The sequence below is a fragment of the Bacillus sp. AFS053548 genome, assembly GCF_002575105.1.
Lineage (GTDB): Bacteria > Bacillota > Bacilli > Bacillales > Bacillaceae_G > Gottfriedia.
Map to the genome: position 1 here is coordinate 1 of NZ_NUHI01000086.1, position 57,671 is coordinate 57,671.

Annotated in this window: 55 protein-coding genes and 3 pseudogenes (1 of these 58 running past the window's edge); 42 read left to right on the forward strand and 16 right to left on the reverse strand. The window is 33.1% G+C overall.

Annotated elements, in window-relative coordinates; genetic code table 11:
- Window positions 1–549: 549 nt before the first annotated feature.
- From CN946_RS22115 to CN946_RS22135, 6 genes are all read right to left on the reverse strand, one after another.
- Complete coding sequence (locus CN946_RS22115) at window positions 550–2,058, reverse strand: flavin monoamine oxidase family protein (protein ID WP_098863005.1); 1,509 nt, start codon at window positions 2,056–2,058, stop codon at window positions 550–552.
- A 157-nt stretch (window positions 2,059–2,215) separates the two neighbouring features.
- The gene (locus CN946_RS23220) at window positions 2,216–2,356 is read right to left on the reverse strand and encodes a lmo0937 family membrane protein (protein WP_170927396.1); all 141 of its coding nucleotides are present in this window, start codon (window positions 2,354–2,356) and stop codon (window positions 2,216–2,218) included.
- Between the two features lie 115 nt (window positions 2,357–2,471).
- Window positions 2,472–3,293: an ammonia-dependent NAD(+) synthetase gene (gene nadE, locus CN946_RS22120; RefSeq protein ID WP_098863006.1), complete on the reverse strand. Its 822-nt coding sequence runs from the start codon at window positions 3,291–3,293 to the stop codon at window positions 2,472–2,474.
- Window positions 3,290–3,919, reverse strand: coding sequence for a nicotinate (nicotinamide) nucleotide adenylyltransferase (gene nadD / locus CN946_RS22125; protein WP_098427846.1), 630 nt, complete (start codon window positions 3,917–3,919; stop codon window positions 3,290–3,292). The genes nadE and nadD overlap by 4 nt, the downstream gene beginning before the upstream one ends.
- On the reverse strand, window positions 3,912–5,381 hold the full coding sequence (locus tag CN946_RS22130; RefSeq protein ID WP_098863007.1) for a nicotinate phosphoribosyltransferase: 1,470 nt from the start codon (window positions 5,379–5,381) through the stop codon (window positions 3,912–3,914). Before CN946_RS22130 ends, nadD begins: the two co-directional genes overlap by 8 nt.
- Complete coding sequence (locus tag CN946_RS22135) at window positions 5,378–5,929, reverse strand: cysteine hydrolase family protein (RefSeq protein ID WP_098863008.1); 552 nt, start codon at window positions 5,927–5,929, stop codon at window positions 5,378–5,380. The genes CN946_RS22130 and CN946_RS22135 overlap by 4 nt, the downstream gene beginning before the upstream one ends.
- Window positions 5,930–6,191: 262 nt before the next feature.
- Here CN946_RS22135 and CN946_RS22140 point away from each other — a divergent pair, with 262 nt between their 5' ends.
- The 3 genes and pseudogenes from CN946_RS22140 (at window position 6,192) to CN946_RS22150 (ending at window position 8,216) form a co-directional block, all read left to right on the forward strand.
- A complete protein-coding gene (locus CN946_RS22140) occupies window positions 6,192–6,644 on the forward strand; it encodes a GNAT family N-acetyltransferase (RefSeq protein WP_098863009.1) in 453 nt (150 codons plus the stop codon).
- 115 nt (window positions 6,645–6,759) lie between these two features.
- Window positions 6,760–6,975, forward strand: a pseudogene (locus CN946_RS22145) (RtcB family protein); the annotation flags it as partial.
- 281 nt (window positions 6,976–7,256) lie between these two features.
- The gene (locus CN946_RS22150; RefSeq protein WP_098863010.1) at window positions 7,257–8,216 is read left to right on the forward strand and encodes an RtcB family protein; all 960 of its coding nucleotides are present in this window, start codon (window positions 7,257–7,259) and stop codon (window positions 8,214–8,216) included.
- A gap of 51 nt (window positions 8,217–8,267) precedes the next feature.
- Here CN946_RS22150 and CN946_RS22155 read toward each other — a convergent pair whose 3' ends face one another.
- On the reverse strand, window positions 8,268–8,756 hold the full coding sequence (locus CN946_RS22155) for a GNAT family N-acetyltransferase (RefSeq protein WP_098863011.1): 489 nt from the start codon (window positions 8,754–8,756) through the stop codon (window positions 8,268–8,270).
- 146 nt (window positions 8,757–8,902) lie between these two features.
- Between CN946_RS22155 and CN946_RS22160 the strand changes: the two genes are divergently transcribed.
- From CN946_RS22160 to CN946_RS22170, 3 genes are all read left to right on the forward strand, one after another.
- On the forward strand, window positions 8,903–9,094 hold the full coding sequence (locus CN946_RS22160) for a VOC family protein (protein ID WP_286134024.1): 192 nt from the start codon (window positions 8,903–8,905) through the stop codon (window positions 9,092–9,094).
- 67 nt (window positions 9,095–9,161) lie between these two features.
- Window positions 9,162–9,683, forward strand: coding sequence for a hypothetical protein (locus CN946_RS22165; RefSeq protein ID WP_098863012.1), 522 nt, complete (start codon window positions 9,162–9,164; stop codon window positions 9,681–9,683).
- A 145-nt stretch (window positions 9,684–9,828) separates the two neighbouring features.
- Complete coding sequence (locus CN946_RS22170; protein ID WP_098863013.1) at window positions 9,829–10,593, forward strand: 2-phosphosulfolactate phosphatase; 765 nt, start codon at window positions 9,829–9,831, stop codon at window positions 10,591–10,593.
- A 23-nt stretch (window positions 10,594–10,616) separates the two neighbouring features.
- On the opposite strand, the gene CN946_RS22175 is transcribed toward CN946_RS22170, so the two are convergent.
- The gene (locus tag CN946_RS22175; RefSeq protein WP_098863014.1) at window positions 10,617–11,876 is read right to left on the reverse strand and encodes a TolB family protein; all 1,260 of its coding nucleotides are present in this window, start codon (window positions 11,874–11,876) and stop codon (window positions 10,617–10,619) included.
- 157 nt (window positions 11,877–12,033) lie between these two features.
- Here CN946_RS22175 and CN946_RS22180 point away from each other — a divergent pair, with 157 nt between their 5' ends.
- Window positions 12,034–12,450 (forward strand): NUDIX hydrolase, encoded by a 417-nt coding sequence (locus tag CN946_RS22180; RefSeq protein WP_098863015.1) that lies wholly within the window; start codon window positions 12,034–12,036, stop codon window positions 12,448–12,450.
- A gap of 47 nt (window positions 12,451–12,497) precedes the next feature.
- On the opposite strand, the gene hpt is transcribed toward CN946_RS22180, so the two are convergent.
- Entirely contained in the window at window positions 12,498–13,025 is a 528-nt protein-coding gene (hpt, locus tag CN946_RS22185; RefSeq protein ID WP_098863016.1) for a hypoxanthine phosphoribosyltransferase, read from the reverse strand.
- Window positions 13,026–13,197: 172 nt separating this feature from the next.
- On the opposite strand from hpt, the gene CN946_RS22190 reads away from it, so the two are divergent.
- Window positions 13,198–14,736, forward strand: a complete 1,539-nt coding sequence (locus CN946_RS22190; protein ID WP_098863017.1) for an FAD-dependent oxidoreductase — start codon at window positions 13,198–13,200, stop codon at window positions 14,734–14,736.
- Window positions 14,737–14,768: 32 nt separating this feature from the next.
- Window positions 14,769–15,536 carry an SDR family oxidoreductase gene (locus CN946_RS22195; protein ID WP_098863018.1) on the forward strand — a complete coding sequence of 256 codons (768 nt, stop codon included), beginning with the start codon at window positions 14,769–14,771 and terminating at the stop codon, window positions 15,534–15,536.
- A gap of 102 nt (window positions 15,537–15,638) precedes the next feature.
- Here the strand turns inward: CN946_RS22195 and CN946_RS22200 are convergent, their stop codons facing one another.
- Window positions 15,639–15,821 carry a hypothetical protein gene (locus CN946_RS22200; protein WP_098863019.1) on the reverse strand — a complete coding sequence of 61 codons (183 nt, stop codon included), beginning with the start codon at window positions 15,819–15,821 and terminating at the stop codon, window positions 15,639–15,641.
- A gap of 456 nt (window positions 15,822–16,277) precedes the next feature.
- Here CN946_RS22200 and CN946_RS22205 point away from each other — a divergent pair, with 456 nt between their 5' ends.
- The 8 genes from CN946_RS22205 to CN946_RS22240 all read left to right on the forward strand — a co-directional run bounded on the left by CN946_RS22205 (window position 16,278) and on the right by CN946_RS22240 (window position 26,661).
- A complete protein-coding gene (locus CN946_RS22205; protein WP_098863020.1) occupies window positions 16,278–16,622 on the forward strand; it encodes an SHOCT domain-containing protein in 345 nt (114 codons plus the stop codon).
- A 42-nt stretch (window positions 16,623–16,664) separates the two neighbouring features.
- A complete protein-coding gene (locus CN946_RS22210) occupies window positions 16,665–17,576 on the forward strand; it encodes an AEC family transporter (RefSeq protein WP_098863021.1) in 912 nt (303 codons plus the stop codon).
- Between the two features lie 136 nt (window positions 17,577–17,712).
- Window positions 17,713–18,276: a Gmad2 immunoglobulin-like domain-containing protein gene (locus tag CN946_RS22215; protein WP_098863022.1), complete on the forward strand. Its 564-nt coding sequence runs from the start codon at window positions 17,713–17,715 to the stop codon at window positions 18,274–18,276.
- Between the two features lie 435 nt (window positions 18,277–18,711).
- Window positions 18,712–19,380, forward strand: coding sequence for a response regulator transcription factor (locus CN946_RS22220; RefSeq protein WP_056471929.1), 669 nt, complete (start codon window positions 18,712–18,714; stop codon window positions 19,378–19,380).
- A gap of 14 nt (window positions 19,381–19,394) precedes the next feature.
- Window positions 19,395–20,783, forward strand: a complete 1,389-nt coding sequence (locus CN946_RS22225; RefSeq protein ID WP_098863023.1) for a HAMP domain-containing sensor histidine kinase — start codon at window positions 19,395–19,397, stop codon at window positions 20,781–20,783.
- A 260-nt stretch (window positions 20,784–21,043) separates the two neighbouring features.
- The gene (locus tag CN946_RS22230) at window positions 21,044–21,505 is read left to right on the forward strand and encodes a hypothetical protein (RefSeq protein WP_098863024.1); all 462 of its coding nucleotides are present in this window, start codon (window positions 21,044–21,046) and stop codon (window positions 21,503–21,505) included.
- A gap of 85 nt (window positions 21,506–21,590) precedes the next feature.
- The gene (locus tag CN946_RS22235) at window positions 21,591–22,232 is read left to right on the forward strand and encodes an alanyl-tRNA editing protein (protein WP_098863025.1); all 642 of its coding nucleotides are present in this window, start codon (window positions 21,591–21,593) and stop codon (window positions 22,230–22,232) included.
- Between the two features lie 337 nt (window positions 22,233–22,569).
- Window positions 22,570–26,661, forward strand: coding sequence for a S8 family serine peptidase (locus tag CN946_RS22240; RefSeq protein WP_098863026.1), 4,092 nt, complete (start codon window positions 22,570–22,572; stop codon window positions 26,659–26,661).
- A 74-nt stretch (window positions 26,662–26,735) separates the two neighbouring features.
- Here the strand turns inward: CN946_RS22240 and CN946_RS22245 are convergent, their stop codons facing one another.
- A complete protein-coding gene (locus CN946_RS22245; RefSeq protein WP_098863027.1) occupies window positions 26,736–27,560 on the reverse strand; it encodes an aldo/keto reductase in 825 nt (274 codons plus the stop codon).
- 269 nt (window positions 27,561–27,829) lie between these two features.
- Here CN946_RS22245 and CN946_RS22250 point away from each other — a divergent pair, with 269 nt between their 5' ends.
- Window positions 27,830–28,399 (forward strand): beta-class carbonic anhydrase, encoded by a 570-nt coding sequence (locus tag CN946_RS22250; protein ID WP_098863057.1) that lies wholly within the window; start codon window positions 27,830–27,832, stop codon window positions 28,397–28,399.
- Between the two features lie 171 nt (window positions 28,400–28,570).
- Here the strand turns inward: CN946_RS22250 and CN946_RS22255 are convergent, their stop codons facing one another.
- The gene (locus CN946_RS22255) at window positions 28,571–29,356 is read right to left on the reverse strand and encodes a carbonic anhydrase (RefSeq protein WP_176547414.1); all 786 of its coding nucleotides are present in this window, start codon (window positions 29,354–29,356) and stop codon (window positions 28,571–28,573) included.
- Window positions 29,357–29,444: 88 nt separating this feature from the next.
- On the opposite strand from CN946_RS22255, the gene CN946_RS22260 reads away from it, so the two are divergent.
- The 4 genes from CN946_RS22260 to CN946_RS22275 all read left to right on the forward strand — a co-directional run bounded on the left by CN946_RS22260 (window position 29,445) and on the right by CN946_RS22275 (window position 31,906).
- On the forward strand, window positions 29,445–30,152 hold the full coding sequence (locus CN946_RS22260; protein ID WP_098863029.1) for a DNA alkylation repair protein: 708 nt from the start codon (window positions 29,445–29,447) through the stop codon (window positions 30,150–30,152).
- Window positions 30,153–30,404: 252 nt separating this feature from the next.
- Window positions 30,405–30,743, forward strand: a complete 339-nt coding sequence (locus tag CN946_RS22265; protein ID WP_176547415.1) for a GNAT family N-acetyltransferase — start codon at window positions 30,405–30,407, stop codon at window positions 30,741–30,743.
- A gap of 196 nt (window positions 30,744–30,939) precedes the next feature.
- Window positions 30,940–31,320, forward strand: a complete 381-nt coding sequence (locus CN946_RS22270) for a hypothetical protein (protein WP_098863031.1) — start codon at window positions 30,940–30,942, stop codon at window positions 31,318–31,320.
- Window positions 31,321–31,390: 70 nt separating this feature from the next.
- Entirely contained in the window at window positions 31,391–31,906 is a 516-nt protein-coding gene (locus tag CN946_RS22275; RefSeq protein ID WP_098863032.1) for a PCYCGC motif-containing (lipo)protein, read from the forward strand.
- Window positions 31,907–31,973: 67 nt separating this feature from the next.
- On the opposite strand, the gene CN946_RS23630 is transcribed toward CN946_RS22275, so the two are convergent.
- Window positions 31,974–32,135: a hypothetical protein gene (locus CN946_RS23630; protein WP_176547416.1), complete on the reverse strand. Its 162-nt coding sequence runs from the start codon at window positions 32,133–32,135 to the stop codon at window positions 31,974–31,976.
- 163 nt (window positions 32,136–32,298) lie between these two features.
- On the opposite strand from CN946_RS23630, the gene CN946_RS22280 reads away from it, so the two are divergent.
- Window positions 32,299–32,682: an ArsR/SmtB family transcription factor gene (locus tag CN946_RS22280; protein ID WP_098863033.1), complete on the forward strand. Its 384-nt coding sequence runs from the start codon at window positions 32,299–32,301 to the stop codon at window positions 32,680–32,682.
- A gap of 73 nt (window positions 32,683–32,755) precedes the next feature.
- Window positions 32,756–34,843 (forward strand): annotated as a pseudogene (locus CN946_RS22285) (heavy metal translocating P-type ATPase); the annotation flags it as partial.
- Window positions 34,844–34,890: 47 nt separating this feature from the next.
- Here the strand turns inward: CN946_RS22285 and CN946_RS22290 are convergent.
- On the reverse strand, window positions 34,891–35,502 hold the full coding sequence (locus tag CN946_RS22290; RefSeq protein ID WP_098863035.1) for a DedA family protein: 612 nt from the start codon (window positions 35,500–35,502) through the stop codon (window positions 34,891–34,893).
- A gap of 343 nt (window positions 35,503–35,845) precedes the next feature.
- Between CN946_RS22290 and CN946_RS22295 the strand changes: the two genes are divergently transcribed.
- From CN946_RS22295 to CN946_RS22310, 4 genes are all read left to right on the forward strand, one after another.
- Entirely contained in the window at window positions 35,846–36,391 is a 546-nt protein-coding gene (locus tag CN946_RS22295; protein ID WP_098863036.1) for a GNAT family N-acetyltransferase, read from the forward strand.
- Window positions 36,392–36,649: 258 nt separating this feature from the next.
- Window positions 36,650–37,318 carry an HAD family hydrolase gene (locus CN946_RS22300; protein WP_098863037.1) on the forward strand — a complete coding sequence of 223 codons (669 nt, stop codon included), beginning with the start codon at window positions 36,650–36,652 and terminating at the stop codon, window positions 37,316–37,318.
- A gap of 19 nt (window positions 37,319–37,337) precedes the next feature.
- Window positions 37,338–38,600: an MFS transporter gene (locus tag CN946_RS22305; protein ID WP_286134025.1), complete on the forward strand. Its 1,263-nt coding sequence runs from the start codon at window positions 37,338–37,340 to the stop codon at window positions 38,598–38,600.
- Between the two features lie 146 nt (window positions 38,601–38,746).
- Window positions 38,747–39,592 (forward strand): aminoglycoside phosphotransferase family protein, encoded by an 846-nt coding sequence (locus CN946_RS22310; RefSeq protein WP_218012670.1) that lies wholly within the window; start codon window positions 38,747–38,749, stop codon window positions 39,590–39,592.
- 62 nt (window positions 39,593–39,654) lie between these two features.
- Here the strand turns inward: CN946_RS22310 and CN946_RS22315 are convergent, their stop codons facing one another.
- Complete coding sequence (locus CN946_RS22315) at window positions 39,655–39,939, reverse strand: YciI family protein (protein ID WP_098863039.1); 285 nt, start codon at window positions 39,937–39,939, stop codon at window positions 39,655–39,657.
- A 245-nt stretch (window positions 39,940–40,184) separates the two neighbouring features.
- On the opposite strand from CN946_RS22315, the gene CN946_RS22320 reads away from it, so the two are divergent.
- The 7 genes from CN946_RS22320 (at window position 40,185) to CN946_RS22350 (ending at window position 47,042) form a co-directional block, all read left to right on the forward strand.
- The gene (locus CN946_RS22320; RefSeq protein ID WP_141546964.1) at window positions 40,185–40,505 is read left to right on the forward strand and encodes a hypothetical protein; all 321 of its coding nucleotides are present in this window, start codon (window positions 40,185–40,187) and stop codon (window positions 40,503–40,505) included.
- Window positions 40,506–40,667: 162 nt separating this feature from the next.
- Window positions 40,668–41,441: a nucleotidyltransferase domain-containing protein gene (locus tag CN946_RS22325; protein ID WP_098863041.1), complete on the forward strand. Its 774-nt coding sequence runs from the start codon at window positions 40,668–40,670 to the stop codon at window positions 41,439–41,441.
- A gap of 62 nt (window positions 41,442–41,503) precedes the next feature.
- Window positions 41,504–41,947: a Dps family protein gene (locus CN946_RS22330; RefSeq protein ID WP_025672058.1), complete on the forward strand. Its 444-nt coding sequence runs from the start codon at window positions 41,504–41,506 to the stop codon at window positions 41,945–41,947.
- Window positions 41,948–42,200: 253 nt separating this feature from the next.
- Window positions 42,201–43,238 (forward strand): ornithine carbamoyltransferase, encoded by a 1,038-nt coding sequence (argF, locus tag CN946_RS22335; protein ID WP_098863042.1) that lies wholly within the window; start codon window positions 42,201–42,203, stop codon window positions 43,236–43,238.
- A 48-nt stretch (window positions 43,239–43,286) separates the two neighbouring features.
- Window positions 43,287–44,501: an argininosuccinate synthase gene (locus tag CN946_RS22340; protein ID WP_098863043.1), complete on the forward strand. Its 1,215-nt coding sequence runs from the start codon at window positions 43,287–43,289 to the stop codon at window positions 44,499–44,501.
- 27 nt (window positions 44,502–44,528) lie between these two features.
- On the forward strand, window positions 44,529–45,920 hold the full coding sequence (argH, locus tag CN946_RS22345; RefSeq protein WP_098863044.1) for an argininosuccinate lyase: 1,392 nt from the start codon (window positions 44,529–44,531) through the stop codon (window positions 45,918–45,920).
- A 114-nt stretch (window positions 45,921–46,034) separates the two neighbouring features.
- A complete protein-coding gene (locus CN946_RS22350; protein ID WP_098863045.1) occupies window positions 46,035–47,042 on the forward strand; it encodes a PTS sugar transporter subunit IIC in 1,008 nt (335 codons plus the stop codon).
- Window positions 47,043–47,093: 51 nt separating this feature from the next.
- On the opposite strand, the gene CN946_RS23635 is transcribed toward CN946_RS22350, so the two are convergent.
- Entirely contained in the window at window positions 47,094–47,267 is a 174-nt protein-coding gene (locus tag CN946_RS23635) for a hypothetical protein (RefSeq protein WP_176547417.1), read from the reverse strand.
- Window positions 47,268–47,285: 18 nt separating this feature from the next.
- On the opposite strand from CN946_RS23635, the pseudogene CN946_RS23940 reads away from it, so the two are divergent.
- From CN946_RS23940 to CN946_RS22380, 7 genes and pseudogenes are all read left to right on the forward strand, one after another.
- Window positions 47,286–47,397 (forward strand): annotated as a pseudogene (locus tag CN946_RS23940) (acetyltransferase); the annotation flags it as partial.
- A 70-nt stretch (window positions 47,398–47,467) separates the two neighbouring features.
- Window positions 47,468–48,226: a metallophosphoesterase gene (locus tag CN946_RS22355; protein WP_286134026.1), complete on the forward strand. Its 759-nt coding sequence runs from the start codon at window positions 47,468–47,470 to the stop codon at window positions 48,224–48,226.
- A gap of 394 nt (window positions 48,227–48,620) precedes the next feature.
- A complete protein-coding gene (locus CN946_RS22360) occupies window positions 48,621–53,792 on the forward strand; it encodes a S8 family serine peptidase (protein WP_176547418.1) in 5,172 nt (1,723 codons plus the stop codon).
- Between the two features lie 180 nt (window positions 53,793–53,972).
- A complete protein-coding gene (locus tag CN946_RS22365; protein WP_098863047.1) occupies window positions 53,973–54,848 on the forward strand; it encodes an NAD-dependent epimerase/dehydratase family protein in 876 nt (291 codons plus the stop codon).
- 373 nt (window positions 54,849–55,221) lie between these two features.
- Window positions 55,222–56,652 carry a GntP family permease gene (locus CN946_RS22370; protein WP_098863048.1) on the forward strand — a complete coding sequence of 477 codons (1,431 nt, stop codon included), beginning with the start codon at window positions 55,222–55,224 and terminating at the stop codon, window positions 56,650–56,652.
- A 42-nt stretch (window positions 56,653–56,694) separates the two neighbouring features.
- A complete protein-coding gene (locus CN946_RS22375) occupies window positions 56,695–57,396 on the forward strand; it encodes a CoA transferase subunit A (protein WP_025568519.1) in 702 nt (233 codons plus the stop codon).
- 12 nt (window positions 57,397–57,408) lie between these two features.
- Window positions 57,409–57,671: the start of a 3-oxoacid CoA-transferase subunit B gene (locus CN946_RS22380; protein WP_098863049.1), read on the forward strand. The gene runs 394 nt beyond the window's last position; 263 of the gene's 657 nt are visible here — the first part of the coding sequence; the start codon lies at window positions 57,409–57,411; the stop codon falls past the right edge of the window.

The following is a 57,671-nucleotide window of genomic DNA, read 5'->3' on the forward strand; positions in this document are numbered from 1 at the left end:
CGGGGTCTTTAGCCTTCCCGCATATCCCATAGGAGTCGAGCATCCCTCCATTCCAATCAACTTGTTCATCAAAAAAAGTCTGCAATAAAAACCTAATCAAATAGCCTTTACTTAGTGTAAACTAACAGTTGTTTCTTAATTAGTTTGTAGGTCAATTAATATCGAACATTAATTTATAAACTAATCACTTGAACTAGTTTATATAAAAATTTCTTATAATATTTTAAACTTCTGAAAAAAACATTACTAGTGTTTGTAGATTTATAAAATTACTCAAACGTAAACCATTTAAAACATTAAAAGAACATCCCAAAATAATAAATTAATCTTCAATAATTTGGGGTTTCCCTATTGATTGTTTTATATTTCAACAAGCTGAAGACCCACAAGGTTATGTACTTGTGGGTTTTCTTAAATTGGGTTTGGTATAAGTGTTTCAAATAATTGGGCTAATTCATTTTGTACACATAGCTCACTTCTTAATCAATAATCTTAACTTAAAGTTCATATTCCCCGTTATCTAAGGTTAAATATCCAAAACTCTAGTGCTTAACCTTGATCATGTGTTTCGAAATTCTCATTTGCTGTTGATTTAGGTAAATCGTTAACCTCATAAGCCACCCTTATTCCGGATTCGATTGCGCCTTGAATCCAACCTGGGGCTGTAGAAGTGTGATCACCAGCAAAATGAATTAGTCCTTCTGGGGTTGATATATATGGGGAAATCTCAGTTTGCTGGTCAGGTTTGAAAATAGCAAAAGCTCCACCTGAAAAAGGATTTTTTGACCAACTAAATGTATTACCAGTAATAAACTCATTATATATTTCTTTACCGTAAATTTTGGATAAATCTTCTAGCGCATTCTCTATTTGTTCTTTTTCAGTTAAGCTATCCCAAATTGATGCGTTATCTTCCCATGTATAGCTTGCTAATATGACACCTGGGCCTTCTGAACCAACGGATTGGCTTGGGAAATAGGAATAACGAACAGGTAAATCAGATATCATTTTTCCTCCAATAAAACCCGCTTTTTCCCAAAATCTAGTTTTAAATTGTAATCCAATTTTAGTCGAAGGAACATAATGTAATTGTCGAATTGCTTTATATTTGTTATAAGAAAATAAATCGCGTGGAATGATTTCAACGAAGTTTAGTAATGAAAAAGGAATAGTAATGATGGCTAAGTCTCCAGTTACCGAATATGCCTGCGAAGTTTGTGTATCTTCTGTATGAATCGTTACTGAAGAGTCGTGTTGCTCAATTTTTTTCATTTTTTGATGGTAAATAATATTTTCTTGTAATTCAGGTAGAAATGAATAAGGTAAGTGATCGTTTCCACCTTTTATTTCATAAAACTTTAGTCCAGGAGTAAATAGAATCATTACTTCTCGAAGTAAGGCAGTGAATGAAAGCTCAGGAAAGCCTTCCATCCCTAGCATAACTTTAATCATATCAATGGCTCCAACTGATAAAGTTTTACCATATGGATTATATTTTAAATAATATTCCATCGAATAACGATCAAGTAATTTAATAACGATTTCCCAATTCTTTTTTTGATTCTTTTTAATGAAGTCAGTTACAGGTTGCATGGCGTATTGAGCCAAATATTCAGCTGTTTTGCCTTTTTCAGATGGTGAAGTAGGGAAGTTAAGAATGTCTGGATTTTCTTCATAAAGCTTTTGAATGGTTCTTACATTGTTTACGTATATAATATCGTTTGGAGTGCTATTAATGAATTCTTCTAAAGGAAGGTTAAATTTCTTAATATACTCTAATACAAGCAAGTGAATAGAAGGTAATCTCATTGCACCATTTTCCATATACTGTCCTGCATAAAAATTACGATTAGTAAAAATACGACCACCAATTCGATTATTTCCTTCGAGAACTGTTACTTCATGTCCCGCTCCTTTTAAAAGTGAAGCAGCTACTAAACCTGATATCCCAGCACCAACAATAATAATATTTTTAGGCTCAAGTGTTTTTGGTAGTCCTGTACGAATTGTTTGAAGCATTTGTTCCATTGATATAGGAGGCTCCATACTAACTGGCATAATTTCGCTCCTCTATATTTATGACATTCATAGAAGTTTATTCATAAATAGAGGAATATAGAAGAGGTTAATAGCAGGATTAGGAATAGAAATGGCATAAGAAAAAGAGCTTGAAAAATCAAGCTCTCGATTTGTAGAAAAAGTCTCTAAAAATTTGCTACTTTTTACGTCTAAATAGGTTAACGATAAATACAATAATTGCGATAATTAATAGAATATGAATTAGTCCGCCTGCGATATGGAAAGTAAAGTAGCCTAATACCCATAAGATTAAAAGAATAAAAAATAATATCCACATAATATGAACATTCCTTTCTTAATGACTGTATTATTACCTTCTCCAATTTTAACTTTCATATCCATTTATTGAGCACAAAAGTGAAAAAGCTACCAAAATCGGTAGCTTTCATGAATTAAAATTTATCAAAAACAGTGTAAGGCATTTGTCTTTTATGTCTAGATTTATTAAACCATGATTCGATTTTTGCTTGAGAGTCACTATTAATTTCTTTACCTTCTAAATAATCATCGATGTCATCATATGTAACCCCAAGAGCGACTTCATCTGCTAATTGTGGGCGATCTTCTTCAAGGTCAGCAGTCGGAACTTTTTCATATAGCTTAGGTGGGCAATTTAATTCTTTTAGTAGCATCTTTCCTTGTCGTTTATTTAGACGGAAAATCGGACAAAGGTCTGAACCACCATCGCCATATTTAGTGTAAAAGCCAGTAACAGCCTCAGCAGAATGGTCAGTGCCTAAGACAACACACCCGTTCATAGCAGCAATGCTATATTGAGCTTTCATTCTTTCACGTGCTTTTTCATTACCTTTTGCAAAATCAGTAAGTTCAACGCCAATATCTTTTAATGTTTTAACACTAGCATCTACAGCAGCTTTAATATTCACTGTGTAGGTCTTAGTTGGTTGAATAAACTTTAACGCTTCCTGGCAGTCCTCTTCGTCCATTTGAACGCCATATGGTAATCGAATTGCGATAAATAGATAATTTTTTTCTGATTGCTCATTATTTAATTCATCTATTGCCATTTGTGCAAGTTTACCAGTTAAAGTTGAATCTTGACCACCTGAAATACCTAATACAAAACCATTTAAAAATGGATGTTTTTTTAGATAGGTTTTTAGGAAATCAACACTAATCCTTACTTCCTCTTTAGGATCGATAACTGGCTTTACTTTCATTTCTTCGACGATTTCTTTATGTAAACTGTTCAATCTTCATTCTCCTTTTGATACAGATTGTATTTTTTAATATAAGCGTAGCAATCCTCCGGTAATAAATATCTTGGCTCGCCTCCTTTAGCAAACTCTTCTCGGATATATGTTGAACTAATTTCCATCGCTAATCCTTTATCAATTAGATGAAATCTTGAGCCGTTATCATTGTTTCTTAATAAGGGAGAACGAGAGATGGTCTTTAGCATATCAATTCCATCACGGGCCATTACAATGAATTTATTTTCGGAAACTAATTGATCTCCGTATTTCCATTTTCCTTCTGCTATATCTTCTAGGAGATCAGCTCCCATTATGAAATAAACCTCATCTTCACTATATTCCGCTTTAAAATGGTTCATTGTATAGTAAGTGAAAACTTCCCAAGCCTCTTTACTCATTTCATAATCATCTGCAATAAACTTTGAGTTGTTTTGAATTGCCAATTTTAACATATTCCAACGATGTTCATCAGTATTATGTAATTGTTTATCTCTTCTTTTTGAAGAGCATGGTAAGAAGATAACTTTGTCTAATTGACAACGATGAGCAATCGTACTTGCAGTCCATAAATGAACGTTTGTAATCGGATCAAACGAACTGCCATAAATCCCAATTTTAGCCATTTTTCATTTCCTCTGTTTTCTTTCTAGCTTCTGCTATTTTTTCCATTTTGTTATCCCAACATTTTTGACTTAAGTCAACTGGATATTCTTCAGGGTTTAATGCACGCTTGTATTCTTCCCAAAGTACACTTAAGTTGTTTTCAGCAAAATCCTGAATGTCTTTAATTGCAGGCACTTTGTAGACTAATTCACCTTTAGTAAAGATTTGGTGATGAAGTTCTCTAGCTTCAAAATTAGTTACAAACTTACTGATATATGGATGGATTGGATGGAATAACTTTATTTTTTCCTCAGACCCTGGATCTTCATCTTCAAGGGCAATATAATCAGCCTCAGCGTGATGGTTAACTGTATTAATAATTCGATACAATTTCTTTAGTCCAGGTGTTGTAACTTTTTCTGGGTTTTGAGAAATTTTTATTGTATCAATCATTTTCCCATTTTCATCTTCAATACTCACTAATTTATAAACAGCTCCAAGAGCCGGTTGATCATATGCTGTAATAAGCTTTGTTCCGATTCCCCAAGAATCAATTTTTGCTCCTTGCGATTTTAAATTTAAAATTGTATATTCATCTAAATCATTCGATGCAACAATTTTAGTATTTACGAACCCAGCTTCATCGAGCATTTTTCTAGCTTCTTTCGATAAATAGGCTAGGTCACCACTATCTAGTCGGATTGCTGCAAAGTTAATTTTATCACCTAGTTCTTTTGCAACTTTAATCGCATTAGGCACTCCACTTTTAAGTGTATCGTATGTATCAACTAGGAATGTACAGTTGTAATGAAGATCTGCATATTTTTTGAAAGCTATGTATTCATCCCGATATGCTTGCACGAGCGCATGAGCATGAGTACCTGAAACAGGAATATTAAATAATTTACCAGCACGAACATTACTAGTCGCATGGAATCCACCAATATAAGCGGCTCTTGCTCCCCAAATGGCAGCATCAAATTCTTGAGCACGTCTTGTTCCAAATTCCATTAACGTATCATTACCAACGATATGTTTAATTCGTGATGCTTTAGTAGCGATTAATGTTTGATAATTGACAATGTTTAATAAGGCAGTTTCAATTAATTGGGCCTGTAATAGCGGGGCCTCAACTCTTAAAATTGGCTCATTGCCAAAAACTAATTCACCTTCTTGAATTGCTCTAATTGATCCTGTGAATTTTACATTAGACAGGAATTGAATAAATTCATCTTTATATCCTAGTTCTTCTTTTAAATAGGCAAGATCTGAACTACTAAATTTAAAGTTCTGCAGATAACTGATTATTTTTTCTAAACCCGCAAAGATTGCATATCCATTTCCAAATGGGAGTTTACGAAAATAAAGTTCAAAAATAGCGTTTTTATTGTGAATATTGTCTCCCCAATAAGTTTCCGCCATATTAATTTGATAAAGGTCTGTATGAAGTGCAAAGCTATCATCTTGAAAGTTGTAATTCATCTTATTTCCGCCCCTAAAGTATTTTTGAAATGACTTAATGCCCATTCATGTCCAGCTGCATTAAAGCTTGCAACAGCCTGCTGATGAATGACTATTTTATAACCCTTATTATAAGCATCGACTGCGGTATGTAATACACAAATATCAGTGCAAACTCCTATTAAATGAAGTTCGTTTATGCCTCTTTCATTTAGTTTTATCTCAAGGTCTGTTCCTGCAAAAGCGGAGTAACGAGTTTTATCGAGCCATTGAATAGTTGAATTGCCTTTCGATGAATTGTATAAATCCATTAATCCACCATATAAATCTCTTCCTTTAGTATGTCTAATATTATGAGGTGGAAATAATTTTGTTTCGGGATGAAACGGATCGTTCTCATCATGGACGTCTACTGCAAAAACAACATAATCCTGATTTTCAATGAAATTTTTTGTTAAATGAAGAATACTTTGCTCAATTTCCTGTGCCGGTTTACCACAAGTTAATGAACCAGCATCTGCTACAAAGTCGTTCGTATAATCAATAATAATGAGCGCTTTTTTATCCATTGATTAATCACCCCAAGTGTAAGAATGTTAATTTCTTCACATAATAGAAAAAATTAAATTAGTTTTTCATCTTCAATCTTATTATAAGTTAATTCAGATGAAAACCTAAATTTTGGAAATTTATTAAATCATGTATATTATTAACTTTACCATTAAAAATTACTATTTTTCGTAGGTTTTGTATCCTTTGAGCGATTAGAGGAAATTAATGAAATGTACCGAACTAACTAATAGATTAATTATAGTTAGAAGAGGTGACATGATGGAAGTAGTTCGTGCAAAATCAGAGCATATTACAGAAGTAGCAAATTTATTTGATCAGTACAGAATGTTTTATAAACAAGAAAGTAATTTAAACGGAGCGATTGATTTTATAATGGAACGAATCAATAACAAAGATTCTGTTATTTTTCTCGTAAAAGAAGAAGAGCAATATATGGGATTTACTCAGTTATATCCTTCATTTTCTTCTGTATCCATGAAAAAGTTATGGATTTTAAATGACTTATATGTAACCGAAACGGCAAGGCAAAAAGGAGTCGCACAATTGTTGTTAAATGCGGCAAAGAAATTTGCAATCGAATCGAAAGCAAAAGCATTAGATTTACAAACTGCGATTGATAATAAATCGGCACAAGCATTGTATGAAAAAAATGGCTATCAAGTTGATAAAGAATTTCTTTCGTATTCATTAAATTTAGAAAATCTTAAGTGATCGTCAAATAATTGTAGCTAATAAAATTAATGAAAATCTAGAACTATTATCAAATGCTTTGAAATAGGTTAATAAAGTTATACCTTAAAATAAAACTAACTTGAAGGAGAACATGATGCTTACAGTTAAAGGCTCATTTAATGAAGCTAAAATATTTACAGATAATGTGGAACAAGGAGCAATTGGGCAAATTATTGAACTATGTAATCAAGAGTTCGTGAAAAGTTCTAAAATTAGAATTATGCCTGATACTCATGCAGGTAAGGGATGTACAATTGGAACGACAATGACGATTCAAGATAAAATCGTTCCAAATCTCGTTGGGGTTAACTAGTCGGCTCCAACGGTAAAAAACTCGCTCAATTGCTGGAAACCCTAACGTATAATATAGTCGAGGGCAATCAGCAGCCAGAGGCTATGGTGACATAGTCAAATGGTTCAGAGACTTGCACGTTGTTAGCAGACGATTGTGCAGAATTATTCTTTCCTAATCTCGGAAGGAATAATTAATACGGCGAGCCTACATAAGGAGCTGCATACTCCGATGATTGTAGAGAAGGTATAGTCCACTCTCTAAGAAATTAGAGGTTAAAGTACGATATAGGTTGCGGAATGGAAACAATAAGAGTTTCACAAAAAGAAATCGATTTTCAAAAACTAGATGCTGTCATTCGTAAACATGTTCCATCAGGGTTTTCAATTCGAAATAATAAGCATGAATTTGTGAAGAAAATTGATTTTTCACAGCTGTACTGTTTTAAAGAATTAAATGAAACAAGAACAAAGCTTAGCTTAGGATCACTTGGTGGTGGTAATCATTTTATTGAGTGCAATTCTGATGAGGAAGGAAATATTTATTTTGTGATACATTCCGGAAGCCGAAATTTAGGTAAAGTTGTAGCGGAATTTTATCAGAAAAAGGCGTATGAATTATTAAAGAGCCAGTCTGAAAATCGTTCAAAAGTCATTCAGCAATTAAGGGATGAAGGCCGTGAAAAAGAAATTGAAGCGGCATTAAAAAATCTTCCTTCACAATATATTCCAAAGGATTTAGCTTATTTAGAAGGAGTTTGGTTTGATCGATATATGCATGATATGGCAATTGCCCAAGAATATGCTTTATGGAACCGGAAGGCAATGATGGATGAAATCGTAAAGAATATGGATTTAACAGTTGTTGAACAATTTACGACTGTTCATAATTATATTGATATCGAAAACATGATTCTTCGTAAGGGAGCGATTTCCGCCCAAAAAGGTGCGAAAGTATTAATTCCGATCAACATGCGAGATGGTAGTTTGATTGCAATCGGAAAAGGAAATCCAGATTGGAACTATTCGGCCCCTCATGGTGCAGGTCGAATTCTTAGTCGTTCCAAAGCAAAAGCAACTCTTTCACTTGATGAGTTTAAAGAAACAATGAAGGATGTTTGGAGTACTTCAGTTTTAGAGAGTACACTTGACGAAAGTCCAATGGCTTATAAGGAAATGAAAGAAATCATTGAAAATACTAAAGATGCAATCGAAGTTATTAAAGTCATTAAACCACTTTATAATTTCAAAGCAAATTAAATCTATCTACACACTAAAACAAAGCCACCTATAGGGTGGCTTTGTTTTAAATTAATTTTCTATAATTTCATACGTATCAAACTCTTGAATTGTCTTTTTATTCTCATCAACCCTTTCAGTAAAGTTTCCTTTTGTATAATAATTAATTACATTTCTCCAGAAAGCTTTGGCAGGTTCATTTTTTTCAATTTCTGAGATACTCCATTTTCCAGGAAACAGATTGAAAAGTTCAATTGCAACTTTCTTACCAAAACCATGCCCTTTATATTTTTTAATTATAAAAAACTCTTCTATACAATTTGAAGTTGATTCTAATGAAGCCTCAATTATAGTGAATCCGATCAGTTCTTCATTATACAACACAAAAAAAGCGTGATAATCTAGATCCTGCCAGCATTTTTCCAAATTAAACTTATGATAAGAACCATTTTCCCCTAGTTTAATTTCAGGAAGATATTTCGTAAATTCATAAATATAAAATTGCATTAAATTGTGTAATTTTGATTCCTCTTCTTTTTTTACTTTAACAATCTTTAACAAAGATTTCCCCTCCAATATCTAGTTTCAATATTTATAAATAATTGACTAATTATAGTAAAATCCCTTTATTTTTAGGATGAAATATAAAAGGAGATAGTTTACAAGTGTTGAATAGATAGTAAGTATTAAAAAAGGAGGACTTAGCTATGTCAGAGCATTTTAAAAGAATTGATACAGTTTTTCTGCAAGTAACTGATTTTGAGAAAGCGGTAGATTGGTATTGCTCGGTATTGGGTTTTACGGTTAGATGGAACGATCCGATGAATGGATATGCGGCATTAAATATTGGGGAAACACCATTAACGTTACGTTTAAATGGTTTGAATTTAAAGATTTAGAAGGAAATCGTTTAGGTGTATGCTCTTTTCCTGAATAAAATAAATGTCTAAAAAAGGAAGTTATAACTTGAGTAAAAAGGTTATTACATTTGTGCTAATTTTTGTAGCATTAGTGAGCATATTTACTTATATATCAATAAATTTTAATTCAAAAGAAAAAGCAGTTAGTTTCGCTATTCATAAGGATTTACCAGAATTAAAAAAAGTGGATTACAAATTGGTTAAGATCCCGAATAGTCCATACATTCTTTGTATTACTGATATACCGCATAGTATATATATATTTAAAACATCATCGTTTTTAAATATGAATTTTGCTTCAATTTCAGGTGCAGAGCATTTGTATGCCGGAGATGGCAAGGGAATGCATTTTTTAAATGATCAACTAATTTATGGATTTGATAAGGATCGCCCTAAAGGAAAAGCAATCTATATAGATGGTGAAAAAATGAGAACGGTGTATTTGAACAAGTACTTTAAAACAAGTAAATATAAGATGAATTATAAAGATTTAGTGTTCTATTATCCTAATAAGCCGATGAAGACAACTAAAAATAGTTTAGGGTATACAGAAGTTACATATCGTTAACCGTTTCAGACTGCACGCCAAACATTTGCAATCAGTCTGAAAACCTATTTTTTTTACTGTGTCTACACACTGATGCAATACTTTTAAAGAGTATTTCTTTTTCTATGTATGACGAATTAAAAAAATTAATAAAGGGGATGAGAATATGTTCGATCAATCTAATTATGAATGCCGTGTAGAGTGGGGAAAAAGGGGAGCTAGAGAAGCAGCAGAACGCGGGGATATTACGATTATTGTTGATGTTCTTAGTTTTTCATCGACTGTTGTTTCAGCAGTATTTCAAAACGCCATCGTCTATCCATATCCACCAAATTTAGATGGGAAAGCTTATGCTAAAAAGATTGGAGCGGAGTATATTTTAGGAAGAAATGAAGCGGCAGTTTTAGGGAAGGCAACACTTTCGCCGGTCTCATTTAATGAACGTCATGCCAATAATAAATTTGTTTTATGTTCTCTAAATGGGGCATTTTGTTCATGGATCGCTTCAAAGGTGCCAGCGTTATTGATTGGTTCTTTACTTAATGCATCTTCGGTTGCAAGTTTGGCTAATCGTCTAAAAAACGAAAAAAATGTTAATATAACAGTCATTCCGTGCGGTGAGGTTTGGAATGATTTACATGAAAATGAGGATGCACTGCGACCTTCTATAGAAGATTATTTAGGAGCAGGAGCAATTTTGTCAGAGTTAGAAGGAACAAAATCACCAGAAGCGGAAGTTTGTATTGGCGCGTTTCTTCACTCGAAACATAAAATTAAAGAATTGATTTGGGAATGTGGAAGTGGAAGAGAGCTGAGAATGAAGGGTTTTGAAGAAGATGTTACGCACTGTAGTCAATTAAACCATTTTAAAGTAGTACCAGTTTTACGAAATGATTGCTTCGTTAATGGTCTTGAAATGGAAAAAGGATGAAACTAAATTCATCCTTATCCTTTTTAACGCTCAAAAATAGCGTATGAACTAACATTTTTTAATAAAATTTTAGGTTTACTACCATCCAAATTGGCGATCCATACATTACCGACAACATCTAATTCTCCTTTTCTGGTCCAAGTTATTTTATTGGTAGACTTAGAGTAGACTGGGTTATAATCTCCTTTTCCAGTAGGTGGATTAGTTATTTTTAATTGTTTATGAGTAGAAAGATTAATCACATTTAAGGATGGTTTTGGTCGCTTCTTTTCATCATTTGACCACTCACTTTCTTTTACTCTTGAAACAACAATTGATGTGTCATCACACCATGCAAATCCTAATTCAGCATAATGTGGTGGTGTTAAATTTGTAGATGTAAATGCTGGCATTTCAGTAATATTCATCTTTTTATTTTTGTATCCGAAAACTAATCTGCCTCCACCTGCAATGTATCCTAATATATTTTTAGTTTGAGCCCATTTTGGATTATCTAAATGTAAAATAATTTCATCTTGAACTTCAAAAACCTTTCCATCTGAAGAAATGATACAGAGCATGTCACTATCCATAGACCAAGAAGCTGTTGGATTAACAATAAAAGAGATCCATTTTTGATCAGGCGAAAATTGAAATGTTGACGCATTTATGGACGGAATGGAAGTATTGCCTTTTGTTAGAGTTTTGGGAACAACAAAAAATTGTTTAACATTGTTTGTTACGCTAGTAATATTTTTTAAATCCTTTGGTAAGGTGATTTTATATAAAACTGGATTTGTCCAACCGCCCGGATTTAGTACTGCGGCTGATGAAGCTATAAAGCCCTTACCGTTTGGAATCCAATTATAATCATCTACACCTAGTGCAATATTGTAAAAGTTATTAAAATCAGAGACATTCAACACACCACTATCTAGAAAAGCAAAAATATTTTTAGTAGGGGACCATTTAGGATTCTCACCATCGGAAATAATCCTTTGTTCTTTTTTTGTTTTCATATTATAAATCCATATTTCTGAGCGAGTAGGGTAAGATGCTGTAGGACCAGTAGGTATTTCTTTTTGGTACATTAAATAATTTCCATCAAATGACCACTCGGGCTGATTCGAATAAACTCCTTTTGCTTTTGTTATTTTTTCCTCTTTATTATTTAATTTTGTCCAAACATATCCATCGCGAATAAAAGCAATTTTTAATGAGTTAGTAGTCGTTTCGGCGTAACTAAAGTTCGGAAAAATTAAACAAACAACGATCAAGAAAGAGAGTAGAAATTTGCGATTCATAAATTCACCCCGTTAACTTATTTTGATTTATTTTTCCCAAGAAATTATATAAATATCAAAAGGACGATATTGTTAAGTCAATCATTTTCAGGCCGGATAAAACATTAAATGATCGAATAGCTAAGTTATATAAAGTAACTAAAAGAGGTGGCTTTTCTTGGAGAAATGGATTGGAGCAGCTGGTATTTGTATTAATCATAAAGGGCAGATTTTAATGGTTCTTCAAGGCAAGCCTGATGAAAACAAGCTTTGGGCTGTTCCATCAGGCGGTTTAGAAAAAAATGAATCGATTGATGAGTGTTGTAAAAGAGAGATACTCGAAGAAACAGGATATGAAGTTGAAGTAATGAAGCAATTGTTTATTAAAGAAGGGATCTCGTATGGTTTTCAAGTAGAAGTACATTATTTTGAGGTTAGAATTATTGGAGGCTATGCTAAAATCCAAGATCCTGATCAATTAATATATGAAATTGCTTGGAAATCAGCAAAGGAAATTCTTGAATTAGAGCTTAGTTTTCCGGAGGATCGAAACTTATTAATCGACTTAATTAATAAAAAAGTAAATAAGGAATAAATTAAAAAGCCGTTTGATAAAAAATCAAACGGCATGTTTTGTTTAAATTAATATTCTTCTACAGTTGCGATATACGGTAGATTTCGATATTGCTGTGCATAATCAATTCCATAGCCAACGATAAACTCATCTGGAATGACAAAACCTACATAATCAACCGGTAAATCGATTTTTCTTCTTTCAGGTTTATCTAATAAAGTACAAATCTTAATCGATTTTGGTTTATGCATTTGAAGATGATCACGTAAAAAATGCAATGTTAGACCACTATCAATGATATCTTCAATTACCACCACGTTTTTATCTGTGATATTCTCATCTAAATCCTTTAGTAGTCGGACTTTTCCAGTTGATTCAGTTTGATTACTATAGCTGGAGACAGAAATAAAGTCTACATTAATATTACTCTTCATTTCACGAACTAAATCAGCTGCAAATACAAAAGATCCTTTTAATACAACTACAAGGATAAGGGGTTCGTTATTAAAGTCATGTTCAATTTGTTTGGCAAGTGCTTTTACTCTATTTTTTAAATCGGTTTCAGAAATTAAAGTGTCTTTTATTCTATAAGCCATGTAAATTACCCTCTTTACTAATTATTAACTATTTTTTACTTTGTTAGATGAGCATTCATCATTATCTCCATTTTAACAATATTTACTAATTAGTAGTATTAAAAAGTTAGTTTAATGAACATCCATCAATTTGGTAATAATAACCACATAACATAAATGGAGGTATTTAAAGATGAATGAAAAGATTGATTATAATGGCTTGCCGAAGCACTCAAAGCCAATATGGAGAAGTGGACTTAATATTCCTACTTTTGAACCGTTTAACGATGATGAAGAGTTTGATGCTGTAATCGTTGGTGCCGGAATTACGGGAATTTCAACCGCATATTTTTTAACGCAAGCGGGTATGAAGGTGGCTTTACTAGAAGCGAATAAAATAATTAATGGAACAACTGGCCACACGACTGCAAAAGTAACAGCACAGCATGATTTAATTTACGATGAGCTAATTCAACATATTGGATTAGAAAAGACAAAAATCTTTTATCATTCTACTAAAAATGCAATGGATTTTATTCGGAAATATACGAATGATAACCAAATAGAATGTAATTATGAGACCCAAGATGCAACGATTTATACGGCTTCAGATGTTTATGTAAGAAACCTAGAAAATGAATTGAAATCTTATGAAAAATTAGGAATTGACTCATTTGGAGCAGTAAAAACATTATTACCTTTTGATACAAAATATTCGATTACAATGAGGGATCAGGCCCAGTTTCATCCATTAAAATATTTGATTCATTTATTAAAAGCCTCAATTGAAAATGGATTAAAGATTTATGAAGAAACTGTAGTTATCGATGTTGAAACGGGCAACTGTCCAGTTGTAGTCACTCAAAGTGGAAGAAAAATTAAATGTAAGCATGTTGTTAGTGCATCCCATTTTCCTTTTTACGATGGAAATCAATTGTTTTTTACGAAATTACATGCAGATCGTTCATATGCCCTAGCTGCAAAAGTAAAAACAGCTTATCCAGGTGGCATGTACATAAGTGCGGAAAATCCGAAAAGATCTCTAAGATCATTTAAATATAATAATGAAGAATTAGTACTAATTGGTGGGGAAAGTCATAAAACTGGTGTAGAAACTCGTACAATGAGTTTTTATGAAAATTTAAAGCTCTTTGGTGAAGAAACCTTTGGAATTGAAGATGTTAAATTCAGATGGTCTGCCCAAGATTTAATCACTTTAGATAAAATGCCTTATATTGGTAGACTATCATCAAAACATGAAAACATTTACGTAGCCACTGGTTTCCGTAAATGGGGTATGACAAGTGGAACAGTCTCTGCCCAGTTAATAAGTAATTTAATTTTAGGAAAAGAAGCTGTTGATGCTGATGTGTTCACTCCTTCGAGATTTCAAGCAGACCCTAGCATCAAGCATTTCTTAATGCAAAACCTAGATGTAGCTAAACATTTAATTGAAGGGAAATTAGAACCTGTTTCTAGAAAAATAGAAGAGTTATACAATGATGAAGGCTCAGTTGTAACACTAGATGGGAAAAGAGTTGGAGCCTATAAAGATGTAAATGGTAAAGTTCATTGTGTAGACACAACTTGTACTCATTTGGGTTGTGAGGTCGAATGGAATAATGGTGAAAAATCATGGGATTGTCCTTGCCATGGCTCAAGGTTTTCAATTTATGGTGAAGTATTAGAAGGGCCAGCCGATCAACCTTTAAAACAAGTTTTTGTTCAATAACTTTAAAATAGAAAAATTAATGAGGAGAAACTATGCGGGAAAATAAAATAGCAATTATTACAGGTGCAAGTCGGTTAAATGGAATCGGAGCGTCAATCTGTCATTTATTAGCTGATAGTGGGTTTGATATCTTTTTTACGTATTGGACTAATTACGATACTGAAATGCCTTGGGGAATTGAGTTAAATGAGCCACTTAAATTGAAAAATGCCTTACTTGCAAAAGGTGTAAGAGTATCTAGTCTAGAGCTTGATTTAACAAAGGAAGATTCACCTAACTTACTGATTGAGTATGTAATAAAAGAGCTCGGTAAACCAAGAGTACTAATTAACAATGCAGCATATTCAACAAATAATGATTATTCCAATTTAACTTTTCAAGAACTAGATAAGCATTATACAGTGAATATTCGAGCGACAACCATTTTAAGTACACTATTTGCACAAAACTTTAAGTTTAAAAGTGGTGGAAGAATTATAAATCTGACATCTGGACAATTTAAAGGAGCAATGCCAGGGGAGCTTGCTTATGCTACAACAAAAGGAGCAATAGATACATTAACAATAACATTATCAGCTGAAGTTGCGAAATTAGGTATAACGGTTAATGCTGTTAACCCAGGTCCAACAAATACTGGATGGATGACAGAAGAAAACAAAAAAGAGTTAATGCCTCTTTTTCCTTTCGGACGAATAGGAGAGCCGAATGACGTTGCTAAGTTAATTAAATTTCTAGTAAGCGAAGATGCTGATTGGATAACAGGTCAAATAATCCATTCTGAAGGTGGCTTTATAAGATAATATGGAAGATGTCTCAATAGGAATGTTGAGACATCTTTTTTTGTAAAAATACCGAGGAATCCATGGTAACCAGTATTTTGTAGCGTAGCAATAATTTATTTTTTAAATCTCTAAAGATAATCTATTGAAAAATGTCTTAGCAATTTGTGATGAAAACTTTTTAAAGTGTCGAACCCAACCATAATGACCAGGTAAATGATTAGGCAATTTAATTTCAATTGGTATAAGGCCTTTATTTTTCAAAAATGAAAAATCTAAACCGATTGTTACGCCTAAACCGCTCATTACCGCATTTTCAATAGCGACAGTATTATTCTTTGTAAATAAAATATTTGTCTTCCCAAATTTAGAAATGTATTCTTCTACAAAATTTTTGATAATTGGATCGTCATAAAGAATTAGCGTTTCTTGTTGCAGTTTTTCAGGAGAGAGCGATTTTAAAGAACAAGTGCTATTAACGGTAGTGTAGTAATGGCGGACGAAGGGGATGCATCTTTTAAATAAATAAAATTAAGGCTGCCTAATCATAATTAGGCAGCCTCAGTCTGAAAATCAAGTTTTTAGGAATTTGTCCACAAGCTGAATCCACCTAAATAGGTGGTTTTTTATTTTTGCAATAGGTATTTAAACATAATTTGTCGAATATAGTATTTCGAAAGCAAAATAATATTTTATCAAATTTAACCGTCAAAGCTTCTATTTCATTCAGTAATTAATTTTAAAATGAAAAGAGGTGGAAATTTGAGAAAGATTCGAGTTAAACCAAGTAAAGGGCAGTCATTTTTAGGTTTATTGATTGGCATTATTTTTATTGTCCTTGGTTTTACAATTGTAATACCAAAAGCTGGTTTGTTCGGATTGTTATGGACCGGAATTGCGCTAATGATTACGATAATCAATGGATACAACGTTTTTAGTAAACGTGGTATATCCAATTATGAAGTTAATGTTGAAAAGTATATTACAAGAGAGAAAGAGGACTTTGAAGTGAAACTTCGTAAATTAAATAAATTAAAAAATGACGGGGTGATCACAGATAGTGAATTTCAAAAACAAAAAGAAAAAATTTTCAACCAAGAAATGTAGATAAATTAAAAAGCGGTTGATCATCTGAAAGAAGGAAAAGAAATGGTAATAAAATTACTTCTAGAAGTTATGCTACCTCTATTTTTTTATGTTATATTAGGCTATTTGTTTAATCGACTTTTTAAACTTCACTTACGTACTTTAACAACCCTCTTAGTTTATTTATTTCTTCCAGTAGCAGTATTTATGAAAATATATGATAGTCCGTTATCTGGTAAAGTTGCAGGTGGCGTTTTATTTTACTTGGTTATTCAATTTGTCTCCATGTCTCTACTTTCAACTTTAATATGTAGATGGAGAGGAATTGAAAAATCTATGCAAGGTACATTTGCTAATAGCATCGCATTAAATAATTCAGGAAATCTTGGATTGCCAGTAAATGCGTTAGTTTTTAAAAATGATCCTTTTGCATTGAGTATTGGAGTTTTAATCGTTTTGTTCCAAAATATAATGACATTTACTGTTGGGGTATATAATGCAGAGGCTTCAGTCCAATTGAAAGAAGCAATTTTGAAAATGCTTAAGCTACCAATCATATATAGTGTAGTACTTGGCTTTATTCTTCAAATATTTCATGTGAAATTAAATCATGAATTGGTTACCATTTTAAATCCTATTACTGAATCATTCGCCCCATTTGCGTTAATTACACTTGGAGCTCAATTAGCTGAATCGGGGAAAGAAATTAGCTGGAACAATTTAGCGATTAGTAACTTCTTAAGATTAATTGGTGGTCCACTTATTGCATTTGCCCTTATAAAAATTTTCGGTTTTGAAGGTGTGGTTGCAAAAGCTCTTTTTATAGGTAGTGCCTTCCCAAGTTCAAGAAATAGTGCATTACTTTCATTCAAAGGTCCGCATGCAAGTTTTGCAGCACAAACTGTAATTACCTCAACTATATTAAGTAGTCTAACTTTACCAATAGTAATACAACTTGCTAGTACGTTCTTTTAATGTGTTTAAAAATTCATTCATATTCTTAGAAGTCCACCTCGGTAAAATGCATTTCATCTTTTGCTAAAAATAAATAGTTTGATTCAGAACAATATTTAATTTGCAGCAATAAATTAATTTAGGGGTGATTAATAGAATGAAAAGACTTTTATTTATTGGACTTTTAATTTTAAGCATATTCTGTTTAACAAGCTGTCAGTCAAGTGACTACGGTAATGGCAAAAAAGATGATCAGTCATCACAAGTTGATAAGGGAAAAACAACTGATAAAGGCAATACACCAGATACGGACAAAAATACCGATAAAGGAAATACACCAGATAAGGGAACTAATAATCCGCCCAAAAAGGATGAAACTAAGCCACCAGTTAAAGTATTTACACCAGTTGAAAACGATGCATTTAAAGTCACTTCAGTCGTAAATGACTCAACAGGTAAAAATGTGTTAATTGTTGAAGGGAAAGCTAGTGTTTTTGAAGCAACATTTCTTTATCGAATAGAAGATGGTCATAATGTATTAGCAGAAGGTCATACAATGGCTGATATGGGTGCTCCAGAATGGGGGAACTTTAAATTAGTAATTAATTATAATCAGCCAACTAGTCCAAATGGGGTACTTACACTATATGTAGCAAGTGCAAAAGACGGCCAACCAGAAGATGTACTAAATATTCCGATTCAGTTTCCTAATTATAAATAAGTAAGGGGATTAGGAAAATTGATTTTAAAATCAATGATGATCACTGTAGTGTGACTTACTTCATTGACAAATTATTTTTTTAGTATGAAAATGACTTTAGCAAATGCTAAAGCCATTTTTTTTGAAATCTTACGAAAAACTTTTAAAAATTACATAAATTAAGCGAAAATAAAAAAACTTTTTACTTTATCTTTTGGAAAGCATTAAATATATTCTTAAATAAATTTTAATCGTTTTTAAGTGAAATTATTAGAAAATGTACACAATAGGTAGTAATATCGAGATTATTAAGTTAAAATATTAAAAATTTCTAATAAAACTCTAATTGAATTTTAAAATATTCGTAAAGCCATTTTCATCTTAAACAGATATCCTTATACAATACAAATAATAATTTTATAGATGTTATTATAAAAAAAATGAGGGATAAAATATATGAAAAAAATATTAATTATAGAAGATGAGAAAGAATTAGCAAATTTTATACGATTAGAATTAGAGTATGAAGGAAATGAAGTTCATATTTCAAATGATGGTAGAGACGGTTTAAACCTAGCAATCGACCAAGAATTTGACTTAATCTTACTTGATTTAATGCTTCCTAATTTAAGTGGTATTGAAGTTTGTAGACGAATTAGAGCGCATAAAGACACACCAATTATTATGATTACAGCTAGAGATAGTGTTTTTGATCGAATTTCTGGTTTAGATAGTGGTGCAGATGATTATATTTCAAAACCATTTGTTATTGAAGAACTTTTAGCTCATATGCGAGCAATCTTTAGACGAATCGATCGTTCAACAAATTTACACTGCTTAAAGTTTAAAGATTTGTCATTAGATTCTGCAGCTCGAGTTGTTAAAAAAGATGAAGCGATCATTGATTTAACTAAAAAAGAATTCGATTTATTGTATTTATTAATGAGCAATGTAAATCGTGTATTAACTAGAGAAATTTTATTAGAAACTGTATGGGGCTATGGCTCTACAATTGAAACAAACGTAGTGGATGTTTATATTAGCTACTTAAGAACAAAACTAGATGATAAAAATAATACCTATATTCACACTGTAAGGGGTACTGGGTATGTAATGAGGATGTAGAGGTGGATCTTACCTTGTTAAATAAGCTTTCGATTAGATGGAAAATAACAATTACAATCGCTGTGCTTATGTTTGTCATATTTACATTATGTAATCTTATTCAAAGTGCTTTGATTCAAATGTCGGTCATGAATCAGCAGCAACATCGCATTGAAAAGAGATTAAATGATACGTCAGCTTATTTAGATGAAGAATATAAAACGAAACGACCTAATGCGGCTTCTTTTGCAGAAAACAAATCATATTTTGAAAAAATTATACAAAATAATGAGATGATTCGATTAATCGATAAAGATGGAAAAGAAATATTTACAGTTTCAAGAACAATGCCTAAAATTCATATTAATAAAAAAGACTTTGGTGAAATCCAAAAATATAGACTACACAATCAAGAAATTTTAATTAATAGTAAGCTGTTACATTATAAGAATTTTGACGGTGTATTAGAAGTTGCAATGAATGTAGAAATCTTTTCGAAATTAATTAAAGAATCGTTCATGATTCTCATTCTGGGAACAACCATTTCGTTAATTTTAAGTATTTTAAGCGGTTATTTCTTATCTAAAAAAATATTAAATCCTATTAAAAATTTAAATCAAACAATGATTAAAATAAAAAATAATCAATTAAAAGAGCGAGTTTTTGTAGGAGAAACAAAAGATGAGCTATCTGAACTCGGTCTACTCTTTAACAAAATGATGGATGAGTTAGAGGCTTCAATTACAAGACAAAAGCGATTTGTTGAAGATGCTTCTCATGAATTAAGAACACCTTTAGCAATCATTCATGGTCACTTATCACTAGTTAATCGCTGGGGGAAAAAAGACGAAACAGTTTTAGAAAACTCATTAAATACATGTATTAATGAGACAAACCGAATGATTATTTTAACGAATGAGCTTCTACAGTTAACGAAGCTAGAGAAAAATAGCGAAAAGATTGAACAGTATGCTCCAACAAATATTAATGAAGTATTAAATGAGATCATAAACAATTATCAGCTGTTACATGAAGATTTGGAAATTCACTTCCACACTCCTAATCAAATTGTCAATAAAGCCAATATCGCAAGAGAACATTTAATGCAAATATTAATTATTTTGTTTGATAATGCAGTTAAATACAGTAAAGAACACACCATTATCGATATAACTACAGCTCAAGTTGCAAACAAGATCGAAATCAAAGTGAAAGACAACGGAATCGGTATTAAAGAAGAAGATATCAATCATATATTTGACCGATTTTATCGAGCTGATAAAGCGAGAAGTCGAGCAAATGGCGGTAATGGTTTAGGCTTATCAATAGCAAAAGACCTAATTGAAAACTATGGTGGAAATCTACAAATTACAAGTAAAAATGGAGAAGGCACAACTGCTTTCATCACATTAAATACAATTTAGATAAGATGGAGTAATCTCCAAAAAGAAGTAAAACCACAAGATATGTAACAGATCTTGTGGTTTTTACGTTTTTAGTAAGATTTTGAAGCTATTAATCATCGATAATATTGTCTTGTTTTAGCAAACATCCGTAAAGTTTCAAAGCATTCCCTATCCACGGCATCTTGGTGTAAATCTCATCAATTTAATAGTTTAGTGCCGTATTTTATGATAAAGTTGAATAAAAAGAATATTCTTGTAATTCGGAGGGAGAGAGAAAGATGAGCTTTGTTAGTATTGCTATAAATAATGCGATTATGATTGAAAGTTTACGTAGTGCTGGTGTAGAAAACATACAGTTAATAAACGCTGTGAGAGAAGAGAATTTCGAGTTTTTAAATCAATTTGGTAATGGATTTCCTGACTGGGATACATTAATAAATCTGTACAAATACAATGAAGAGAATTTTAGTAAAATTATTAATGATGGCTATCAAATCAAATTTTTAACAAAAGGCTCATTAATGACTTTATTAAGATATAAATTTGGAATTGAAATTGAAAAAGATTATGAAGATATGGGAACTGCAATTCAAGGTATTTATTTATCTGAAGAAGCAATTAATCTAATTAAACATACACTATCTGCAAATTGGAAATTAAGTACATATGTTGATGAAAAAGATGGGCTTAAAAAAGTGCGTATTGAATTAGTAAAAGGTAGTGAAGCTGTAACAAAATAAATTATATGGATTAATTAGAAGAGGGACAATTTATAGAAATTGTTCCTTTTTTTACTAAGTATAAAAGGGAGAAGGAGTAAGGCAAATGGGAGTAAAAAAACTATTTTGGGAAGATCCTTATCTTACAAAAGCCACTGCAATTGTTACGGAAATAGATGGCAGGAATGTTACTTTAAACGAAACCATTATTTATGCTTTTTCTGGCGGGCAACAATCAGACTCTGGGAGAATTGGTAATTATGAAGTGAATGAAGCTAAGAAGGACGGATTAGATATTATCTACACTTTACCAGAAAATCATGACCTTCAAAAAGGACAGGAAGTAGTGATTGAAATCGATTGGGAGAAACGATATCGAATTATGAAGCTACATTTTGCTGCAGAAATCATCTTGGAGCTAATGTATCAAAACTATAATAATCCTGAAAAAATTGGTGCAAATATTACTAGTGAAAAAGCTAGAATTGATTTCTATTGGGATGGAAAAATCTCGGAAACATTCCCACTTTTAGAGACAAAAGCAAAGGAGCTCATTGAAGCAGACTTGGAAATAAATAGTGAGTTTGATGACCCGGATAATCAAAGAAGATATTGGGAAATCAAAGGCTTTGGTAAAGTTTCGTGTGGTGGGACACATATTAAGCGAACTGGAGAAATTAAAGGAATAAAGTTAAAACGAAACAATATAGGAGGAGGGAAAGAACGGATAGAAGTTTATTTAATATGATTATCTAAATATATTATTTGAAATCTAAAAAAGACGATCCTAAAGGTTAGTGTAATAACGTTTAGAATCGTCTTTTTTGTGATTTTTGATAAATTCTAGAAAATAAACCAATTCCCACAAATTTTTGGCAGAAACATGTCGAAAATAGGTTAAAAACGAAAGAACCCTTGAAAAATATAGACGAAAATGTCCCAATTGACTGAAAAATGTAAAAAATTATAATTAAATTTAATGAGTCAGAGTAAGATATATCAATTTTCTGGTATGTCCTCACTTATTAAATGTAGTTTTAGTAGGGATTGGGAAGAATCGTTATTCATTAGAAAAGAGGGATTAGGTGAAAAAATTAAAAAATGAAAAGTTTAGTAGAGTATTAAAAGGCTCTGCAGCGGCCGCCATATTTTTTGGAATGTTATTTCCAACAATTCAAAAAGACTATGCTTCTGCAACAACTGTAAATGGTAAAACATCTGAGCAAATATTAGCCTCATTGACCCAAGAACAAAGGGATGCTTTAACGAAGCTAAAATCGATTGAGAGCTATGGATTACAAGGATTTGATAAAAATGACTTAAAGAGTAGTTCTGACATATCTGTTATTGTTGAATTTAAATCCAAGCCTGAAAAGGTTGCTATTCTTGAATCTGCATTAGAAGGGAAATCTTTAACTTCTACTGTAGCGAAGAGTAGAGTTAAACATGATCATACTTCCTTTGAAGAAGATTTAACGAAAATTCTACCATCTTCTAAGGAGAAAAGTGGCGGGAATACATATAAAATTACTCGTTCATTTGATACTGTTTACAATGGGGTTGCTCTGAAACTACCGGCGAATGAAGTTGAAACACTATTAAAATCTGATTCAGTTCAAGCTGTTTATAAAAGTGTTGAATTTTCAATCGATCCACCGGTAGCATCAGATTCTACAGAAGAACAAAATTCAATTAAAAGAATCGAGAGTATACCATTTTTAGGTGTAGATAAGCTGCACGAAGAAGGGATTACAGGGAAAGGCGTAAAAGTAGGTGTAATTGATACAGGAGTTGATTATAATCACCCTGATTTGAAGGATGCATTTAAAGGCGGATATGACTTAGTAGATAATGATCTAGATCCGATGGAAACTACATATGACGATTGGAAAAAATCTGGCCGACCAGAGTTTGATCAAAATCTTTCATCTTACTATACAAGTCATGGTACTCACGTTTCAGGTACCATTGCAGGTCGAGCTAAAAATACTGGTGGTGTAGCAGTTAAGGGAATTGCACCTGATGCTGACCTGTTTGTTTATCGTGTTTTAGGTCCTTATGGGACTGGAGAATTGGACGATATTCTAGCTGGTATTGAAAAAGCTGTTGAAGATAAAATGGATGTTATTAACCTTTCACTAGGAGCAAACATAAATGATCCAATGTATCCAACTAGCACAGCAATAAATTATGCTGTACTTAACGGTGTGACAGCATCAGTTTCAGCGGGAAATAGTGGGCCGAACTCTTATACGCTAGGTTCACCGGGTGCAGCCGCACTTGCATTAACGGTAGGAGCAAGTAGTGCACCTATTCCAGTTACTAAATATACAGGTGTTCTTAACGGGATTGAAACACCATTTCAATTAAGTACTCTCTATAATGATTTTGCTTCAGATTTAAAATTATTTAACGACCAAACTTTAGATGTAGTAGACTTAGGGGTTGGAAATGACTCTGATTATTTAAATAAAGACGTTGCTGGAAAGGTTGTTTTTGTAAGTACAGGTGTAATTGGCACGCAGTCCAAAACTGTCTATGCAAAAAATCACGGAGCACGTGCAATCATTGCTTATAGTAATATTCCAAATGCAGGTCCATCACAATTCGTGAAAGAGGAACAAAACTTTATCCCTGCATTTTCAATGAGCTATGAACAAGGTTTAGATTTTAAAGCACAATTAGCAGCTGGCCACACGAAACTGACTTTTAAAGATTTGAAAGAAGTTAATACGGATGCAGATAAACTTGCTAGCTTCAGTTCACGTGGACCTTCTAGAAGTAATTATGATATAAAGCCAGAAATTACTGCACCTGGTGTAAGTGTGTTATCAAGCGTACCTGCTTATTCTATTTACAAGAATGACCAAACTAATTATCAGTATGCATACTCTCGTATGTCAGGTACATCTATGGCGGCACCCCATGTTACTGGTATTTCTGCTTTATTACTCCAAGCAAATCCAGCGCTTGAACCTGGGGACATTAAAACGATTTTAATGAATACTGCTAAGCCTTTAACAGATAGCTATAGTGTCTTTGATGTAGGTGCAGGTCGTGTAGATCCTTATCGAGCTGTACATACAGGAATGAAAATACAAGTTCAAGATGAAACAGTTTTTCCACTGAATGGCGAAAACATAAAAGTAAAAGAACAAACAGGTGGGCTTAGCTTTGGTAGTCACTATGCAAATGAAGATATTCTAGTAGAAAAGAAAGTAAACTTTACAAATGTTGAGGATAAACTAAAAAAATTTAATGTAGATGTTAACTTTCAAACAGGTATTAATGGCTCGCTGAATGCTAGCGAAAACGGAGTTAGTGTAAATATTCCTTCAGAAATTAAAGTTCAATCGTTAGATACTAAGAAAATACCTGTTTCTATTTCCGTTCCAGCAAGCGCTAAGGCAGGTATTTATGAGGGGTATATTATTGTAACAAATAAAGATGACAAGAATGAACAATATCGAATTCCATTTAGTGTACGAACTACTGGAGAAGGCTTTAATTCAACAACACTTTCTAATAAATCAATATCACCTCCATTTTTACATGTAAAACGTAGCTATACCCCTTATCAGTTTAGTGATTTAATTTTTAATTTTAAATCACCAATGAAACGAATGGACATCGTATTACAAGATGGAAAGACAGGAAATGATTTAGGCGTTATTGGAACAATTGATCTAAGCTCGTCATACGATGGGACAAATTATTTACTAAGTGCTTTCTTTAATGGTACTTACCACGCTTATACTGGTGATACAACACAGCCAATTTCGCCAACATTAAGTTATGTAAAACCAGGGCCATATCGAATTAAAATAATTGGTACAAGCGCTAGAGATAAAGTGTTCGTTAACTATAATGATTTATATATAGATAATAATATACCGAGTATGACTACATCATTTGATGGAAATGAGTCACCTGTTATAGAATATCAACCAGGTCAAAAAACAATTCCTGTTCAAGTGAATGTAACTGATCAGGAAGTTGCAAATATGAATGAATTTGGAATGAAAGTTGATCAATCAATTAACAAAGTAAATTATTCAGTTAATGGTAACTTCAATCCTGTACTTCCTGTAGGAGTAGATGGGAAAATTGATTTAAGTGTACCAATGAACGAGACTAGTACATTCTTGACCTATACTTTGAATGGATTAGATGGAGCAAATAACACGACACAAAAGAAAAACTATTACTTTGTTAAAGCAGGGTCGCCTTACGGATATGTGAAGACTGATAATGTAAATGTGAAAATGGGAGATACGGTTAATGCTACGTTTGTTTTAAATAATGTTCAAAATCTGAAATCTGCTGAATGGACGCTTAATAATATAGGTCAAAACTTTGAGGTTTTAGATGCGAAAGCAAATGAAGCATTGAAGGATTTAGACGCAACGGTAACTGTTGAAACGTCTGGAAATAATTCAAAAGTAAAGCTTGCTTTAGATGAAGCAAAAACAGTTAGTGGAATAATACCTGCGATAAACCTAAAATTAAAGGTAAAGAGTACAACATTTGCGGTGAGTGCACCTGTAAATCCAACAATTGCTTATACGAATGATCAAGGTAATCGAATTACCCTTTCTTCAGCTGGTATGGAATGGTTGATCCAACCAACATTCTCTGAAGTATTTGGTACATTAGGTGCAGAGGCTTCAGTCTATAACCGAAATTGGAATTGGACGACTTCTGGTGCAACTGTTCGAGTGATTGATGGAAATGGAAAAGTATACGATGGCTCATCAACTCTAGTAAGTTATGGAGATTACAAAATTTCTAATCTACCATTAACGACTAAATCGTTTACTTGGGAATTAAAAGTGCCAGGTCATTTTACGGTGAAGCGTGAAATCCCAATCGGATTAGATAAAAATGGTACGATTTGGGGACAGACATTACAATACTTTAGCGACAAAGCAACTGCAGGAGACGTTAATGGGGATGACGTAATCGATGTTTATGATGCACTTTATATTCAAACATATTGGGGGACGAATAAAAGAAGTGCAGATATTAATAATGATGGATCTGTAAACGCGACAGATTTCCAATTTGTAGAAAAAAATTACTTAAAACAAAATCCATCTAACCAAAATGCACCTATTCCGAAAAAGAAATACAAAACGCAAACATTAGATACAATTAAAGCACAACTTGGAATTTAAATAAGGGAAATGGCTACTTTACAAAGAGGTAGCCATTTTTTAAATCTGAATTCCTATAAACTTAATCCAGCTTCTTAAAAATCAAAATTATCAGGGTCTGGACCTACACGTTTATTTGCATCAAGTGTAGCAATTTGTTGCATATCATTTGATGAAAGCTCGAAGTTGAAAACTTCAAAGTTTTCTTGAATTCGTGAAGGTGTGATTGATTTAGGAATAACGATTACATTGCGTTGCAAGTGCCAACGGATGATAACTTGGGCAGTTGATTTACCATATTGATCAGCAATCTCTTTTATAACAGGATTTGTTAAAGCTTCGCCACCTTGCATTAATGGGCTCCATGCTTCTAATGCAATGCCGTTTTTATGACAATATTCATGTAATTCGTTTTGTTGAAACATTGGGTGTAATTCGACTTGATCAACCATTGGTTTAATATTGCGATGAGCTGCAATATCTTCTAAGTGATGGACATGAAAATTTGAAACACCAATTGCTGGCACAAGCTTTTCATCGTAAAGTCTTTCTAATGCTTTATATGTATCTAAATATTTTTCTTTTACTGGCCAGTGAATTAAATAAAGATCAACATAGTCTAAACCTAATTTTTTTAGACTTTCTTCATGAGCTTTTAAAGTTGAATCATAGCCTTGATCAGCATTCCAAACTTTTGTTGTAATAAAAAGTTCATCACGGGAAACACCAGATTGGCGAATTGCTTCACCTACTTGCTCTTCGTTTTGATAGACAGCTGCAGTGTCAATATGACGATAACCTACTTCGATAGCTGTTCGGACTGCATCTACACCATCTTCTGGTGACACACGCCACACACCTAAACCTAATTGAGGCATCTTAACTCCATTATGTAAGTCAATAGAATGTTCAAACTTCATTTTAATTCCCTCCTTATTAAAGACTAAATCTAGTGTACAATATAAACTTTAAAAATAAAAAAAATTGATCTAAATTAATAGGGAAATAATAATAAAGCACTTCGATTAGGTGTGTATTTTCCATATTAAAAAAATATAAATAAAACGGTATAAATGAAAACATAATTTTAGAATAATACTATAAATGAGTGTAAAATGGTTGTATATTTTGAGCTTTTCCTTCAATATAAGTATAGGAAAAATGCTCTTTATTTTTGTTTGGAGGGGAAATTTATATGTTAGATCAGATTTTAGATTTTAATAAGAAGTTTGTTGAAAATAAGGAATATGAGCAATACACAGCTTCAAAGTTTCCGAATAAAGAGGTAGTAGTTGTTACTTGTATGGATACACGTCTAGTTGAACTTTTACCAAAGGCTCTTGATATTAGAAACGGTGACGTGAAAATGATTAAAACAGCTGGTGCAGTTATTGCCCATCCGTTTGGTTCAGTTATGAGAAGTATTCTAGTTTCAATCTATGAACTTGGGGCTAAAGAAGTATTAGTAATCGGTCACCATGAGTGTGGAATGGGGAATACAAATCCTACACGAATAAAAGAAAAAATGGTTGAACGAGGAATTAAAGAAGAAAACCTTGAAATTTTAGGGTTTTCAGGTCTAGATTTAGATAAATGGTTAACTGGTTTTTCGAATGTATACGACAGTGTTAACCACAGTGTTTCAATTATTAAAAACCATCCACTTGTTCCAAAAGAGATTGAAATTCATGGTTTAGTAATTGACCCACATACAGGTAAATTAGAAGTAGTTCATCGAGATGAAAAAACTGCTGAATAACGATATAAACAAAAAAGTTATCCTTTAAGTAGGATAACTTTTTTATGTTGTTGAAAAAGAAGATGGTAGCTAAATAAAATTATCATGTTGATTTCCTCTACAGGATGTTATGAGGAAGTAATTTTGGAAATCAAGCAATAATAGTAATAGTACCCCATGCCCCCATTATGTTTACCAAGATTCAAATAAGTCTCTACCATTTAATGGCTGAACGGGACGGCTATTTGGTTCGAAATAATTTTGATAAGAATGGATTTGTTCTTCAGAAAATTGGATAGGTTTGTTAAAGATTATCCATTTAATCCCTTCAGTACATGGAGGAGTTGTAAAAGAGCCAGTGTACGAAAATTTTTTACTAGTATACGGAATAAAGGACTGCAAATTGATTTTTACAACCTTTCCCTCAAGATCTTCATCCATAGGATTTGCATTTAGTATTTTTTGGAATTCTTTATTCAATCTCCCACGATCAACTAGTACTCCGATTGTAATAATAGATTTATTACTATTTTCATTTATAAAATGAATCTCTAAATCACTTTGTTTCCCATTTAACGTATGCTCACTTGGAGTATGGAAATGAAATTGTAGTAATGTATAGTTTGTTCCATTTAAATTAATTGAGTTGGAGTGATTAACTGGAATGAATTTTACCGTGTACTGCGACCTTTCTATTTTAAAAAGATCATTATGGTAATTTATCCCTAAAGGTAGTGATTTTTTTATGGCTTGATCAATATTTACTGGAGATTGCTGTTTCCCAGTTGAACATAGTGCGTATTTTTTATTGATTGAACTCCAATAATTTGGTCCAGTTTTTCCTGTGTAAGACCAGTCTTCATTTCTTGCAGCTGAAACTATTGATTTATTTGGGTGAACTTCTTGCACGATCTTACTATTTGAACAGGCTGAGAGTGTAAGACTGGATAGTATGGTGAATAGAAAAAAATAGTTCATTTTATACTTTCCTTCCTTGATATGTATGATAGGATACATTTTAGACAACGATGTTACGGAACAAACCTATATTAAGGGGGAGAAGATGATGACATTAGAAGAAGTTATGAAATCATTAGAGGAAATGGGAACTGAGCAAACGAAAAAAACTTTTTTGCGTCATGGTGCAAAGGAACCATTCTTTGGGGTTAAAATTGGTGATATGAAAAAGCTAGTTAAATATGTTAAAAAGGATCAGGAATTAGCATTATCACTTTTTCATACAGGAAATTCAGATGCGATGTATTTAGCTGGTTTATCAATTAATCCGAAATTAATGACAAAAGAACAGCTTCAAAATTGGGCGAAAGAAGCTTACTGGTATATGATTGCTGAAAGTATTGTAGGTGCTGTTGCAGCAGAAAGCCAGTATGCAATCGAATTAGCTAGAGAATGGTTGAAGTCAGATGATGAATTAATTGAAGATTGTGGATGGAGCACTTATAGTCATTATTTATCAATTGCATCAGATGAAGAGATTGATAAGGAAGAAGTTCGTGAATTACTTAATTATGTTGAAAAAAATATACATACTTCAAAAAATAGAGTTCGTTATACGATGAATGGGTTTGTAATTGCAGTCGGAAGTTTTGTACCAAGTCTTACAGTTGAAGCAATGATGGTTGGCCAAAAGATTGGAAAAGTCCACGTGGACTTAGGAGATACGGCTTGTAAGGTACCACTAGCAAGCGACTATATTGAAAAGGTCGAAGCGAAAGGAAAGCTTGGGGTTAAGAAAAAAACATGTATTTGTTAATTTGATAAGTCACCTATTTTAATAGGTGACTCATACTGCCCGCTAAACGCTCGCTTTCTTAGTTGCTTCGCCTGCCTGCGCGGTGCTCATTACCGTCAAAGGTAACTCCGCTCCTCAACAGGCTTCTCGCCTCGAAAGACAAGCGTTTGCAATCAGTCTGTAAATCAGGTTTTTAGGAGTTTGTCTACACACTCAGTCACCTATTTTAATAGGTGACTTTTTATTAGAAAGAAATGGGAGAAAACCATGATTATGAAATCAAATAGACTATATTTAAGAGAGCTTAAAATGGACGACCTAGGTTCATTACATAAACTTCAATCTAATGTGAATGTAATGAGATATATTACAAATCGTCCCAAAACATTAGAAGAAACTGAAAATGAATTAATTAAGATTCTTCAAATGTATAAGGAGAAAAATGCTAATTTTGAAGTGATGGCAGTTTGTAAAAATGAGACTAGTCAATTGATCGGAACATGTGCGGTTATAAAAAATGAAGCGGATGAGTTTGAAATAGGCTATCGATTAGCTGAAGAAGAATGGGGAAATGGTTATGGCTCTGAGATTGCTAGTTTAATAGAAGATTAATGTTTTGAAATTAGAAAGTTAAATTTTATAGTAGCTACCGTTGAAGCAAAAAACATATATTCAGTAAAGATCCTTGAGAAAAAAGGATTTAATTTATATTTAGAATCAATTGATGATGAAAATTGTGAATTAACTAAATATTATCGTAAAGACCGTCATAATTATTAGAAACCATCAAATTAAAAAGGAGAATCTAATGGACGTTAATATCCATTTTGATGAATATCATTTTGTTTCTACCCTCATTATTACGCTAGTAAATTATATTACTCTTGGCATTTTACTATTTTGGATTTATAGAACAAATGATTTGAAACCAGAAGTATGGAAGGCTATTATTGCAATGCTTATCGGTTTATTTGTCTTTAGTATTAATTTGAATTTTAATCAATACCGAATTGAAATACCAATTTTACCACTTGGATTTTGGATTTTGATGTGGATCTGTAAACGCAATGATAATCAGGAACGATGGGAAAAATATAGACGTTTTGCATGGGCTGGTTTTTTGATTAGGTTTTTCTTTTTATTTACAAGTTTATTGAAAATGTTGATCGATTCAGTTATTTATTCATAGTTAAAAGAATTTGTTTTCCACTCCAATAATTATTAAAATAAGATTAACGTGCATTTATTGGAGGAAAAGGATGAAACGAAAAACAATTCATAATGTACTTTCAGCTATAACGTTTTCCATTTTGTTAACGGGATGCAGTAACCAACAAGCTGAAACGAATAATACGAAGAACCATGAAAAACATGCTGAGCATATTCAAACAAGTGATATTAGAGAACAAACAATCAATAAAGAAACTTTACCGAAATTTTTAGGTGATAAAGAACACCAGATTCAACAAGTTTATATGGTGGCAGCACAGCATGCTGATTTACTTAAAAATATTCCATGTTATTGTGGTTGCGGTGAAAGTGTAGGTCATAAAAGTAATTTAGATTGCTTTATTCATGAAGTAAAAGATGATGGTTCAATCGTGTGGGATAGCCATGCAACTTCATGTATCAACTGTATGGAAATTGCCGTTGAATCAGCGAAATTACAGCAAGAAGGAAAAGCGCCGTTAGAAATTCGAAAAGTCATTGATAATAAATATAAAGATGGATATGCCAAGCCTACAAATACCCCTATGCCAAAAGAACAGGGATAAGACAAAATTAAAAGTCAGACAGTTACTGAGAAATTCCGGTAACTGTCTGACTTTTTTATTTATACGCTTATTCCTGTACAATGGCTCGATCAATCTTTGTAATTTCTTCATATAATGCTTGATGCTCTGTTTTGTAAGGAGGAGTTGTTCCTAATTTTTTTTCGATTAAAAAGATAAATATTACGGCTACTAAGCAAATTCCCCAAAAAAGATATCCGATTAGAGTCATTAAATTTTCTCCTTTTGTATGCATTACTAATCATTTCTTTATCATATGTAATATTCCTTTAAATTTTACAAATAATATTTTGACACATATGAACAATTACTCATATAATATATATATAGAAAACATATGAGTGGTTGTTCATGTATTCATAGGAGGACAGTTTATGATTGAAGAAAAAAAGAAAGTTGACGAAGTTTGTGATGAGGCTTGTCAACAAACGGTTATGCATGAGGATATAATTCTTTCAGTAAAAGGAAGCATGTTAAATATAGAAACATTAACAGGAGTAGCAGAACTTTTTAAAATTCTTGGAGATAAGACGAGAACGAGAATATTACATGCACTTAGTCAATCTGAGATGTGTGTATGTGACCTAGCTTATTTATTAGAAATGACTCAATCATCCATATCACATCAGTTACGTGTATTAAAACAGGCGCATTTAGTAAAAAATCGTAAAGAAGGTAAAGTAGTTTATTATTCGTTAGCAGATAGTCATGTTACACAAATTTTTAATCAAGCACTAGAACATATTTTAGAGGATTAATATAGGTGTTTCTTAAAGAGAGGAGTTGAGTTTATTGAGTAGGGGGCAAAGGCAAGTAAATAGTGAATTAAAATTAGAAGGTCTTGATTGTGCTAATTGTGCGATGAAGATTGAAAAAGGAATTTCCACACTTGAAGGCGTTGATGCATGTTCAGTAAATTTTGCAACTTTAACGATGACAATTACGACGAGTGAGGAACAAAAAGAATCAGTTATCGAGAGCGCTAAAGATAAAATTCGTGTATTAGAACCGCATATTAATCCTGTATCAAAAATGGATACAAAACTTGGGCAAGAAAAGAAACAGGGAATGAATGCTGAAACAAAAAAACTTATTGTTAAATTAGGAATTGGTACTGCTTTATTAATTTTAGCTCAATTACTTAATGTACCAACGCTCTTTCAATTGATTATTTTTATTGCTGCCTATTTAATAGCAGGTGCCGATGTTGTTTTAAAAGCGATTCGAAATATTTTTAGAGGGCAAGTATTTGATGAGAATTTTTTAATGGGAGTAGCTACAATTGGTGCATTTATTATTGGAGAATACCCTGAAGCTGTTGCGGTAATGCTATTTTATCAGTTAGGTGAATTGTTCCAAAGTATTGCAGTAAATCGATCACGGAATTCGATTTCGAAATTAATGGATATACGTCCTGATTATGCTAATTTAAAAAATGGTGACAAAACTGAACAAGTATCTCCTGAAAAGATTCAAATTGGTGATACGATCATCGTTAAACCTGGGGAAAGGGTTCCGTTAGACGGAATTGTAAAAAGTGGATTTTCAAGTGTTGATACTTCTGCATTAACAGGTGAGTCATTACCAAGAGAAATATTTGAAGGTGATGAAGTATTAAGTGGATTTATAAATGTTCAAGGTTTACTCGAAATTGAAGTCACAAAGGAATTTAATGAATCAACAGTATCAAAAATATTAGAACTTGTGCAAAATGCAACTAATAAAAAGGCTCCTACTGAAAATTTTATTACAAAATTTGCAAAGGTTTATACACCTATAGTTGTGATCACAGCAGCCATTATTGCAATCATTCCACCAATTATTATTCCAGGTGAAACACTTTATGATTGGGTATATCGAGCATTAATTTTCCTAGTTATTTCATGTCCATGTGCTCTAGTTGTTTCAATTCCTTTAGGATTTTTTGGAGGAATCGGAGCAGCTTCAAAATCGGGAGTATTAGTAAAGGGAAGTAATTATTTAGAAGCATTAAATGATTTGAAATATATTGTGTTTGATAAAACTGGAACGTTGACGAAAGGGCAATTCCAAGTAAGCTCGATTATACCTACTCGTGGTCATTCGAAAGAGGAGTTATTGGAATTAGCTGCTTATGGAGAGTTTTATTCTACCCATCCAATCGCATTATCAATTCGTCAAAAGTATGGTAAAGATATTGTTGAAGCAAAGCTATCTAACTATACTGAAATTGCCGGACATGGAATTAGCGTTACGATTAATGGAGATGCTCTGTTAGTAGGGAATTCAAGACTAATGGAAAGTCATTCAATTTTATATGAACCAACTAGAGAAGTAGGCACAACAGTTTATTTAGCAAAAAATAATCATTATATAGGATCAATTGTCATTGCAGATCAACTAAAAAATGATGCGAAAAAAGCGATACTAGAGCTTAAAAAAGTTGGAATTAAAAAAACTGTCATGTTAACAGGTGATGCTAACTCAGTTGCGAAAAGTATTGCCAAAGAATTAGGTATCGATGATATTTATTCAGAGCTTCTTCCACATCAGAAAGTAGAAAAGCTTGAATTGATAGAAAAAATAAAATCATCGAAAGAAAAAATAGCATTTGTTGGGGACGGTATTAATGATGCACCAGTTTTAGCACAAGCAGATATAGGTATTGCAATGGGTGGCATTGGTTCCGATGCAGCAATTGAAGCTGCTGATGTTGTATTAATGTCGGATGAACCTTCAAAAATTGTAGATGCAATTAAAATCGCTAAACGTACAAGACAAATTGTATGGCAAAACATCTTTTTTGCTTTAGCAGTGAAAGGATTTTTCTTATTACTAGGTGTAATCGGAATAGCTACAATGTGGGAAGCAGTAATTTCAGATGTTGGTGTTACAGTATTGGCAGTATTGAATTCGATGAGAGTACTTAGAAATAAATAAAGAAAAAAACTCAGACTAAACGAAATTAGTCTGAGTTTTTTTCTTATTTAAACAGAGCGTTTTCTTTTTTTGATAAAAAGGAAAATAAAAATGACCAATCCAATCGCTAATATTCCATAAATAATACTTGAGTACACATTCATATACTCAACAATCTTTTCCCAGGATGCACCGACTGATGCACCAACTAAAACTAAAATTGTATTCCATATTAATGAGCCTAAAGTTGTAAATAACAAAAAGATCCAAAAATTCATTCTAGCCATTCCAGCTGGTATAGAAATTAAACTACGTATTAATGGAATTAGTCTACAGAAAAAGACAGTCCAAACACCGTATTTTGAAAACCATTCGTCCGCTTTATGGACATCCTTTTTAGTTAAACGTAAAAAATGCCCCCAGCGATCTACGATTTTTTCTAACGTTTTTATATCTAGTAAAGTACCAATCCAAAAAAGTATGATTGCTCCAATTACTGATCCTAAAGTTGAAAAGAAAATAACACCTATTTTAGATAGTGAAGATTCTGTAGTCATGAACCCTCCAAACGTTAAAATTACTTCGGAAGGAATTGGAGGAAATAAGTTTTCTAATGCAATTAATAAAAAGATACCTAAATAGCCAAATGTATCCATCGTTTCAATAATCCAGTTTTGCATGAAATTACCTCAAGTTTGATTTTTATTTTTAAGAAATAATTAGAAATTTTTAATATTCCTTGTGAAAAAATATACTATGTAACTAGTGATTTAGGCAAGTAATTGTGAAACTTGTTCCAAAAATAGATTAAACAAACAACTAATAAAATGTAGATTTTATGTCAGGTGAACAATGGATTAAAATATTTTTTTGAAAGTCAGAGGATTTAGATCTGTTTATAGAGAATTAAAGTAGATTAATATAAAAGCAGAAATTAGATTTGGTTACAATACTTCTCCTAAATCTAAAGAAATGTAATTAGCTAATTAGGAATAATGTCTTAGTAAAAAAAGGAGGATGGACATGTTTAAGGTTCAAATAAGTGAGGATTTATCAATCAATTTATTAACATCTAAATATGCAGCAACATTAGTAGAGGCACTGAAGGAAAATCAAAACTCCTTAAAAGAATGGTTGATTTGGGCTGAAAATATTCCATTGATCGAGGATTATCAAAAATCGATTATACCTATGTGGCTACAAAAATTTGCAGATAATAATGGTTTTGAAGCGGGCATTTTTTATAAAAATGAACTAGTAGGTATGTTAGGATTACATTATATTGACTGGTCGAATCAAACAACTGAAATAGGTTATTGGTTAAGTGAACATGTACAAGGTAAAGGAATAATGACTCGTGCTGTAGAAGGTTTAGTTTCATATTGTTATGATGAGCTTAATCTTAATCGAGTTGTGATTAGAGCGGCTGTTGAAAATGGAAAGAGTAGGGCAATTCCTGAACGTTTAAATTTTAAACAAGAAGGTGTCCAAAGAGAAGCACAGCAAATTAGAGATAAGTTTTATGATATTGCTGTTTATAGTATGTTGAAAATTGAATGGAAAAAGTAAATTGATAAATTCGCGTTAGCTAAAAATGCTAACGCTTCAGACTGTTGACAAACGCTCGCTTTCTTCGTTGCTTCGCCTGTCTGCGGTGCTCATTACCGTCTAGGGTAACTCCGCTCCTCACCAGGCTTCGCGCCTCGAAAGACAAGCGCTTGCAATCAGTCTGAAAATCAAGTTTTTTGTATTTTTTCTACAAAAAGAAGCGTTAGCTAAAAATGCTAACGCTTTTTTATGGAGTAAAAATGATGGAGGTATAAAATAATGACTTATCATACAATCCTGTTTGATTTAGATGGTACATTGACGGATCCAAAGGTAGGGATTTTGAACTCGGTAAAGTATGCATTACAGAAATTGAATATAGCTATTCCATTAGAAGCAGAGCTTTTAAAATTTATTGGGCCTCCGATTCAACAATCTTTTTCTGAAATTTTTCAATTAAATGAAAAAGATAGAGTAAATGCAGTTCGTTTTTATCGCGAATATTTTTCGCAGAGTGGTATGATTGAAAATAATGTATATGATGGGATACGTGACCTTCTAAGCGATCTGCAAAAAGAGAAAAAAAGGCTATATGTAGCGACTTCAAAACCAACTATTTTCGCAAAGAAAATATTGAGCTATTTCCAACTCGATGAGTTCTTTGTTGATATTGTTGGAAGTGAACTAGATGGCACAAGAATCGATAAAGGCGAGATCATTGAGTATATTTTTGAAATGAATAATGATCTTTCTAAGGAAAATTCGGTAATGGTTGGGGATCGACTTCACGATATAAAAGGTGCAAAAATCGCTAATATTGATGCGATTGGTATAACTTACGGTTATGGAAGTGAGTTAGAATTAACTGATGCAGGAGCGAATGCAATTGTTAATAGTGTAGATCAGTTAAAAAGCGTGTTATTAAATGAGAGTAAGATAATGGTTTAATAATGAAGGAGGAGTTTGATTGAAGAGTGGAAAAATACATTATGCTTGGGTTATTTTAATTGTTACATTCTTATCCGTCATTATTGCTGCTGTAACAAATACGATGTCTGGAGTGATGATGATTCCTTTTGAAAAGGAATTTGGTTGGAGTAGAGCATCAATTTCTGGTGCGTTTGCGATTTGTATAACTCTTGTTGGATTCTCTGGTCCATTTATTGCTGGATTATATCAAAAGTTTAGTGTTAGAAAAGTATTGTTAATAGGTATGGGAACCTTATTAACTGCTATTTTACTAACAACGATTATGTCGCAAATTTGGCATTTATTTATCATTTGGGGAATCATTATTGGATTAAGTGCGGGGGCATTTTTGACGGTATTAAATGCGTATGTTGCAACAACATGGTTTGAAAAAAAGCGTGGTTTAGCGTTAGGTCTTTTGACCTCTAGTTCAGCAGCCGGTCAGCTTGTTTTCTTACCGCTTATGGCATATATTGTTGAACATTATTCATGGAGAAATGCCGTTTTAACCATATTTTCTTTTGGTGTTTTCATTTATGTTTTACTTTGGATTTTTATGAAGAATGATCCAGCAGATGTTGGGGTTTTACCTTTAGGGGCTGAAAAAAGTAATCAGAAGCAAGCGAACAATATTAATCCAGTGAAGGCAGCTTTTGATGGGTTAAAATTAGGTGCCAAATCGAACGTTTTTTGGTTATTAGCGGGAAGTTTCTTCGTTTGTGGCTTTTCAACTAGTGGTTTGATCGGTACTCATTTTATCTCACTTTGTATCGATTATGGATATAAAGAGGTGACGGCAGCTAGTATTTTAGCGTTCATGGGAATATTTAATATTATAGGAACGACTTTATCCGGATATATTTCCGATCGCTTTGATAATCGTTGGTTGTTATTTTGGTATTATGGTTTAAGAGGATTATCATTACTTATTCTTCCTTTTGCTTTGTCTACTAATTCAATCATTTATTTAAGTGCTTTTGCCATTTTCTATGGAATGGATTGGATTGCTACAGTTCCTCCAACTATTAAACTAGCGACGGATCATTTCGGTAAAGAGAAGGTAGGGGTAATCTATGGATGGATTTATACTGCCCATCAATTAGGTGCTGGAGCTGCAGCATATGGTGGAGGTTTAGTTTATTCTTGGTTAAATGCCTACCAATCAATCTTTATTGCAGCAGGTATCTTTTGTTTAGTTGCAACATTATTTGTACTTAATATTAAAAAAAGAGCGGTATTAAATCAAAATCTTTCTGCTTAGAAGGAAAATTAATAAAAAAATATTTAATAATTGAGGTAGAATTGATGACCTATCTTTATAAAATAACAAAAGATAAATATAAAATAATGCGCGAGAAAAATTGTTTTTGGGAAGGTAAGATCCGTAAAATTTGTGAGTTAGAAAAGGTGAATTATGAAAAGCTTACTCGATTTTCGTACGGTGGAAATATTGTTTTTAGTATAGATGGTGAAATTGTCATTAAATTATATCCTTCCTATGTGAATGACGAGTTCATAAAGGAGAAACAGGTTCTTGAGTTTTTAAACAGGAGAACGCTGTCCGTAGATGTTCCTAAATTAATTTCAACTGGTCAATTTGAAGGCTGGAGCTATTTAGTAATGAGTGAACTAAAAGGGACTCTTTTAATTGATGTCTTTGATGAACTGTCTTTTGAGGAGAAAAAGCAAATTGCGTTTGATTTAGGAAAAATAATAAGAGAAATCCATGACGCAACGATCTCAACAAAACAAGATGATTATGATTATTGGAAGCAATTTATTACGAATCAATTGGAGCAAGTAGAGAATCAGCATAAAAACAACGGAATGAATGATGATTTATTTACCCAATTAACAAGCTATGTAGAAGATAAAACATTGCAAGGAAAAGAACAAATCGTGCTATTAACTGGAGAATACACGCCATTTAATTTAATCATGAATAAAGTTGATGGTATGTGGAAATTTACTGGTTTAATTGATTTTGCTGATTGTTTTGTAGGAAACTCAAAATATGATTTACTTGGACCAATTGCGTTTATGTTTTATCCTTTTGAAGGACTAAATAAAATTTTTCTAGAAAGCTATGGTTATACGAATAATGAATTAAATGAGACCTTACAAAAAGAATTAATGACGTATTTATTACTACATCGTTTTAGTAATATTAGTTTCTATCAAGAAAAGTCCGAAGTAGCTAAGAAAGCTACTACATTAAAAGAATTAGAAAATATATTTTTTAATTTTAAATAATTAACAATAAAAAGTGCATCGGGAATGACTTGAATTAGTCAATTTCGATGCACTTTTGGTATTTAATTTAATGCAATTAAAAATTGATATAATTTAGCAGTCATAACATTCTTTTTAACAGCCGGATCATTTTGCATGATCTCCTCAGCTTGTTGTAAGCCTTCTGTATTTAAGATGACAATACCGAATTCAGCTTCTTCTGTTCTTCCTGCTAAAGATACTGTCTTTTCTTTATTTAAGTTTTGTAGATAATAAAAATGCTCTGATACAATATTTCGTTCTTCTTCCGTTGAATCATGTAAAAAAGTTGATCGAACTGGTTTTAAAACATAAATAAAGTTTTCCACTTAAGCCACATCCTATCATATATACGAGTTATTATTACTATTGAATCTGGTTAAATCCATTAGTTTTTCTCCATAATATAATTTAGGAGTGAAATATACAAATGCCATTTGGAGCAATATGTCTTAGGCTTTCAAGAGCAGAAGATGGAGTAAATATTGAATAGTTGGAGATTAATTGAAATCGATTAAACTATATATCGAGAAAAACTTGTCCGAAGTTGGGAAATATAAAATGAGGTGAATAAATGATGAATGACGATGAAAAATTAGACATGATCACAGAGGTAGTTAATCAAATAAATTCTTTAGTAACTAATGAGGATTTTAAAACTTATCCTAAAATGGAAATTCTTGAGTTAATTGAAGATGAAAATGAATATATGGTTCCTATTGGAAAATCTATTACATTTAATAAAAATGATAATAAATTACATTTTGATAGTGAAGATGGAGATGTAAACTACTTGGAGGAATTGAAAAAAGCAGATATTATCCCTCTTGAAGAAAAGTTAAAATCAATTTCAAAATATGACTCTACTCAAGGAATTTCTCGAATTTATTATTAATTAGAACAAAAGGTTTACAGTGGGCACAGGATGACTCCAAATAGATAGTTAAAGCTAAAAGAGGATAATAAAGACAGTCATAACTGTCCTTAAATTTAATAGTAATTTATAATTATACTAGTTATACTATAGCATGGAATGACGGAGGGATAGGGGGTCATTATGAAGGAAATAATTAGAGAAAAACTAAAACAAATAGAAACCGAACATGACGTAAAAATACTATTTGCAGTTGAGTCCGGTAGTAGAGCGTGGGGATTTCCATCTAAAGACAGCGATTATGATGTACGTTTTGTCTATGTTCATCGCAGAGATTGGTATTTAAGCATTGACCAAAAACGTGATGTAATTGAATATCCAATCAATGATTTACTCGACTTTAGTGGGTGGGACTTAAAAAAGGCACTTAATCTTTTTGCAAAATCAAACCCTGCCTTATTAGAATGGTTAAGGTCTCCAATTGTTTATCATGATGATTTAACGATTTCAGTAGAATTAAGAAAAATCGGTAATGAAATTCTTTCTAAAAAGGCGTGTATTTACCATTATCTCCATATGGCCAAAGGGAATTACCGTGATTATTTGCAATGGGAAGAAGTTAAGATTAAAAAGTATTTTTATGTTTTAAGACCAATTTTAGCATGTATATGGATCCAAAAATATAATGAAATTCCTCCAATTTTGTTTGAAGAACTTTTAGAGATGGAAGGGTTAGAAAAGGAATTTTTAGAAGAAGTAGACAAGTTATTAATCCGAAAAAAACAAGGTGAAGAATTAGATTTAGAGCCTAGAAAAAAAATATTAAATGATTTTATTGAAAATAAAATTCAGTTTTTTGAAGAGTATGTGAAGGGAATTACTGAATCAAACAAGGTGAATACTGAGAACTTAAACGAATTATTTCGAACTACAATTGAAGATTCATGGGAAAAATAGAATAGACTGCACACTTTTTGGGAAAAATTTCTTTGTATGTTAACAAAGAAATTGGAGTGTGAATGAAGTTGGCAAATTTAGAAAGTCTATTAAATCAACAACTTGCGAATTGGAATGTGTTATACGTAAAATTACATAACTATCATTGGTATGTAAAAGGACCGAATTTCTTTACTTTACATGAAAAATTTGAATTGTATTATGACGATGCAAAAGTAATGGTAGACGATTTAGGAGAACGTATTTTAACAATTGGTGCAAAACCAATTGCTACACTTCGTGAATACTTAGAAACGGCTACGATTAAAGAAGGGAATCATACGTTTTCTGCAGAAGAAATGGTATCTGATCTGATTAAAGACTATGAAAAAGTTGTACAAGAATCGCGTGATGTGATCTCGGTAGCAGAAGAAAGTGATGATCAAGAAACAGCGGACTTATTTTTAGGTAAGATTGCTGAAATTGAGAAGATGCTTTGGATGTTAAAATCTTTTCTTGGTAAATGAATAAATATTTAAATGGGTGAATTAACCAATTATTAAATATGATTGGTTAATTCACCTTTTTTTATTTTAACCGTTTTTTTCATCTTGCTTTTCAGTGTAAAACAGGTGTTTATAAGGGTTTTGATGGCACTTTAAAATTATTAATAAAAAAATTACCAAAAAAAACTAAAAAACTAATTGTATAATTATTTATATTTGTGTATAATCATTCATTATATAAGAATCTGAACTTCTAAAAAAAGGGGATGGATTTATGAGTAAAGTATTGAAAGAAAACCATGTAAAGAAAAATGGTTATATTCAAAAGACAAAAGGGAATGTTACAAAAGGGAATTTTAGCTCTGTAAAATGGTCGGATTTTAAAGGGGAAAATTTTCTTTCGATCAGTGAGTTTTCATCAAGTGAATTATTATTCTTACTTGAAAAATCATTAGAGATGAAAAATATGCAGAAGGCGGGAGAGGCACATCCTTATTTAAAAGACAAAGTACTAGGGATGATTTTTGAAAAGAATTCTACGAGAACGAGACTTTCATTTGAAATTGCCATGATGCAATTAGGCGGTCATGCAATCTTTATGAGTAGTAAAGATTTACAACTTGGTAGAGGCGAAACTGTTCATGATACATCGAAAGTATTTTCTCGTTATGTAGATGGGGTCATGATTCGAGCAAATACTCATGAGATGTTGACCGAGTTTGCTGAGCATTCGTCAATTCCAGTTATTAATGGTTTAACAAATCTACACCATCCTGCTCAAATCATGGCTGATTTCTTAACAATTCTTGAACATAAAGGTAGATTAAAAGGTTTGAAGATTGCTTATGTAGGAGATGGAAATAATAACATCTGCCATTCTTTAATTGAAGGTGCAGCTAAGTTAGGTGTTTATTTAACGATTGCATGTCCCGTTGGGTATGAACCGAATAAAGTTGTACTTCAATCGATGAAGCATGTTGCAAAAACAACTGGAAGTGTTATTGAAGTAGTGAATAATCCTGTAGATGGTGTAAGTAGAGCTGATGTTGTGATAACGGATGTTTGGACCAGTATGGGGCAAGAGGAAGAGACTGAAATTCGCTTAAAAGATTTTAGCCCGTATCAAGTAAATGATCACTTATTAGAAAACGCTAAAGATGATTATTTATTCATGCACTGCTTACCTGCACATAGAGGGGAAGAAGTAACAGCTTCGGTAATTGATGGTAAGCATTCGGTAGTATTTGATGAAGCTGAAAATCGACTTCACGCTCAAAAAGCGATCTTAGTTGCATTAATGGGTAGTTTATAATTCTAAAAATCTATTATATTTTTTAAAAATCTAATTGGGGGTAATAACATGGGAAATGAAAAAATTGTTTTAGCATATTCAGGTGGTTTAGATACTTCAGTTTGTATTAAATGGTTACAAGAGAAATATAACTACGATGTGATTGCACTTTGTCTAGATCTAGGCGAAGGGAAAGATGTTGAATCGGTTCGTCAAAAAGCGTTAAATTTAGGGGCAATTAAGTCATATATGATCAATGTAAAAGACTTATTTGCAAATGACTATATTGTACCGGCCCTAAAAGCGAATGCATTATATGAAGGAAAGTATCCACTATCATCTGCTCTATCAAGACCTTTAATTGCAAAATTATTAGTCGATGTAGCGAAGCAAGAAGGTGCAGTTGCAGTAGCACACGGTTGTACTGGAAAAGGAAATGATCAAGTTCGTTTCGAAGTTTCAGTAATGGCCTTGAATCCGAATCTTAAAGTAGTGGCTCCTGTTCGTGAATGGGGTATGACTCGTGATGAGGAAATTCAGTACGCACATGAAAATGGTGTTCCAATTCCGGTCGATCTAGATAATCCATTTTCAATTGATGCAAATATTTGGGGAAGAGCTTGTGAAGCAGGGGTATTAGAGAATCCATGGAATGAAGCACCGGAAGAAGCTTTTGATTGGACGAATGCCATTGAAAATACTCCGGATGTTCCTGAATATATTGAAATTGAATTTTCAAAAGGTGTACCTGTTAGCTTAAACGGTCAGCCTATTGATCTAGTTCAACTAATTGAACAATTAAATGTTCTTGGTGGAAAACACGGTGTTGGAAGAATCGACCATATTGAAAATAGATTAGTAGGCATAAAATCACGTGAAGTATATGAAAATCCAGCAGCGCTAATTTTAATCAATGCTCATAAAGAATTAGAGTTCCTTACATTGCCTCGTGAGGTGACAAATTTTAAAGTAAGTATTGAACAACAATTTTCTAAAATGCTTTACGATGGATTGTGGTATTCACCTTTAATGGGTGCTTTAGATGCGTTTGTAAATACAACTCAAGAAACAGTAAGTGGTATTGTTCGTGTGAAATTATTTAAAGGCACTCATACAGTAGTAGGTAGAAAATCGGAAACTAGTCTATATAATGAAGAGCTTGCAACCTATTCAAAGGGTGATTTATTTGATCATAATGCAGCAGTAGGCTTTATTAAACTGTGGGGATTACCAACAAAGGTTTATAGCGAAGTTACACAGAAAAATACAGTTTTAAGTAAATAAAATATAGGTTGGATGAAGGAGGCAGTTATGTCAAAGCTTTGGGGCGGACGTTTTACGAAGGAGACAAACCAATTAGTAGAAGAATTTACGGCATCAATTGAATTTGATCAAATAATGGCCAAGGAAGATATAGCTGGTAGTATCGCACATGCAACCATGCTTGGTGAATGTGGCATAATTGAAATCAATGAAGCTGAACTAATAATAGATGGTTTAAATAATATATTAAAAAAAGTTGAGAAAAATGAGGTTCAATTTAGTATTGAAAATGAAGATATTCATATGAATATCGAAAGCTTGTTAATTGAAGAAATTGGTCCTGTAGGAGGAAAACTACATACAGGGCGTAGTCGAAATGATCAAGTAGCAACGGATATGCACCTTTTTTTAAAAAATAATACGTCCTCTATTATTCATTTAATTGAAGAAGTTCAAAATAAAATCGTTACGCAAGCAAAAAAGCATGTAAATACAATTATGCCTGGGTATACGCACTTACAAAGAGCACAGCCTGTTTCGTTTGCACATCATTTACTTGCGTATTTTTGGATGCTTGAGCGTGACAAAGGCCGATTCAAAGATAGTTTAAAACGAGTGGATATTTCTCCATTAGGTGCAGGTGCGTTAGCTGGAACTACATTTCCAATTAACCGTCATCGTACTGCTGAATTACTTGGTTTTAGCGATATCTATCATAATAGTTTAGATGCAGTAAGCGATCGTGATTTTATCGTAGAGTTCCTTTCTGATTCGTCATTACTTATGACACATATTTCTAGACTATCAGAGGAATTTGTCATTTGGTCTAGTCAAGAATTTCAGTTCATTGAATTAGACGATGCTTTTTGTACCGGCTCTAGTATAATGCCACAGAAAAAAAATCCAGATGTTCCAGAATTACTTCGAGGTAAAACAGGGAGAGTTTATGGAAGCTTAATCGGGTTATTAACAGTTTTAAAAGGACTTCCTTTAGCATATAACAAGGACATGCAAGAAGATAAAGAAGGTATGTTTGATACTGTTTATACTGTTGTAGGAGCACTTCAATTACTTTCGGGAATTATCGATACTATGAAAGTAAACGAAAATCGTATGTATGAAGCTGTTAAAAATGATTATTCAAACGCTACTGACCTTGCTGATTACTTAGTTAGAAAAAATATTCCATTCCGCCAAGCTCATGAAATCGTTGGAAAAACGGTTCTATATGCTATAGAGAATCATAAATTTCTTGGGGAATTAAATCTTGAGGAATTTAAGATGATAAATGAAGTGTTTGAAGAAGATATTTATCATACATTAAATCCAAAAACGGTTATGGAAGCAAGAATTAGTGAAGGTGGAACTTCTACAAATGAAGTCTGGAAACAAATAATGAAAGCAGAAGAGTGTTTAAGCTATACAACAAATATGGTATAATTTACTATTTAAGAACGTCCAATCTATTTGGACGTTTTTTTGTGCTTCTAATTAATAATTTTCTATTCATTATGCAAATACTAGAAGTAGTTACTAAAAAAAGGTAGGTATTATATGAGTAAGCAAGAAAAAAGTAGGGTATTTAGAGCATCAGAAGGAATTGCACATGCCGTGTTTGTCATGATTGGGATCGGTTCTTTACTTGAGAGTATTGGGAAAATTTTTCATTTTGAATCTTTAATGACTATCGGATTTTCAACTAAGTTATTAATGGCACCAGCTATTGGAGCAGGTATAGCCGTTTTATTAGGTTCAAGTACGTTAATCATTTTTTCTGCAATGGCAGCTGCAATAATCGGTTCCGGGGCGTTATTAATGGTAGATACGGTAATGACCATTAAGATGGGTGAACCAGTAGGAGCATTATTATCAGCTTTAGTTGCAATTCTGATTGGAAAAGCTGTTCAAGGTAAAACGAAATTAGATTTAATGGTTGTGCCTTTACTGGCCATCTTAATTTCAGGTTTAGTTGGATTATATTTATCAAAATGGATTTCTCCGATCTTAATAGCGGTTGGGAATTTTATTAAAGTTTCAACAGAAGGTTCGCCAATTATTGCTTCAATTGTATTAGCAGTGGTTTGGGGAATATTAATTGTTTCTCCTGCTTCCTCTGCTGCATTAGCAATTGCTTTGAATTTAGATGGATTAGCCGGCGGGGCCGCATTGGCGGGATGTGCAGCGCAATTTGTGGGATTAGCAGTTATCTCTGCACGAGAGAATGATCCAGGAAGTATCCTTGGTTTATTAATTATCACACCTAAGTTACAGCTACCCAATGTAACCAGGAATATTAGGATACTTATACCAACCATAGTTGCAAGTGCCGTGGCTGGACCGATTTCTGCATTCTTATTTCATATTGAAGCACCAAAAGAAATTGCCGGTTTAGGATTATGTGCACTTGTTGCACCAATGAATTTATTAGCTACCTATGGAAGTGCAGTTATTATACCGATGATTGTTACATACATATTAGTACCTGGGATTGTTTCATATATTGTGTACATATTCTTAAAACAAGCAAATATGATTAAAACTGGAGAGTTGAAAATATTATAAATAGAAAAATGAGTACTAAATAAAGTACTCATTTTTCATTGTATTGTCATTTTAATAGGTTACACTTTTATCGATCCACAATAGTTTTAGTAAACCTATTCCTATAAAAATAATGCCTTGTGCTAGATTGATAATTGTAGAAGATTTCTCATTTTGTAACAATTTTTCACCAAAGCTGCCTGCAAAAATCGCTATAATTGAAAATACAATGAGAGTGAATACCATAAAAGTTACACCTAAAATGTTGGTGGAAAAGCGATTATAAATCCAGGAATAAAGATTGGACATAATGTTGTGATCGCTTTTGGTTTTCGTTGTAACAAAAGATGTTCCTGACAATGTAGTTGTTGGAGGAGAAGGAAAAGTCTTTTTTAGGAAAGCTCAGCGAGTATGTATTTCTTTTGATGCGGGAAATGGAGGGCTATATGATTTATTTTTTTATTTGTATATTACTAGGTGTTCTGCTGTTAGTTTATATGTTCATAGAGGCTCATCAAAATATAGTAAGAAAACATGAATTTTCTTTTTCAAATGCTCCTCTTGAAAAGCCAATTAGACTATTTTTTATTTCAGATATTCATAGAAGAAAAATACATTCTTCTATTATAAAGAGAATGTCTAACCAAGTTGATCTTGTCATAATTGGTGGTGATCTTTTAGAAAAAGGAGTGCCTCTAAAAAGAATTGAACAAAATATTCAAAAACTAAGTAGTCTTGGGGAAGTATATTTTGTTTGGGGAAATAATGATATCGAAATCGAAAAGAAGGATATAGAGACTATATTTACTAAATGGAATGTAGTTGTATTGAAAAATTCATCTATTACGGTTAATCATTTACAAAAAGAATGGACATTAATCGGAGTAGATGATTTGAAAACTGGGCATGTGGATCTTGATCTTGCCTTTCAAGGTGTAAAACAAAATGCATTTAAGCTTTTAGTTAGTCATAATCCAAGAATTTTGAAATTATTAAAGAAGGAACATGGGGTATCACTTGTTTTAAGTGGTCATACTCATGGAGGGCAAATAAGAATTTTTGGATACGGTCCTTATGAAAAAGGTAAAACGCATGTATATGATGGGATGACTCAAATTATAAGTAATGGTTATGGAACGACTACTATACCACTTAGATTAGGTGCACGTCCTGAAACTCATTATATTGAGATTAAGAGTATATAGTCATTAGAAAAAAAGAGATGCATTTGTATCTCTTTTTTTAATTCCAAAAGTTTTTTATAAGTTTTTCATTGATAAAAAATATAAACAAAAGATATATGTAAAAATTTGGTTAATTAAAGAATTGTAATATTTATTTACGGATATTTCAACCTTTGATTTTTTTGGATAAAATGCAAAATTCCCCCAAATTATAATTATCTAAAAATATTGATTTACTAAGGCTTTATAATTAATAAAGCTATAAATGCGGTTTAATAGTTGGATATTTTTATAGTTCAATTGATGATATTCCCCCAATTTACGATGTCGATAGCTAGCGTTAAAATAAAAAAAAGAAAGAAAATTGTCAAAAGATTTAAATAATCTAAAAATTTTAAAAATGGGGGAGAACAGTGTGAGGAAAAGAAACTTCAAAGCGAGTTTAGCTAAAACAACGATCAGTGCTCTGGTCTTGGGCTCGATGATTCCATTTAACGTACTAGCAGCTACACCAAATGCTAGCACAGAAAAAACGGTCATGGGTTCACAGGCACAAAACACAAGCACACCAGACTTAACAGCTGATCAAATCGCCGCGTTAAAGAAAGTGTCAACAAATAGTGACGTCAAGATTTCACCGAAAATTGACACTAGAACAAGTCAGCCGGTGCGTGTCATCGTTGAATTTAAACAAGCACCCGCAAAAATAAGTGTGCTACAAAAATCAGTGGAAGGCGAAAAGACAACACTAAGCGCTGAAACGAGCGCCGTGAAGGAATCGCATGAAGCGTTTAAAACGTTTGTTAACGGGTTAAAAACAAGCCCGAAACCAAATGGTGTATCAGCGTTAAGCGTGACCCCTTCAGACGAAAAAGCTTCATCAGATGCATCCATTACAATTACGCGCGAATATACACACGCGTTAAACGGGGTGGCGATGACATTACCAGGAAATTTAGTTGAACATCTACTAGATTCTGGTGTCGTGAATCGTGTGTTACACGATGACATCGTAAAAGTCGATCCGAATGAAGAAAAAATCTCAAGTAACGAAGCAGCTGGTGCTGATTTCAAAGAAAATTACATTCCACTACCAGGAATTGAAGATTTACACAAAGATGGCACAACAGGTCAAGGTGTGAACGTTGGAGTTATTGATACAGGAGTTGATTACAACCACCCGGATTTAACAACAGTCTATAAAGGCTATCGTGCAAAACAAGGAGAGGATGCAAGTAAAATTGACCCAACCAGTGTCAAAGGATGGGACTTTGTCGATAACGACGCGGATCCAATGGAAACAACGATTGACGATTGGGAAAAAGCCGGCAAGCCAGATGGAACCTACGAGCATTACATCACGTACCACGGAACACACGTATCGGGAACGATCGCGGCACAAAGTAAAAATAGTGTGGATTTCCCAGCTCAAGGGGTAGCTCCAGGTGTCAACTTATACGATTACCGTGTACTTGGTCCATACGGTTCAGGTTATACAGATGCGATTATTGGTGGTATTGATAAAGCTGTACAAGATGGAATGAAAGTTATCAACCTATCTCTTGGGGCACCAAGTAATGATCCGTTATCAGCTGAAGCTGTGGCGATTAACAACGCAACACTTGCTGGTGTAACATGTGTTATTTCAGCAGGGAACTCTGGTCCTGGTGAAGGGACACTTGGTACTCCAGGTGCATCAGCACTTGCGATAACAGTTGGAGCAAGTGACTTCCCGGTAAGTATTCCGACTGCTTCAGCAAAAGTTGGAAATGAAACATTTACAAATTTCAAATTACTCGGTAAAGGCTATAACGATCATGTTACAGATCTTGAGAATAAGACGTATCAAATCGTTGATGTTGGTTTAGCACAAGCAGCTGATTTTAAAGATGCGAACGGTAATCCAATCGACTTAACTGGAAAAGTTGCACTTATTGCACGTGGTACAAGCCCGTTAGCTGAGAAAATTACAAACGCAGCAAAAGCAGGTGCCGTTGCAGCAATTATGACGAACAATATTGATGGGGACATCGATAACTACTTAGCAAGTGACGTAGGATTTATACCAACATTCCGTATGACTAAAGCTGATGGTGAACGTTTACGTAGTGTAGCAAGTACAAATACGATCACTTTCACGAATATAAGTTCAACGAATACACAAGGGAACCATTTAGCGAGCTTTAGTTCTAGAGGACCAGTTACTTCGACATATGACATTAAACCAGATGTTGTTGCACCAGGTGTATCGGTATACTCAACTTATCCATATTTCGTTCATAGCCCAGATAAAGTAGACTATAGTAACGCGTATGCTCGTATTTCAGGTACATCGATGGCGTCGCCACATGTGACAGGTATTGCTGCACTAATCTTACAAGCCCATCCCGATTATACACCAGCTGATGTGAAAGCAGCGTTAACAAACACTGCTGGAAATCTAGACGGCAATTATTCTGTATACGAACAAGGTGCTGGTTTAGTCAATGTCGTGAAAGCAGTAAAACGTGATGTGAGTTTTAAAGCACAGGACACAACTGCAAACATTGATAGTAGCGGTAATAGTGTGAACTTGAATTACGAAAAAGGTTCATTAACGTTTGGCGCAGTGTATAAAAAAGACGGTGCGGTCAATACGAGTAATCGAACAGTGAAAGTAAAAAATAGAGGAAACTCTGACAAAACGTTTGATATTTCTACTACTTTCATTAAACCAAATGCATCGGTTAGTGATGCAACTAAAAACGGCATTACGGTAACAACTAGTTCACCATCACTAACAGTAAAAGCAGGTGAAACAACGAACTTTACAGTAACTTTGAATCTACCAGATACGGCGGAATATGGCCGATACGAAGGTTATTTGAACATTGTTAATCATGACGACCCAAGTGAGACGTATCGTATGCCATTGGCTGTTCGCTCGGTAGAAAAAGGACTTGGCAATTTACTAATGGATGTTCCGGCAGCCCCGACTCGACAACCGGTAATCTATTCGGACTTTAACGGAAACCCAGGTCGTCAACTAAAGTTCCGATTCAATAGTCCAATGAAGTATTTCTGGATCGTGATTTATGACAAAGACGGAAATCCAGTCGGTGCAACAACGGATTCCCCATTAAATGTGAGCAGTGTTCAAACCGATATTGATTATGTTGTAGGCTTTGACCCACGCACATACTATCCGTTTATTGGAGATCCAAAACTCGAAAAAACAAATATGTTCACAAAAGCAGCATTACCGGAAGGACAATATACGTTAAAAATGCGTACAACTGATACGACTAACATGTATGCAAAAACGTATGAAAAATCACAACTGTTCGTGGTGGACAACACGCTACCGACGTTAACCTATAAAGACCATACACCTGGCGTGTACGAGTTAGAAGACAAAGATTTTACCGATGAAAAACAAAATGGCAACATGTACAACGCATTCTGGGTGCACACAAACCTATCGGATGAAGGGACAGCGAAACTTGCTCCACTTGGGTTAACACAGTCAGCGAATATTTTATGGTACTATCACAATAGTATCGGGTACCCGGAAGGCGATTTCCCAGTTGATGCAAATGGCGATGCAAAATTCGGAATTGAAAAATCCGATATCGAAAATGGACCAGCAACAATTACGTTAATGCCAATGGATGCAGCACATAACGTTGAGCTTGTCAATGATTTCCATGAGTACGCGTTTATCAAAAAAGGATCACCATATATGGTGCCGACGTATGACAAACAAAAAGTTACCTTAAATGATACAATCACGATGACGTTAAACTTAAACAACGTGAAAGATATGATGTCAGGTACTTTTAAATCAATGTACTACAATAAGTATCTTGAGCTACAAGGCGTAACAGTCAACCCAGCATTCCAGAAGTGGGCAGACCAAAACGGCGTGAAGGTTAATGTGGATACACCAGTGAAAACACCAGATGCGGTTTACGGATTAAACGCGACAGATATCAATGTTGGGGCACATTTAACAGGTGGATCAGACTTTAAAGGATTCAATGGCGATAGTCCTTTTTTAGATGTGACATTCAAAGTGACAGATGACATGTGGGATATTATGGCATCGAAATTGACACCAGATGATGACACAACAAAATTTAGCATGACACAATACGGAACAGATGAAACAAAAGAGATTACAGCATTTAGCCGATTAAATCAATTCCAAATCGTTCCGACGCATTCACAAGTGCAAACGTACGTGAAACTTGAAGGGCTTAAAAATAATTTCACAGCGAAGTTGGATAGCATTGGCGCTAAAGGGTACGCACAACTACCGGACGGAACGAAAATACCAGGTACAATTGATAGTTATGGCTACATCGATATCAAAGGCATTCCACTTTCAAAAGATCCAATCAAGTTCATTGTGGAAGGACCAGGACACTTAAAGAGCATACAATCTATTACACTTGGTAAAAAATCGCCATGGGGTGATGATCTTGGAGAGTATAAATACATCGGAGGAACTCAACCGTACGGAGCAGCTGGTGATGTGAACGGCGACGGTGTGATTGACGTTCTTGATGCGAAGCGAGTATCTGATAAAATGGGTCAACAAGATAGTGTAAACTACCCAATAGAAGATTTAAATCAAGACGGTATTGTTGATAGTAAAGACATGCAGTTTGTCGCTACTAACTTCGGTAAAACAAATCCAGATGCAACGATTTCACCAAAAGAAGTTATGAAAGTTGACGGTAAAGACTTGTATGCAACAGAAATCTTCAATAAGGCTAAGGTTTATAGTAATGTAAATACGTTCAAAGTTGATTCGAAAAATGCTAATTCAGTTACACTTAATTGGTTAGCTGTAGATTCTGCCGGAGTATGGGGCGGTGTGAAAATTCAGCAACAATCAAGCAAGGATGGGATCACGTGGCCAACTAACTCTACTTGGACAGATGCAATACTGGATACACCAATTACAGTTAGCTCAACTAGTGCGAAAGTGACAGGATTAAGTGATAGTACGTACTACCGTTTTAGATTGGTTGTAATGGGTGGATTGAATGGAACACTTAACGGTGGATATTCAAACGTTATTCAGATGACAACATTACTATTAACACCAACTATTGACGTAATTGATGATAATGATACAACAATTACAGGTAAGGCAAATGCGAATGTCAATATTGTTGTGAAAAACAATAATAATGTAGTAGCCTCAGGAAAAACAGATGCAACTGGAAACTATAGTATTGAAATTAAACCACAAGCTGCGGATAGAGTGTTAACAGTTAGTGCAAATAATGCAACTGGAAACCAAAGTGAACCAGCATCGATTGTTGTATTAGATCGTACAGCACCAAACGCACCAATCGTTAATAAAGTAACGAAAAAAGATCAAAAAATTACAGGTACAACCGAAGCAAATGCAACGGTTAGTATAAAAATCAAAAATGAAGTGACAGAAGTAAAAGCAGATCAAAAAGGGTACTTCAGTTTAGACATACCTCATAGAGATTACGGCGAGTTCACGGGAACTGTCATCTCTGTTACAGCAAAAGATGCTGCAGGGAATGTGAGTGAAACAACTGAAACAGTCGTTTTAAACAAATAGTAATAAAAATGGAGAGTCTCTGATAAATGGGGCTCTCTTTTTTATTGGTTATGTCCAAATTTAAAAAACAGCCATCTAGAAAAATACTAATTTGTTAAAAGAAGTTTCCTATAAAAAAAAGGTGATTTGTAGTTTTATGGCGAATTATTATTATGGGTATTTTTCTATGGAGGGTTCAAAATGAAAAAGGTTTTAGTATTAGGTGGAACAAGATTTTTCGGAAAACGACTTGTTCATAAATTAATAGAAAAAGGTTATGATGTTTCAATCGCAACACGAGGACTTACAGAAGATGACTTCGGGGATCAAGTTAGTCGCTTTATTATCGATAGACGAAATCCTGAGACAATGACCGAATTAAGTAATCATAATTGGGACTTTGTCTATGATAATATTTGTTATACTCCAAAAGAAGCAAAAGAGATTATTAAACTATTAACTAATCAAGTTAAAAAATATATTTTTACTTCATCTTTAGCAGTTTATAATGTTGGATTAAACCATGTGGAAACTGACTTTGATCCTTATAGTTATCCTATTGAATATAATAAAGATAACGCATATTCATACGCAGAAGGGAAGCGTCTTTGTGAGGCTGTTTTATTTCAAGAAGCAAATTTTCCAGTGTTTGCGGCTAGATTCCCAATCGTATTAGGACCGGATGATTATACTAAGAGATTACTCTTCCATGTTAATAAAATTTCAAGAAATGAAGAAATAATTATATCTGATTTAAACAAAGAGATGACCTTTATCGATTCTAATGAAACCGCGGAGTTTTTACTTTGGTTAGGCGAAAATGAATCGATTAAAAGTGGTCCTTTTAATGCGTGTTCTAATGGTGTAATAACGTTTAAAGAAATTATTAACATTTGTGAAAAGGAAACTGGAAAAATGGCTATTATTAACTCTCATGGTGCAGTCGAACAACAATCACCATTTGATGCTTATAGCGATCAATCATTGAGTAATGAGAAAGCTAAAAAAGAAGGTTTTCGATTTTTAGAAGTTCATGAATGGATGGAAAAATTAATTCATCATTATTGTTCACTATAAAAAGTTCATAAAAAGTTCAAAAAATAAAATTCCGAATTTCTGGAATTTCCAGGTTTTCGGAATTTTATTGAAGTGAAATTCCGAAATTCCGGAAAAAATACTTTAAAAATATTGAAAATTATAAATTAACTTAATATTATTAGAATTATAAAATAAGTTTTTACCGTGTAGATACGGTCCTAAATATATTTAATTCATTCCACATAAAATCCGTTAGTAACTCTTGGCACACTATTTGCTTGTATTAAAAGCAGAAGAACATTCTGTTGAAAGGAGCTAAATACAGTAAATAGTGGAATTCAAATTATAAATTGAGTTTGAATGAAAGCGTTATCAAAAAGTGCCAATACGTAAAGATAACAAGGAGGTTATTATGGAAATCTTAATTATTTTATTAGCATTAGGACTTTTAATGTTTGTTGCTTATCGTGGGTTTTCTGTCATTTTATTTGCACCAATTTGTGCTTTATTTGCAGTACTTTTAACTGAGCCAAGTTATATTCTTCCATTTTTTAGTAATATTTTTATGGAAAAAATGGTTGGTTTCATAAAGCTATATTTTCCTGTATTTTTACTTGGAGCAATTTTTGGTAAAGTCGTTGAAATGTCTGGAATTGCTGAATCAATCGCAAAAACGATTATTCAATTAGTTGGTGCAAAAAGAGCTATTTTAGCGATTGTATTAATGGGAGCAATTTTAACATATAGTGGAGTAAGCTTGTTTGTTGTTGTATTTGCTATTTATCCATTTGCTGCAAACTTATTCCGTGAAGGTAATATTCCAAAACGATTAATTCCTGGAACAATCGCACTTGGTGCGTTTACATTTACGATGGATGCATTGCCTGGGACACCGCAAATTCAAAATGTTATTCCAACTACATTTTTCAAAACTGATATTTATGCGGCACCATTTCTAGGTATTTTAGCAGCTGTTTTTGTACTTGCAGTTGGTCTTTGGTACTTAGAATCAAGACGCAAAAAAGCAGAAAAAGCAGGTGAAGGTTATTTAGGATTTAATGGAGAATTAGCTGCTGCAAATGAAACTCAAACAGAAGTTCCTTCATTAACGACAAATACTTCTACACCAGTTTTAAAACAGATTTTAGCATTTGTTCCACTTTTATTAGTTGGATTTTCAAATAAATTTTTTGTTGTTTCATTCCCAAAATGGTATCCAAATGGATTTGACTTTAAATCAATAGGACTAGAAGCTTTTGGGGTTGTTCAAATTCCTGCAGTTGTTGGTATTTGGTCAGTTGAATGTGCTCTAATTATTGGGATTCTATCAGCGATGATTTATGGCTACAAGAATATGCGTACAAATCTAAAGACAGGTATGAATGCAAGCATTGGTGGGGCACTACTTGCTTCTATGAATACTGGTGCTGAGTATGGTTTTGGTGGAGTAATCTCTGCTTTACCTGGATTTGGAATGGTAAGTAAAGGAATCTCTCATACATTTACGGATCCATTAGTAAATGGGGCTGTGACAACTACAACTTTAGCAGGTATTACAGGTTCTGCATCAGGTGGTATGGGTATTGCACTCAGTGCAATGTCTGATAAATATATCGAGGCGATTAATAAATACAATATTCCGCCGGAAGTAATGCATCGTGTAATTTCGATGGCATCAGGTGGTATGGATACTTTGCCTCATAATGGTGCAGTCATCACATTATTAGCTGTAACTGGTTTAACACATCGCCAGTCATATAAAGATATTTTTGCAATAACAATTATTAAAACAGTTGCAGTATTCTTAATCATTGCAGTATTTAAACTTACAGGACTTGTTTAAGAATGTTAAACTACTAATCTTACTTTTGAAGGGAGCAAAATAATGGGCAAGAATAAGGTAATTACTTCAGTTGAAGAGGTTGTTTCACAAATTCATGATGGAGCTACGATTATTGTTGGTGGCTTTGGACTTTGCGGTATTCCTGAAAAAATGATTTTAGCATTACGAGATAAAGGGACAAAGGATTTAACAATCGTAAGTAATAACTGTGGAGTAGACGATTGGGGTCTTGGTCTTTTATTAGCAAATAAACAAATTAAAAAAATGGTTTCTTCATATGTTGGAGAAAATAAAATTTTTGAAAAGCAGTTCTTAAGTGGAGAACTTGAAGTAGAGCTTGTTCCTCAAGGGACTCTAGCTGAACGTATTCGTGCAGGCGGTGCTGGAATCCCAGGATTCTACACAGCAACAGGTGTAGGTACACCAATTGCAGAAGGAAAAGAACATAAAGTATTTAATGGAAGAACTTATTTATTAGAAGAAGGTATCGTTGGAGACTTTGCATTTGTTAAAGCGTGGAAAGCTGATAAGCAAGGGAATCTAATTTTTAGAAAAACTGCTCGTAACTTTAACCCACTTGCAGCGATGGCAGGAAAAATTACAATTGCAGAAGTTGAAGAGGTAGTAGAAGTTGGAGAACTTGATGCTGATGCGATTCATACACCGAGCATTTATGTACAACATGTATTCCACGGCGAAACATACGAAAAACGAATTGAACGTAGAATGACTACAGGAGTATAGGAGGCAAATAACATGAAAGATATTCGTCAATTAATTATTCAAACTGCGGTTAAAGAAATTCAAGATGGTATGTATGTAAACCTTGGAATTGGACTACCTACTTTATTAGCAAACTATCTTCCAGAAGGTATTGAAGTAATGCTACAATCTGAAAATGGTTTATTAGGAATTGGACCATACCCATCAGAAGCTGAAATAGATGCTGACTTAATCAACGCAGGTAAAGAAACAGTTACTGCGGCTAAAGGAGCTTCTTATTTTGATAGCGCTGAATC

Bases quoted from the DNA above. Each gene is read 5' to 3' on its own strand.
- CN946_RS23635 (WP_176547417.1), bottom strand. From the start codon at position 47,267: ATGGTATTCACTCTCATTGTATTTTCAATTATAGCGATTTTTGCAGGC.
- CN946_RS22260 (WP_098863029.1), top strand. From the start codon at position 29,445: ATGACATTAGAAGAAGTTATGAAATCATTAGAGGAAATGGGAACTGAG.
- CN946_RS22230 (WP_098863024.1), top strand. From the start codon at position 21,044: ATGAGCTTTGTTAGTATTGCTATAAATAATGCGATTATGATTGAAAGT.
- CN946_RS22255 (WP_176547414.1), bottom strand. From the start codon at position 29,356: ATGAACTATTTTTTTCTATTCACCATACTATCCAGTCTTACACTCTCA.
- CN946_RS22220 (WP_056471929.1), top strand. From the start codon at position 18,712: ATGAAAAAAATATTAATTATAGAAGATGAGAAAGAATTAGCAAATTTT.
- CN946_RS22195 (WP_098863018.1), top strand. From the start codon at position 14,769: ATGCGGGAAAATAAAATAGCAATTATTACAGGTGCAAGTCGGTTAAAT.
- CN946_RS22150 (WP_098863010.1), top strand. From the start codon at position 7,257: ATGGAAACAATAAGAGTTTCACAAAAAGAAATCGATTTTCAAAAACTA.
- CN946_RS22280 (WP_098863033.1), top strand. From the start codon at position 32,299: ATGATTGAAGAAAAAAAGAAAGTTGACGAAGTTTGTGATGAGGCTTGT.
- CN946_RS22320 (WP_141546964.1), top strand. From the start codon at position 40,185: ATGATGAATGACGATGAAAAATTAGACATGATCACAGAGGTAGTTAAT.
- argH (WP_098863044.1), top strand. From the start codon at position 44,529: ATGTCAAAGCTTTGGGGCGGACGTTTTACGAAGGAGACAAACCAATTA.
- CN946_RS22135 (WP_098863008.1), bottom strand. From the start codon at position 5,929: ATGGATAAAAAAGCGCTCATTATTATTGATTATACGAACGACTTTGTA.
- CN946_RS22350 (WP_098863045.1), top strand. From the start codon at position 46,035: ATGAGTAAGCAAGAAAAAAGTAGGGTATTTAGAGCATCAGAAGGAATT.
- CN946_RS22370 (WP_098863048.1), top strand. From the start codon at position 55,222: ATGGAAATCTTAATTATTTTATTAGCATTAGGACTTTTAATGTTTGTT.
- CN946_RS22300 (WP_098863037.1), top strand. From the start codon at position 36,650: ATGACTTATCATACAATCCTGTTTGATTTAGATGGTACATTGACGGAT.
- nadD (WP_098427846.1), bottom strand. From the start codon at position 3,919: ATGGCTAAAATTGGGATTTATGGCAGTTCGTTTGATCCGATTACAAAC.
- CN946_RS22140 (WP_098863009.1), top strand. From the start codon at position 6,192: ATGGAAGTAGTTCGTGCAAAATCAGAGCATATTACAGAAGTAGCAAAT.
- CN946_RS22175 (WP_098863014.1), bottom strand. From the start codon at position 11,876: ATGAATCGCAAATTTCTACTCTCTTTCTTGATCGTTGTTTGTTTAATT.
- CN946_RS22265 (WP_176547415.1), top strand. From the start codon at position 30,405: ATGAAATCAAATAGACTATATTTAAGAGAGCTTAAAATGGACGACCTA.
- CN946_RS22160 (WP_286134024.1), top strand. From the start codon at position 8,903: ATGTCAGAGCATTTTAAAAGAATTGATACAGTTTTTCTGCAAGTAACT.
- CN946_RS22375 (WP_025568519.1), top strand. From the start codon at position 56,695: ATGGGCAAGAATAAGGTAATTACTTCAGTTGAAGAGGTTGTTTCACAA.
- CN946_RS22290 (WP_098863035.1), bottom strand. From the start codon at position 35,502: ATGCAAAACTGGATTATTGAAACGATGGATACATTTGGCTATTTAGGT.
- CN946_RS22295 (WP_098863036.1), top strand. From the start codon at position 35,846: ATGTTTAAGGTTCAAATAAGTGAGGATTTATCAATCAATTTATTAACA.
- CN946_RS22330 (WP_025672058.1), top strand. From the start codon at position 41,504: ATGAAGTTGGCAAATTTAGAAAGTCTATTAAATCAACAACTTGCGAAT.
- CN946_RS22365 (WP_098863047.1), top strand. From the start codon at position 53,973: ATGAAAAAGGTTTTAGTATTAGGTGGAACAAGATTTTTCGGAAAACGA.
- CN946_RS22235 (WP_098863025.1), top strand. From the start codon at position 21,591: ATGGGAGTAAAAAAACTATTTTGGGAAGATCCTTATCTTACAAAAGCC.
- CN946_RS23220 (WP_170927396.1), bottom strand. From the start codon at position 2,356: ATGTGGATATTATTTTTTATTCTTTTAATCTTATGGGTATTAGGCTAC.
- CN946_RS22130 (WP_098863007.1), bottom strand. From the start codon at position 5,381: ATGAATTACAACTTTCAAGATGATAGCTTTGCACTTCATACAGACCTT.
- hpt (WP_098863016.1), bottom strand. From the start codon at position 13,025: ATGGCTTATAGAATAAAAGACACTTTAATTTCTGAAACCGATTTAAAA.
- CN946_RS22340 (WP_098863043.1), top strand. From the start codon at position 43,287: ATGGGAAATGAAAAAATTGTTTTAGCATATTCAGGTGGTTTAGATACT.
- CN946_RS22190 (WP_098863017.1), top strand. From the start codon at position 13,198: ATGAATGAAAAGATTGATTATAATGGCTTGCCGAAGCACTCAAAGCCA.
- CN946_RS22115 (WP_098863005.1), bottom strand. From the start codon at position 2,058: ATGCCAGTTAGTATGGAGCCTCCTATATCAATGGAACAAATGCTTCAA.
- CN946_RS23630 (WP_176547416.1), bottom strand. From the start codon at position 32,135: ATGACTCTAATCGGATATCTTTTTTGGGGAATTTGCTTAGTAGCCGTA.
- CN946_RS22355 (WP_286134026.1), top strand. From the start codon at position 47,468: ATGATTTATTTTTTTATTTGTATATTACTAGGTGTTCTGCTGTTAGTT.
- CN946_RS22210 (WP_098863021.1), top strand. From the start codon at position 16,665: ATGGTAATAAAATTACTTCTAGAAGTTATGCTACCTCTATTTTTTTAT.
- argF (WP_098863042.1), top strand. From the start codon at position 42,201: ATGAGTAAAGTATTGAAAGAAAACCATGTAAAGAAAAATGGTTATATT.
- CN946_RS22245 (WP_098863027.1), bottom strand. From the start codon at position 27,560: ATGAAGTTTGAACATTCTATTGACTTACATAATGGAGTTAAGATGCCT.
- CN946_RS22215 (WP_098863022.1), top strand. From the start codon at position 17,713: ATGAAAAGACTTTTATTTATTGGACTTTTAATTTTAAGCATATTCTGT.
- CN946_RS22325 (WP_098863041.1), top strand. From the start codon at position 40,668: ATGAAGGAAATAATTAGAGAAAAACTAAAACAAATAGAAACCGAACAT.
- CN946_RS22170 (WP_098863013.1), top strand. From the start codon at position 9,829: ATGTTCGATCAATCTAATTATGAATGCCGTGTAGAGTGGGGAAAAAGG.
- CN946_RS22200 (WP_098863019.1), bottom strand. From the start codon at position 15,821: ATGAGCGGTTTAGGCGTAACAATCGGTTTAGATTTTTCATTTTTGAAA.
- CN946_RS22270 (WP_098863031.1), top strand. From the start codon at position 30,940: ATGGACGTTAATATCCATTTTGATGAATATCATTTTGTTTCTACCCTC.
- CN946_RS22275 (WP_098863032.1), top strand. From the start codon at position 31,391: ATGAAACGAAAAACAATTCATAATGTACTTTCAGCTATAACGTTTTCC.